This window comes from Nocardioides ginsengisoli, from assembly GCF_039537225.1.
Classification (GTDB): domain Bacteria; phylum Actinomycetota; class Actinomycetes; order Propionibacteriales; family Nocardioidaceae; genus Nocardioides; species Nocardioides ginsengisoli.
In genome coordinates, this window is the sequence record NZ_BAABAC010000043.1 from 50,078 (window position 1) to 95,094 (window position 45,017).

Here is a 45,017-nt window from a genome sequence, read left to right on the forward strand (position 1 = left end):
GCATTTTGCGGGCTGGTTTCTGCCGGGTCGGCGATGGTGGGTCAGGCCCTCGCACGCTCCCGGGTACGACGCGCCAGCTCTGCCAGCGCCGCCGGGAAGATCGACGCGGGCGGGGTGACCAGGCCGGCGCCGACCTGGCCGACGCCCGCGACCTTGCCGGCCATGCCGGTGTTGATCTGCGGCAGGATGCCGGTCCGGCACACGGACGTGACGTCGATGCCGGTGGCGGCGCCCGCGAAGTCGAGGACCGGGATCGGCCAGCGGTTGTTCTCGGTGATCGTGATCTCCCGCATCCGCCGGCTGGTGGCGAGGGCGTCCGGGACGGTGCCGCCGACGAAGCGGACGATCGCGGGGGCGGCGGCCATCGCGAAGCCGCCGATGCCGGCGGTCTCGGTGATGGCGGAGTCGCCGATGTCCGGGTTCGCGTCGTCGGGGCCGTAGTCGCCGAGGAACAGGCCGTCGGCGAGCTGGGCGGGGCCGGTGAACCACTGGTCACCGGTGCCGGAGACCTGGATGCCGAAGTCCGTGCCGTTGCGGGCCATCGCGACCACCATCGTCGAGCCCGGTACGTCGCGCGCGGCGTCGAGGGCCAGCTTGCAGGCGGGCATCGCGATGTTCAGGAAGAAGTGGTCGTTGCCGCCCATGAACGCGAACGCCTCGGCGATCTCGTCCGACGAGCGCGACGAGCGCACCAGCGCGGGCGCCAGGTCGCGCAGCATCATCAGGGTGCCGGCGCGGTTGCGGTTGTGGGCCTCGTCGCCCATCTGCAGCATCTGGCCCAGGATCGCGGTGGCGTCCATCGGCTCGGCGGCGGCGACCCCCTCGGCGAGCAGTGGGCCGAGGACGTCGCGCATCCAGCGCAGCCGCTCGAGCACCTCGGGCGAGTAGGCGCCGTACCGCAGCACCTTGCCGAGGCCCTCGTTGAGCGAGCAGTAGGTACGGCGACCGGTCGCCGGGTCCTCCAGGACGAACATCCACATGGACGGCGACACCACGCCCGCCATCGGGCCGACGGCGCTGCGGTGGTGGCAGGGCTCCAGCGAGACGTTCGCCCCCGACGCGAAGAGCGCCTCGGCGTCCTCGGGGTTCTCGACGAGATCCTCGAACGCGGCCGCGCCCATCAGCGCGCCGCGCAGCGGGCCCGAGGCGCGCGACCACTCGATCGGCGGGCCGGCGTGCAGGAACTGGCCCTGCTCCAGGCCGAGCAGCTCCGACGCCGGCGCGACGCCGACGACGAGCGCCTGGACGTCGAGCATCCGCGAGACCGCGAGCGCGTTGGCGTCGCGGCGCAGCGGGTCGGCGGCGACGGTGGCGAGGTCGTCGACAGTGCCGTCCATCGGGGGCTTCCAGTCGACGCGCTCGACCGGGACGGCCTGCGCCTCGACGGAGGCGGCGAACATGTCGGCGCCGACCGCAGCGACGGCGGCGGGGGACTGGCTGGGCAGGGACGTCGTGCTCATCGGGCGCCTCCGGTGGCGAGAGCAACCGCCCGGCGGGTGGCTGCGGCGTTGGACAGGTGGACCTCGGCGCCGGCGGCGGCCAGCGTCTCGGCCTGGCGGGCGAGGCCCTGCTGGTCGGACGTGGTGCCGACGCACGCGACGACCACGGGTACGGCGCGCCCCGCGCGCGCCGCGGCGATGGCGGGCGCGAGGTCGGCGGCCGGGTCGTCCTGCGCGCCGTGACCGAGGACGACGTCCATCAGGATCACCGCGGTCTCGGGGTCGGCGGCGACCTTGGTGAGGTGCTCGAGGCGCAGGGTCGGGTCGATCATCGGGTGCGCGCGGCCGCGGGTGAGGCCGTCGTCGCCGAAGTCGATCATCAGGTGACCGGGGCTGAGCAGCGAGCTGTCGAGCTCGAGCTCCGGCGAGAGCGGGATGTTGCTGCGGATGTCGCCGAGCTCGGCGGCCGCGAGCAGCATCGCCTCGTCGCACAGCGTGCCGCCGACGAAGAGCCCGCGCAGCGCGCTGCCGTCGACGCCGACCGCGGGGGTGCCCCACGTCGGCCACTCCGGTACCGCGACGCCGAGGTCGCCCAGCAGCGCCTCCACCTGGGTGGTGAGGTCCGGCTGGCCGGAGCCGAGCAGCGCGAAGCGCACCGGCGTGGACAGGTCGGCGGCGAACTTCTCGACCGCCGCGGCCACCTCGGGCGCCGGGGGCTTCGAGACGACGACGATGTGCTCGACCGAGGGGTCGGCGTCGAGGCGCTCCAGCGCGGTCGCCGTGGAGATGCCGCCGATCGCGGCGGACAGGTCGCGCCCGCCCACGCCGAGCGCGGCCGCCACGCCGACGCCGGCGGCGTCGAGCAGCGCGAGGATCTGCTGGCAGCCGGTGCCGGACGCTGCCACGATGCCGACCCGGCCCGGGGTGACGGTGTTGGCGAAGCCGAGGCCGACGCCGCCGACGACCGCGGTGCCGCAGTCGGGGCCCATCACGAGCAAGCCGCGGTCGCGGGCGATCCGCTTCATCGCGAGCTCCTGCTCGACCGGCACGTTGTCACTGAAGATCATCACGTCGGAGCCGGCGTCGAGGGCGTCCATCGCCTCGACCAGCGCCGACGCGCCCGGCACCGAGACCAGCGCCAGCCCGCCACCGGCGCGTCGCAGCGCGGACGCCGTGGTGCGCGGCGGCGCCACGACCTCGCCGCCCGAGGAGCCCTTCCGGGCCGCCGCCAGCGCGGCGTCGACGGCGGCGAGGGCCGCGGTCAGTGCGTCCTCGTCGTCGAGGCGGAGCGCGACCACCATGTCGTTGGGGGAGGCCGTGGGCAGGGTGAACCCCATGCCCTGCAGCACCTCCACGTTCAGCTCGGTCGCCATCGCCACCTGGGCGGCGGCGACGCCGGGCGTGGCCGCGACGTCGCGGCTCACCTGGAGCAGGGCGACGCTGTCGGCGTACGCGCCGGGACGGATCTCGACGTGCTCGACGGTCATCGAGGACTCCCTTCAAGGGGTTCGGAGTGGGACTGGAGGAGAGCGAGGGTGGCGCCGAGGAGCATCCCGGCGCCCGAGGTGTGGCCGACGGCCAGCAGGCCGGCCACCGCGTCCGCGTCGCCCGAGGCGACGGCGGTGCGGAACGGGGCGATCGCCTCGCCGTCCGCCGCGTGGAGCAGCAGCGTGGCGGAGAGGCTGGTCGTGCGGTGTAGGTGGGCGCGCACCGCGGCGGTGACGGGCGCGTGGTCGCGGCCGGTGGCGCGGGCGGTCACCAGCCAGCCCGCCAGGACGTCGTCGCCGACCGGGGTGAGGCCGTCGCCCCGCCCCACCAGCGCGGGTACGGCGTCGGGGTCGCCCGCCGCGAGCCGCTCCAGGGCGGACACCGGCAGCTGGTCGCGCGCGGGGGACAGGTCGGGGTCGAGTACCCGCAGCCGCTCGGTGGCGGCCGCGTCGAGGGCCGGGAGCGCGAAGCCGACGAGCCGGTCGACACCGACGCTCATCGCACCCACCGTGAGCATGCCGCCGGCCGCCGTGACGGGCGCGCCGACCGTGATCTCCGGGAGCGACGGCAGCGTGGTGGCGATGGCGCACGGCACGTGCACCGCGCCCCGGGCGAGGACCCCGACGACCCGTCCGCCGAGGTCGGCGTAGACCGCCTGGGCCCCGGCGTGGACGACCGTCCCCGAGGCCGCGGGGCCGTCGAGGAGGGTCCGGAGCGCGGTTCCGCCCGCTCCCGCGACGCGCCCGGAGGGCAGCGGGGAGGACGACGAGGGATCCGGCACTTGTGGGACGCTAACGGCTGAGTATCGTGCATCGAATGGTGAGCATTGCCAAGGTCGGGGCCGAAGTCGGGCAAGAGTTGATAGGAGCCGCGGGCGACCGCATGGCCCAACATGGCTTCATGGACGTCGAGGACCTGGCCGAGTCCCTGGCCCAGCGCGTGCTGGCGGGCGCCGACCTCGAGGACCTGGTCGCCACCATCGGCGAGGTGCTCGACGCGGAGGTCGCCGTCACCACCACCGACGGCCGCGAGCGCGCGGCCGACCTCGCGGAGGAGACCCGCGCCCGCCTCGCCGACGCCGACCTGACCGACGCCACCGGGCGCCTGCGCGTGGAGTGGCTGGGGGAGTGGTTCGGCCGCGAGAACCAGCCGGTGTCGGGCGCCCGCATCCACCGGGTCCCGCTCGCCACCCCGACCCAGGCGCTGGGCCACCTGATCGCCGTCGTCGAGCGCGAGCTCAACGAGCGCGAGCTGGTCGCCCTGCAGCGCGCCGCGACCGCGGTCTCCCTCTCGATCACCCGCGAGCAGGCCGTCTCGGCCGTCGAGAACAAGTACCGCGGCGACTTCCTGCGCGACGTCTTCCTGGGCCGCGCCGGCTCCGAGGCGTTCGTCCGCGAGCACGTCGCCGGCTTCGGCTGGGAGCTGGGTGGGCCGATGCTCGTCGTCGTCGCCCAGATCGACCCCGACCCCAGCGGCCAGCCCGCCGTCGAGGACCAGCGCCAGTGGCAGAGCCGCTTCGCCAACGCCTGGCGCCAGGTCGCCGGCGCCGTCGACAAGTCCATCCCGATCGCCGACTTCGGCTCCGAGGTGGTCGCCGTCCTGCCGGCCGACGAGACGGTGGTCCCCGCCCAGGACGAGCAGGTACGACGCCTGGTCACCGCCGTCGCGGGCGACAAGGGCGGCGGCCGCCGTCCCTTCTCGGTCGGCGTCGGCCGGGTCGCCTGCGGCGCCGCGGCGCTGCCCGAGAGCTACACGCAGGCCCGCCGCGCGCTCGACGTCGGCCGCCGCTTCCGGGGGCCGAGCACGACTACCTGGTTCGACGACCTCGGGCTGCACCGGCTGATCGCGATGGTGCCCGACACCGCCGAGCTGCGGGCGTTCGCCGACGACGTGCTCGGCGAGCTCGCCGAGCCCACCGAGGAGGCCGCGACCCTGCGCGAGACCCTCCAGGTGCTGCTCAACACCAACTTCAACGTGGCCGAGGCCGCGCGGACGCAGTTCTTCCACTACAACACCATGCGCTACCGGGTCGGGAAGCTCGAGCGGCTGCTCGGTCCGGTCGCGTCCGACCAGAACCTCCGGCTCGACGTCGCCGTCGCGCTCAAGGTGCTGGAGGTCGTCGGGCACGCCGGGACGACTCGCTGAGCAAATTCTCACAGCACTTCGGCGCGCCTTTGGCGAAACTGGCCAGTGAGGTGTGACCTGGGCCTCAATAGGTTGGTGCCTCTCGGGAGCCCTGATGCAGCCGAATGCGGCAGCCCGAACAAGGAGAGGGACAACACATGTCGATGTTCTCGTGGGAGCTGGTCAACCCGGCTCCCGGTCAGCCGGTAGGACCGCGCCAGCGCCTGCCATGGCTCCCGACGATCGGTCTCGGCGCACAGCACGTGGTCGCCATGTTCGGTGCGACCTTCGTGTTCCCGCTGGTCATGGGGCTCGACCCCAACCTGGCCATCATGTTCTCGGGCATCTGCACGATCGGGTTCCTGATCGCCTGCAGCAACCGCGTGCCCAGCTATCTCGGCACCAGCGCGTCCTTCGTCGCGGGTGTCGCGGCGATCCGGGCGCACCCCGGCGCCGACTCCTCCGACGTCACCGGCGCGATCCTGGTCGCGGGCCTGGTGCTCGCCGCGGTCGGCGTCCTGGTCCACTTCGCCGGCGCGGGCCTGATCCACAAGATCCTGCCGCCCGCCGTCACCGGCGCGGTCGTCATGCTGATCGGCTTCAACCTGGCTCCGGTCGTCGCGGGCATCTACTGGCCGCAGGACCAGTGGATCGCGCTGGCCACGGCGGCCTTCATGGTCTGCGCGTCGGTGCTGCTGCCCGGCTTCTGGTCGCGGATCGCGGTCTTCCTGGCCCTGATCTTCGGCTTCGTCCTGTCGGTCCTCGCCGACAAGATCTTCGGCCAGATCAACTCCGTGCTGCCCACCAGCGGCGGCAAGGCCATCGACCACGACCGCGTGTCGTGGGCCGGTGTGAAGGCCGCCGACTGGATCGGCTTCCCGAGCGGCAAGCTCGCCGACGGCGTCTCCGTCGTCCACGGCCCCAGCTTCTCGCTGACCTTCATCCTGCTCGTGCTGCCCGGCGTCATCGCCCTGATCGCCGAGAACACCGGCCACGTCAAGGCGGTCGCCGAGATGACCGGCGACAACCTCGACCCCTACATGGGCCGCGCCATCGCCGCCGACGGCACCGCGACCGCGTTCGCCAGCCTCTTCGGCGGCTCGCCGACCACGACGTACGCCGAGAACATCGGCGTCATGGGTGCCACCAAGGTCTACTCGACCGCGGCCTACTACGTCGCCGGCATCGTCGCGATCCTGCTGGGCCTGTGCCCGAAGTTCGGCGCGATCATCAACGCCACCCCGGGCGGCGTCCTCGGCGGCATCACCGTCGTCCTGTACGGCATGATCGGCCTCGTCGGCGCGAAGATCTGGGTCGAGAACAACGTCGACTTCGGCGACCCGGTCAACATGGTCGGCCTCGCCGCCGGCCTGATCGCCGGCATCGGTGGCGTCACGCTGAAGTTCTCCGACAGCTTCGAGCTCGGCGGCATCGCCCTCGGCACGATCCTCGTCATCGTGTTCTTCCACGCGGTCAACCGCCGGAAGGCCGAGCTCGGCGCGGGTGAGGTGACGAAGAGGCTGTGAAGCCCGCACCCTTCGACTACGTCCGGCCGGGGTCCCTGGAGGAAGCCCTCCAGGCCCTGGCCGGGCACCCCGAGGCCAAGGTCCTCGCCGGTGGTCAGAGCCTGGTCCCGCTGCTCTCGATGCGGCTGGCCGCCCCGGCGGTCCTGGTCGACATCAACGGCCTGCCCGACCTCGACCACGTCCGTGCCGACGCCGACGGCGTCCGGATCGGCGCCCTCGCCCGGCACGCGCAGGTCCTGCGCCACCCCGGCGTGGCGCAGGTCCAGCCGCTCGTCGCGCTGGCGCTGGCGAATGTCGCCCACGCGACGATCCGCAACCGCGGTACGACGGTCGGCTCGCTCGTCCACGCCGACGCCGCGGCCGAGATGCCGATGGTGCTCCGCCTGCTCGACGGCTCGGTCGACGTCGTCGGCCCCGAGGGCCGGCGCACCATCGCCGCCCCCGACCTGTACGTCGGCCCGCTCGAGTCGAGCCTCCACCACGACGAGATCGCGGTCGAGGCGCACTTCCCGGCGCTGGCCGCCCACACCGGCGTGGCCTTCGAGGAGATCGCCCGCCGCCACGGCGACTACGCCATGTGCGGCGTCGCAGCGGTCGTCACCGTCGACGGTGACCGGGTGGTCTCGGCCAAGGCCGGCTACCTCTCGGTCTCCGACATCCCCGCTGTGGTCGACCTGACCGACGCGCTCGACGGCAAGATCAGCGACGCGTCGCTGGCCCGCGCGGCCGACGCCGCGCTCGCCGTACTCGACCCGGAGACCGACATCCACGCCACGGCCGATTACCGCGCGCACCTCGCCCGGGTGCTCACTGCGCGGGTCGTCACCGCGGCCTACGACAACGCACGCGAGGAGAAGGCGTGAGCACCGAGCAGATCCACGAGATCCGGCTGAACGTCAACGGCGTCGACCACGAGGCGGCCGTGCCCGCCCGGCGGCTGCTGTCCGACGCGCTGCGCCACGACCTCGGACTGACCGGCACCCACGTCGGCTGCGAGCACGGCGTCTGCGGCGCGTGCACCGTCCTCGTCGACGGCCAGCCGACGCGCAGCTGCCTGATGTTCGCGGTCTCCGCGGTCGGCAGCGAGATCACCACCGTCGAAGGGCTGGCCCGGCCGGACGGCGAGCTCGGCCCGGTGCAGCAGGCGTTCCGCGAGTGCCACGGCCTGCAGTGCGGCTTCTGCACCCCGGGCTTCCTCACCACGATCACCGCCGGCATCGCCGAGAACCCCGATCCCACCGAGGAGGAGGCGCGCGACATGGTCGCCGGCAACCTGTGCCGCTGCACGGGCTACCAGAACATCGTCAAGGCCGTGTGCCGCGCCGCCGAGATCGCCCGCGAGGGCGGTGACGCCCTGTGACCACCAAGATGATGGGCGCCAAGGTCCAGCGGGTCGAGGACGACCGCCTGGTCCGGGGCGCCGGCCGCTACGTCGACGACGTCGCACCCGACGCGCTCCACACGGCCGTCCTGCGCAGCCCCCACGCCCACGCGCGGATCCTGTCGATCGACGTCGACGCCGTCCTCGACGTCGAGGGCGTGCACGCCGTGTGGACCTACGACGACCTCGAGGGCGCGATGGCCGAGCCGCTGCCGCTGCTCATCCCGCACCCCACGCTGACCCACGGCCGCACGCAGTACGCGCTGGCCAAGGACGAGGTCAACTACGTCGGCGAGGCGATCGCGCTCGTCGTCGCCGACGACCGCTACCTCGCCGAGGACGCCCTCGCGCAGATCGTCGTCGAGTACGAGCTGCTGCCCGCCGTCGTCGGCATCGAGGCCGCGCGCGCGGCCGAGCGCCTCGTGCACGACGACGTCCCCGGCAATGTCGCCGCGCGGATGGAGCAGTCCAACGGCGACGCCGCCGCGGCCATCGCGTCCGCCCCGCACCGCCTCGAGCTCGACCTCGAGATCGAGCGCAGCGCCTGCATGCCGATGGAGGGCCGCGGCACCGTCGCGCGCTGGGACCCCGACCAGAACCGGCTCCAGGTGTGGACCTCCACGCAGACCTCCACCGGCGTCCGCGCCGCCGTCGCGGCCAAGCTGGGCCTCGACCTCGGTCAGGTCGACGTCATCACGCCCGACGTGGGCGGCGGCTTCGGCGTCAAGATCGTGCACCCCTGGCCCGAGGAGCTCCTCGTGCCGCTCGCCGCGCAGAAGCTCGGCCGGGCCGTGAAGTTCACCGAGGACCGGCGCGAGCACTTCATCTCCTCCGCCCACGAGCGCGCCCAGCTGCACCACGTCGAGGTCGGCTTCGACGACGACGGGCGGGTGCTCGGGCTCGACGTACGCTTCTGGCACGACCACGGCGCCTACACGCCGTACGGGCTGATCGTCCCGATCATCACCTCGACGCAGCTGCTCGGCCCCTACAAGCCGGGTGCCTACCACGTGCAGTTCGACTCGCTCTACACGAACACCGTGATCGTGACGCCGTACCGCGGCGCCGGCCGGCCGCAGGGCTGCTTCGTGATGGAGCGGACCATGGACGCGATCGCGGCCGCGCTCGGCAAGGACCGGGCCGACGTCCGGGCGGTCAACTTCATCCAGCCCGACGAGTTCCCCTACGACCACGGCCTGATCTTCCAGGACGGTCGCGAGCTCACGTACGACTCCGGCGACTACCCGGCCATGCTCGAGAAGATCAAGGAGATGGTCGACTGGGACCACTTCGAGGACTTCCGCGCGGCCAAGGCCGCCGAGGGCAAGCGGGTCGGCCTCGGCCTCGCCTGCTACGTCGAGGGCACCGGCGTCGGCCCCTACGAGGGCGCGCACGTGCACATCGAGACCTCCGGCAAGGTCAAGGTCGCCACCGGCCTGACCTCGCAGGGACAGGGCCACCAGACCGCGTTCGCGCAGATCGTGGCCGACGAGCTCGGCGTGCGCTTCGAGGACGTCGAGATCACCACCGGCGACACCCGCCGGATGCCGTACGCCGTCGGCACCTTCGCCTCCCGCGCTGCCGTGATGAGCGGCTCCGCCATCCACCTCGCCGCCAAGCGCGCGAAGGAGAAGGCGCTGCGGATCGCGGCCGACGCGCTCGAGGCCGACGTCGACGACCTCGAGATCGTCGACGGCGTCGTCAGCGTCAAGGGCACCGACAGCTCGATCCCGCTCGGGACGGTCGCCGTCCTCTCCAACCCGCTGCGCTACGCCTTCGACGAGGCGTCCAAGGCCGCTACGCAGTTCAGCGTCGGCGACCCCGGCAAGCCGCCGGTCGCCGAGGACGACGAGCCGGGCCTCGAGGGCAAGGACTTCTACTCGCCGCCGCGCTCGACCTTCGCCTCCGGCATGCACGCCGTGATCGTCGAGACCGACGTCGAGACTGCCGAGATCCGGATCCTCAAGTACGCCGTCGTCCACGACTGCGGCCACCTGATCAACCCGATGATCGTCGAGGGGCAGATCCACGGCGGCGTCGCGCAGGGTGTCGGCGGCGCGCTCTACGAGCGGATGGCCTACGACGAGTCCGGCCAGCTGCTCAACGCGTCGTTCATGGACTTCCTGATGCCCTATGTCACCGAGGTCCCCGAGCACATCGACATCGACCACCTGGAGACCCCGTCTCCGCTCAACCCGCTCGGCATCAAGGGCGCGGGCGAGGCCGGCGTGATCCCCGGGTCCGCTGCCTTCGCCGCCGCCATCGAGGACGCCGAGCGGCTGCCCATCACCGCCATGCCGATCTCGCCGTCGCAGCTCTTCGCGCTGCGGCTGGCCCACCAGGAGTCGAAGTGAAGATCAACGGTCAGAACACCATCGCCGCGCCCGTCGACAAGGTCTGGGACGCGATCCTCGACCCGCGTGTGCTCGTCGCGACGATCCCGGGCTGCGAGAAGCTCGAGGCGACCGGTGACAACGCCTACGCGATGACGGTCAGCGCCGGCGTCGCGGCGATCCGCGGCACCTACAGCGGATCCTGCGTGCTCGAGGACCTCCGCAAGGGCGACGGCCTGACCATGAAGCTCAAGGGCGCCGGCGCGCCGGGCACCATCGACGCGACGGTGCTGGTGACCTTCGCCGACCAGGGCGGCCAGACGGTGCTGTCCTACGACGCCGACGCGGTCGTCGGCGGAATGATCGGCGGTGTCGGCCAGCGGATGCTGACCAGCGTCTCGCGCCGGATGGCAGCCGAGTTCTTCGGCAACGTCGAGAAGGTCCTCGCCAACGGCCTCCCGGCCGAGGCGGTCACCGCCGTCGAGCCGTCCGCCCCCGGCGAGGCCCCGGTCTACGCAGCCGCTCCCAAGGCGAGCGCGGTCCCCGCGGTCGGTGGCGAGTCGTTCCTCATGGGCGTCGCGGTCGGCGGCGGTCTCGTCCTCGCCGGCGTCATCGTGGGCGGGCTGCTGGGCCGTCGGCGATGACCGGGACGACGGGGGCGCTGTCGGTCGACTCGACCGCGCGCGAGCAGGCGGCCGCCGTACGGGGCAAGGAGATCTCGGCCCGCGAGCTCCTCGACCTGCACCTCGACCGGATCGCCGAGCGCAACCCCGAGCTCAACGCGATCGTCTCGCTCGACGAGGACCGCGCCCGCGCCGGCGCCGCTGCCGCCGACGAGGCGCTCGCCTCCGGGGCGGAGGTGGGGCCGCTGCACGGGCTCCCCTTCGCGTTCAAGGACACGCACGCGGTCGGCGGATGGCGCACGACGTACGGCTCGACGGTGATGGCCTCGAACGTGCCCGAGCGCGACGAGCTGATCGTCGAGCGGGTGCGCGCGGCCGGCGCCTTCACGATCGGCAAGACCAATGTGCCGGAGTTCGCGGCCGGGTCGCACACCTTCAACAAGGTCTTCGGCACCACCCTCAACCCGGTCGACCCGACCCGCTCCGCGGGCGGCTCGAGCGGGGGAGCGGCGTGCGCGCTGGCGGCCGGCATGGTCCCCCTCGCCGACGGCTCCGACATGGGCGGCTCGCTGCGCAACCCGGCGTCCTTCTGCGGCGTCGTGGGCATGCGGCCCAGCCTCGGTCGGGTGCCGGAGTGGCCGCTCTACAACCAGTGGGAGACGACGTCCGTCGGCGGCCCGATGGCCCGCAACGTCGGCGATCTGGCGCTCCTGCTCTCGGTCATGGCAGGCCCCGACCCGCGCGCGCCGCAGGCGCTGGGCGACCCGGGCGCCGTGTTCGCCGACCCGGCGCCGGCGTCGCTCGCCGGCCTGCGGGTGGCGCTGAGCGTCGACCTGGGCGGCGCGCTCGAGGTCGACCACGAGGTCGCCGCCGTCGTCGAGGACGCCGGCCGCGCGCTGGCCGCCGCGGGCGCCACCGTCTCCGGCGCGCATCCCGACCTCGGCCTCGCCGAGGACACCTTCCGGACGCTGCGCGCCTGGCACTTCCAGGCCAAGCTCGGCAAGCTGCTCGCCGCCCATCCCGACGAGTTCAAGCCGTCGCTCGCCGACAACATCCGGGCAGGGGAGTCGCTGACCGGCGCCGACGTGGCCCGGGCCTACACCCAGCGGACGGCGCTGTCGGAGACGATGCGCTCGTTCTTCGCGTCGTACGACGTGCTCGTGCTGCCGGTGTCGCAGGTGCCGCCGTTCCCGGCGACGCAGGAGTTCCCCACCGAGATCAACGGCAAGCCGATGGCGACGTACCTGGACTGGATGCGGTCGGCGTACTTCATCACCGTGACGGGATGCCCGGCGATCTCGGTGCCCTTCGGGTCGACTGCTGCGGGGCTGCCGGTGGGGGTGCAGCTGGTTGCTCGGCACGGGGCGGACCTTCAGCTGCTGCAGGTGGCGGCGGCGTTCGAGGCGCTGCGTTCCTGAGCTGGGTCTCGCGCGTGGCTGGTCTTCCGGGGCGGCCGTGCTGCTTCGCGGGTGGGTCGTGTGCCTGAGAACGCCTGTGGGCGGGTTCTGGGGCACACGACTCTGCTGTCGGTGGGCTGGTGTTGTGCGGGATCGGTGCGGCGGGGTTGGTCGGGCGGCCGCGCGGTAGCCGGCACTCGATGCGCTCGCGCCGTCGCTGACGCGGCCGCCCGCTGCGCTCGCCGTCGGGTCGGCTCCAGCAGTAACTCGGTGTTCGGTCGTCCACCACGGTGTGATGACCGGTAACGACCCCCTGGTGGATGCACGAACACCGAGCTACCTGCGCGGCAGCGCTCGCGCCGGCCGCGCCACCGGTGGCGCCCGCTCTGACGCGCGCCGCGGTCGGTCTCCCGCCGGCAGTAACTCGGTGTTCGGTCATCCACCACGGCGCTTCGTCGTCCACCACGGTGTTCGACGTCCACCACAGTGTTTCGTCATCTACCACGGTGTGATGACCGGTAACGACCCCCTGGTGGATGCATGGACACCGAGTTACATACCGGGCCCGCCGCGCGCTGGCGGGCGTCGGAGCGCCCGCCACGACCGCTCGGCAACATCTGCCGACGATCGCCCCACCCCTCGGCAGAAGATGCCGTCGTCTCCGGCGACGTGGGTCACTTGAATGAGACCCATGACAGCGAGGCGGATCAGAATCGGCATCGACACCGGAGGCACGTTCACCGACGTCGTGGCCTTCGACGAGGACAGCGGCGCGGTGGTCACCACCAAGACCCCGAGCACGCCGGCGAACCCGGCCGACGGGTTCCTGGCGGGCATCGACAAGGTGCTGGGGATCGCGGGGGCGGAGTTCGCCGACGTGGTCGCCGTCAGCCACGGGACGACGGTCGCGACCAACCAGCTCCTCGAGGGCAAGGTCGACGCGCTCGGCTTCATCACCACCGAGGGCTACGAGGCGATGCTCGAGATCGCCCGCCAGTCCGTGCCCGACGGCTACGGCAACTCGTACTTCTGGGTGAAGCCCGACCGCATCGTGCCTCGCGACCTGGTCAAGGGCGTCGGCGGCCGGCTCGACTTCACCGGTGCCGAGATCCGTCCCTTCGACGAGGACGGCGCCCGCGCGGTCGCGCGCTGGTTCAAGAACAAGGGCATCGACACGCTCGGCGTCTGCTTCCTGCACGCCTACGCCAACCCGGCGCACGAGGAGCGGATGCGCGAGATCCTCGCCGAGGAGCACCCGGACGCCGTCGTCTCGATCTCCAGCGAGGTGCTGCGCGAGTACCGCGAGTACGAGCGGTCGATGACCACGCTCGTCGATGCCGCCGTCAAGCCCAAGCTCTCCCGCTACGTCAACAACATCAAGGACCGCCTCGCCGAGCAGGCGGCAGCCGCCGAAGGGGTCGGGGGGTCCACGGGGGGCGGAGCCCCCCGTGCGGTAGAGGTGTTCGGGGGGTCCACGGGGGGCGGAGCCCCCCGTGCGGTTCCGTTCTACGTGATGAAGTCCAACGGCGGCGTCCTGTCGGCCGACGAGGTCGTGCACCAGCCGATCACGACGGTCCTGTCCGGCCCGGCGGCCGGCGCGCTCGGCGCCGCGCTGATCGCGAAGGTCGCGGGCTTCGACAAGGTCCTCACCTCCGACGGCGGTGGTACGTCGACCGACGTCTCCGTCGTCATCGACGGCGAGCCGACGCTGACCACCGAGGGCAGCGTGGGCGTCTACCCGTCCAAGATCCCGATGATCGACGTCGTCACCGTCGGCGCGGGCGGCGGCTCGATCGCGTGGCTCTCGCCCGAGGGCACGCTCAAGGTCGGCCCCCACTCGGCCGGCGCCGACCCGGGCCCGATCTGCTACCGCAAGGGCGGCTCCGAGGTCACGATCACCGACGCGCACGTCTTCCTCGGCCGGATCCCTCCCCACCTGCTCGGTGGCGAGATCCCGCTCGACGTCGACGCCGCGACGGCCGCGATCCAGCAGCTGGCCGGCAAGCTCGGCATCACCGCCGAAGCGTGCGCGACGGGCATCCTCGAGATCTCCGCGTGGAACCAGGCCAACGCACTGCGTCAGGTCACCGTCAAGCGCGGCCTCGACGTCCGTGACTTCACGCTGACCACCTTCGGCGGCTCCGGCTCGCTGCTGCTGTGCCGGCTCATGGACATCCTCGGCATCCCGACGGTCCTGGTCCCACCCAACCCCGGCAACGTCTCGGCGTTCGGCCTGCTCACCGTCGACGTCAAGAACGACTACGTGCAGACCCACGTGGCGCTGCAGGAGAACCTCGACGTCGCCGCGCTCCAGCACGAGTACGACGTCCTCACCGAGCGCGCCGCGACCGCCCTGGCCAAGGAGGGCTTCGCGCCCGCCGAGCACGTGTTCGTGCGCACCGCCGACGTCCGCTACTTCGGCCAGGCCTTCGAGGTCCGCGTCGGCGTCCCGGACGGGCCGATCACCGACGAGTCGCTCGCGACCGTCGCCGACCGGTTCCACGCCGAGCACCGTGTGCTCTACGGCTACGACTTCTCCGGCGACCCGACCCAGCAGGTCGAGGTCGTCAACCTCCGGGTGTCGGGCGTCGGCCCGATCAAGCGCCCCGAGATCCTGCGGGCCGACGACGCGAAGGCCGCGCCGCAGCCCACCGGCACCCGCTCGGTCTGCTTCGACGCCGACGCCGGGTACGTCGAGACGCCGGTCTTCTGGCGCACCGACCTGCCCGCCGGCCAGGTGCTCACCGGCCCGGTGATCATCGAGGAGTTCGGCTCGACCGTGCCGATCCACCCGGGCTTCACCGCTCGCATCGACGACTACGCGAACGTCATCGTGACGCGCTCGGAGGGAAACTGACATGTGCCTGAGCTGCCAGACCGCCGCGGTCCAGAACCCTGGAGCGCCCACCCCGCACGACACCGGGGACACCGGGGACACCGGTGACACCGGCTCGCGTCGCGCGCCCACCCAGTTCCCGTTCGGCACCCTGACCGGCGACGCCGGCCGCAGCGCCGACCCGGTCCTGGTCGAGATCGTCCAGGGCTCGCTCGCCGCCGTCGAGCACGAGGTCGAGACCGCGATCGCCCGCACGAGCCGCAGCCCGATGATCCGCGACGCGCACGACTTCCGCGCGGGCATCCACGACCGGCTGCTGCGCAAGCTCACCGGTCGCTCGTACTCCGCGCTCGTGCACCCGGTCGCCCGCGACTTCCCGATCGAGGAGATGAAGGAGGGCGACGTCTTCTTCCACAACGACGTCTACCTCTCCGAGGGTGGCATCGGCCATCTCCCCGACCTGTGCGTCACCGTCCCGGTCTTCGCCGGGCCGGAGGGGGAGCGCCGCGTCGTCGCCTTCATCCAGGCGTTCGGCCACCACGACGACATCGGTGGTGCGGTGCCCGGCTCGATGCCGTCGCACGCGACCAGCGTGTTCGAGGAGGGCCTCGCGGTTCCCCCGATCAAGCTGTGGGACGCCGGCGTCCCCAACCGCTCGGCGCTGACGATCATGACCCGCAACTCGCGGATGCCCGAGTCGCTCGCCGCCGACCTCGACGCCGAGTGCTCGGCCTGCCTGATGGGCGCGCGTCGCCTGGGCGAGCTGTTCGACCGCTACGGAATCGAGACCGTCGAGTCCTGCTTCGACGCGGTCATCGACCGCTCCACCCAGACCTACCGGCGCGAGATCCTCTCCAAGATCCCGGTCGGCACCTGGACCTGGGAGGACTACGCCGAGCACGACGGCGTCGACGACCCCAAGCTGCACACGCAGCGGATCACCCTCACCCGCACGGCCGCCGACGACCCCGAAGGCGAGCGCCTCGTCCTTGACTTCGCCGGCACCAGCCCGCAGGCCAAGGGCCCGATCAACCACTGCGGCGACTACTCCGACGGCGTCTTCCTCAAGAAGTGGCTGGCGCCGATCCTCCGCAACCTCGCCGACACCCCGGAGCGGATGGCCGAGCTCGACGTCAACGAGGGCGTCGTCCCGCTCATCGACATGCGCTTCCCGCCGCCGGGCACGCTGCTCACGCCGGTCTTCCCGGCGCCCACGAACGCCCGTACGTTCGTGATCCTGCGCCTGCTCGGCGTCCTGGCCGGCGTCATCGCGAAGGCCGTCGACGGCAAGATGCCCGCCGACCAGGAGACGATCCGCTACACCGGCGTCTACGGCGAGGACCTCGAGGGCCGCTCGTACCTGATGCGCGAGGTGCTCGGCGGCGGCTCCGGCGGCCGCTACTACGCCGACGGCGAGGACACCATCCACGTCGTCCCGGACTCGCGGAACCTCCCCACGGAGTTCACCGAGTCGCGCTTCCCGTTCGTGGTCGAGTCGCTCGGCCTGGCCAAGGACTCCGGCGGCGCCGGCAAGTTCCGCGGCGGCCTGGGCTACGAGAAGCACATCCGGATGCTCAAGGACGCCAACTTCATGTCCATCGCCGACCGCTCCATCCTCGCCTGCTGGGGCGTGAAGGGCGGCAAGGCGGGCAAGCCGTTCCAGGTCACCATCGACCCGGGCGGCCCCAACGAGCGAGAGGTCGACGCCCTCGCCGACGCCGAGCCCGTGCAGGCCGGAGAGACGATCCGGATCCGCACCACCGGCGGTGGCGGCTGGGGCAACCCGCTCGAGCGCGACCCGGCGCTCGTCGTCCGCGACGTCGTGTGGCGCAAGGTCTCTGCGGAGGCCGCGCTCGCCGACTACGGCGTGGTGCTCACCGGCTCGCTCGACGACGACAGCCTCGGACACGACGCCGCCGCCACCGAGGCCGAGCGGGCGACCCGCCCGGTCCCGGCCGAGGACGACGCCTTCTTCGACCGCGGCCCCGGCTACGGGGTCCTCGCCGGTGGCGCTGCCGCCGCCGCGGTGGACATCCGCTGAGGAGCGAGCTGTGAAGGTCGCGATCCTCGGGGGATCCGGCAAGACCGGCCGCGCCGTCGGTGCGGCTCTGGCCCAGGCGGGCGTGGCGACACGCCCCCTGGGCCGGGCCGCGTTCGACGACCTGCCGGCGGCGCTGGACGGCGCTGACGCCGTCCACGTCATCGCGCCGAACCTGCTCCCCGACGAGCCCGCCTACGTCGCCGACGCCCTCGCCGCCGCGGGGGAGGCCGGCGTGGGCCGGGTCGTCTACCACTCGGTGGCCTCGCCGTACGTCCCGGCGATGCCGCACCATCTCGGCAAGGCCGTCTCGGAGGACCTGGTCCGCCGCTCCGGCCTGGACTGGACGATCCTCCAGCCGTGCGCCTACGTGCAGAACCTGGTGCCGGCGCTGCGGGCGGCCGCGGACGCCTCCGGTGTGCTCGAGGTGCCCTATGCCGTCGACCGGCCGTTCGGGATGGTCGACCTGCTCGACGTCGCTGCGGCCACCGCCGCCGTGCTGACCACGCCGGGGCACGTGGGGGCGACGTACGAGCTCGGGGGACCGGCGCTCGTCACCGTCGCCGACATCGCCGCGGCGGCCGGACTCACCGCCCGCCGGGTCGAGGCGGAGGCCGACGTGCACCCCTGGCTGCGGGCGATGTTCGACTACTACGACGACCACGGTCTGCCGACCGGGGGCGTGCCCCTGGCGGCCCTGATCGGCCGCGCACCGGCAACGGTCGCCGACGTCCTGGCCCGCACATTCTCATAGGCTGACGACGGCTGGCAGGTGTTGCCAGGGTTCTGCTCCGGAGTTGGCTGAAACCGACGATGAACGGGGGTGATCCGGCTCACTAGGTTCGCTCTCATGAGAATCCTGTTGGCGCTCGGCGGCAACGCGATGACGTCCCCCGACGGCAAGGCCCGTCCGGAAGACCAGATCGCCGCCGCCACGCAGGCCATGGACGCGGTCGCGGACCTCGTCGCCGAGGGCGTCGAGGTCCTGATCACCCACGGCAACGGACCCCAGGTCGGCAACCTCCTGGTCAAGAACGAGCTCGCTGCCCACGTCGTCCCGCCGGTCCCGCTCGACTGGTGCGGCGCCCAGACCCAGGGCACCCTCGGCGACATCTTGATGAACGCCCTCGACGGCGCACTCGCCGCCCGTGGCATCGCCCGCCCGACGGCGGCGCTGGTGACCCGCACCCGCGTCGACGCCGACGACCCCGCGTTCGCCGCCCCCACCAAGCCGGTCGGCCGCTACCTGTCGGCCGACGAGGCGAAGAAGATGATCGACCACGGCGAGACCTGGGAGGACCGCGGCGAGCGCGGCTGGCGTCGTGTCGTCGCCTCCCCGGAGCCGCTCGAGGTCCTCGACGCCCCCGCGGCCGTCGCCCTCGTCGACGCCGGGTACGTCGTCATCGCCAACGGCGGCGGCGGCATCCCGACCGTACGGCGCGAGGACGGCACCCTCGCCGGCATCGAGGCCGTCATCGACAAGGACCTCGGCGCCGCCCTGCTCGCGCGCGCCGTCGAGGTCGACATGCTCGTGATCGCCACCGACGTGGCGCACGCCGTCCTCGGCTTCGGGACCCCCGACGCCCAGGACATCGGCGAGGTCACCCTGGACGAGATGCGCTCGTATGCGTCGGCCGGGCACTTCGCCGGAGGGTCGATGGGCCCGAAGGTCGACGCGATCTGCCGCTTCGTCGAGCAGTCCGGTCGCCTCGGTGTCATCACCGATCTCAGCAGCATCGTCGCTGCCGCCTCCGGCCGCGCCGGAACGATCGTCACTCCCAACCGAAAGGAAGCCTGACCATGCCCGCTGCCATCGAGGTACGCAAGGTTCCGATCCACTCCGTCGCGGACGCCTCCGAGCTGGCCAAGCTGATCGACGAGGGCGTCTTCAAGGCCGACCGCGTGATCGCGATCATCGGCAAGACCGAGGGGAACGGCGGCGTCAACGACTACACCCGGATCATCGCCGACCGCGCCTTCCGCGAGGTGCTGATCGACAAGGGCGCGCCCGTGGACCAGGTCAAGCAGGTCCCGATCGTGTGGTCCGGCGGCACCGACGGCGTGATCAGCCCCCACGCCACGATCTTCGCCACGGTCGACGTCGCCGAGGACGACCCGAGCCGCGACGAGCAGCGCCTCACCGTCGGCTTCGCGATGAGCGAGCCGATCCTGCCCGAGGAGATCGGCTACGTCGCGATGATCGAGAAGGTCGCCGCCGGTGTGAAGGTCGCCATGGAGCGCGCGGGCATCACCGACGTCGCCGACGTCCACTACGTGCAGACCAAGACCCCGCTGCTCACCATCCACACCATCCGCGACGCGCACAGCCGTGGCAAGAAGGTCTGGACCGAGCACACCCACGAGTCGATGGACCTCTCCAACGGCGTCACCGGCCTCGGCATCGCGGTCGCCCTCGGCGAGATCGAGATGCCCTCCGACGCCGACGTCATGAAGAACCGCGACCTGTTCTCGTCCGTCGCCTCCTGCTCCTCGGGCGTCGAGCTCGACCAGGCGCAGATCGTTGTCGTCGGCAACGCCACCGGCGTCGGCGGCCGCTACCGGATCGGCCACTCGGTCATGAAGGACGCGCTCGACCAGGACGGCATCTGGGAGGCCATCCGCTCCGCCGGACTCGACCTGCCCGAGCGCCCCCGCACCGCCGACCTCGACGGCCGTCTCGTCAACGTCTTCCTCAAGTGCGAGGCGTCGCAGGACGGCACCGTCCGCGGCCGTCGCAACGCGATGCTCGACGACTCCGACGTGCACTGGCACCGCCAGATCAAGTCGTGCGTCGGCGGCGTGACCGCCGCGGTCACCGGCGACCCGGCCGTGTTCGTGTCGGTGTCGGCCGCGCACCAGGGTCCGGAGGGTGGCGGCCCGGTCGCCGCCATCGTCGACCTGGGCTGACGCTCACCGCTCGTCGAAGGGGCCTGATCCTGCGGGATCGGGCCCCTTCGGCGTTCCCGGCAGGGCGGAGGCCTCCAGGGTCACGCGGTCCATCTCCTGGCCGCCGTCGCAGGTCAGCAGCGCCACGGTGACCACGTCGCCACGCTCGCCGACGACCTCCCAGTGGCCGCCCGACGCGATCCAGCGGTCGAGCGCGGCGCGAGCCTCAGACGACACCCGTGGCCGTCCAGGCGGTGCCGTGGATGGTGAACGGCCCGTCGCCGAGGTCGGCGTGCAGGACGCCGACGAGCCGCTCGCGTACGGCGTCGTCGAGGCCGGCGACATAGACGCCGACCGGGCCGACGCCGAGCGTGTAGGGCTCCCACCAGTCGTCGAAGCTGGCGAACGGGATGTGCACGGTCAGCTCGGTCTCGGTCACCTGGCGCAGGCCGGCGGACTCGAGCAGGTCGACGAGGTCGCCGGCGTTGGCGCCGACCAGGGAGCCCTCGCCGGACGCGGCGGCGTCGACGGCCGCGGCGGCGGTCCACACCGGCGAGAGCGGGCCGCGGCCACCCCCGTGGTCCCAGACGCAGGCGCTGACCCGGCCGCCGGGGCGGGTGACCCGGCGCATCTCGCGGATGCCGGCGAGGGGATCGCTCATGAAGTTCACGACCAGCTGGGAGAGCGCGGCGCCGAAGGCGGCGTCGGCGAAGGGGAGGGACTCCGCCGACCCCGCACGTACGTCGGCGCCCGGGTTGGCCGCCGCGGTCGCGGCCACGAACGTCTCGACCGGGTCGATCGCCGCGACGCGGGACGCGCCGCGTCGTCGTACCAGCTCGGAGGTGAGCATGCCGGGGCCGCAGCCGACGTCGACCACCGGCAGCGTCTCGTCGACGCCGGCCAGGCCGACATCGGCGAACAGCCGGGCGAGGGGGCCGGAGAAGGTCCCCATGAACCGGATGTAGGCGTCGGACGAGACCTCGAACATGGCCACGGCCCGATCATTCTCCGGTCGGGGAGGGCTGTCCATCCTCGCGCACGGTCACGCAGCACCGGACGGCGTCCGGCTCGAGGTGCGCGGTCAGGCCGGCGCAGCCGAGTCCGTCGGCGACGCCCTGCACGAAGGAGACGTTGAGGCCGCAGACGACGGCCGTGTGCTTCTGGGCGAGCGCGTCGAACGGGCAGTTGGCCAGGACGACGGTGCTTCCCTGGGTGCTTCCCTGGGTGCTTCCCTGGGTGCTCGCCTCGACGCTCGGCTCGTAGCCCTGGCTGGCCAGGACGGCGGCGAGCTCGGGCAGCCCGGCGCCGTCGGGGAGACCGCCCGCCTCGGCCGCGACGGAGCGGCCCTCGGCGGCGGCGCAGGAGGCGAGTGCCGTGTCGAGGTCGTCGCCCGCGCCGGCCCGGCCGACCGCGGCGGCGAGGATGTCGCCGACCAGGTCGTAGCGCCGCGGCGGGAGGGTCAGCGCGAACTCGCGCGCCGCGCGCCGGTAGAGCTTGCTGGGCCGCCCCGCGCCCGGCCCCGACCGGCCGCTGAGTCGGCGGAACTCCACCTCGAGCAGTCCCTCGGCGGCGAGCCGGTCGAGGTGGAAGCTCACCGTGTGCTTCGCGAGCCCGAGCGCGCTCGCCGCCTCGTCGCGGCCGACCGCGTCGGGCCGGCCCGCGACATAGGCGTAGAGCGCGCGGCGGGTGTCGTCGGCGAGTGCGCCGAGGGCGGTCGCGACGGCGACGGTGTCGGGGTCCACGAGGCGATTCTAAAACAGGATTCTCTTGACACAAGAGGCGGGAGAGATTCTAAATGGGAAGACGACACGTTTTAGAGAAAGGACCTGTCATGACCACCGACTCCCACCCCGTCGCACCGCCCGCCGCGCACTCGCTCGTCGGGGCGGACGGCGCCTTCCTGCTGCTCCGCTCCGTCTTCACCGTCGCCCCGATCGCGTTCGGCGTCGACAAGTTCGCCGAGATCCTCACCCACTGGGAGCGCTACCTCGCCCCCTGGATCAACGACCTCGTCCCCGGTGATGCCCACCAGGCGATGCTGGCCGTCGGCGTGATCGAGGTCGTCGCCGGCGTCGTGGTCGCCGTCGCCCCGCGGTACGGCGGGCCGCTCGTCGCCGTCTGGCTCGCCGGCATCATCGTCGACCTGGTCAGCACGGGGCGCTACTACGACATCGCGCTGCGCGACGCCGGCCTGCTCTCCGCCGCGCTCGCGCTGACCCTGCTCGCCTGGGGTCGTACGGCGGCCAGTGCCTCCAGCCGCGGGGCCAGGTAGGCGAGACCCGCGGCGACGACGAGCGCCAGACCCTGGGCGACCTGCTGCCAGAAGGTCGGCACGCCGACCAGGGTCAGGCCGTTCTGCAGGATGCCGAGGAAGGCCACGCCCAGCACCACGCCGAGCAGCGTGCCCGAGCCGCCGGCCAGCGAGACGCCGCCGACCAGCACCGCGGTGAGGACGGCGAGCTCGAAGCCGAGGCCCGCCGTACCGGACTGGACGGCGCCGAGCACCGACGCCTTGATCGCGCCGGCGAGCGCGGCCAGCGCGCCGGTCCCGAGGAAGAGCGCGAAGGGCACGGTCCGCACGCGCACGCCGGAGAGGTACGCCGCCTCGCGCGAGACGCCGATCGCGTAGATGTGCCGGCCCACGGGCGTCAGCGTCAGGATCGCGCCGGCGACCACGACGACGAGCAGCGCGATCGCCACCGGCGACGGCAGGCCCGCGATCTTCGCCCCGCCCAGCCAGGCGAAGCCGTCGCCGAAGCCGGTCAGGGGCAGCGGGGCGAGCTGCTGCGCGATGCCGCGCACCGCGGTCAGCGTGCCGAGCGTGACGATGAACGGCGACAGCCCGACCACGCAGCACAGGAAGCCGTTGATCGCGCCGACGGCCAGGCCGGCGAGCAGGGCGAGCACGACGCAGCTGAGCAGGCCGCCGCCGTGCGCGGAGGCGAACCAGCCGGCAGCCACGGCCCCCAGCGCGTACGTCGAGCCGACCGACAGGTCGAGGTAGCCGCTGATGACGAGCAGCGCCGCCGGGACCGCGACGATCGCCAGGGTGGCGCTGTCGGTGGCGATGCCGAGCAGGTTCTGGCTGCCGACGAAGCTGCCGGTCGCCAGCTCGAAGCCGATCGCCATCGCGATGATGACGGGGATCAGCGGATAGCGGGCGAGCTGGCGCAGGGATGCGGGTGCGCTCATGACAGGTACTCCTGGAGGTCGGACTCGGACTGGTGGACCGCGTGGAGGAGGGCGTCCTCGTCGAGGGCGTCGCCGGAGAGCTCCGCGACGAGGCGGCCCTCCTGCATGACCAGCGCCCGGTCGGCGAGGGCCACGATCTCCTCGGGGTCGGTGGAGGCGAAGAGCACGGCGGTACGACGCTCTGCGGCGATCGTGCGCACCACCCGGTAGATCTCGTGCCGGGCGCGGACGTCGACCCCCTGCGTCGGCTCGTCGAGCAGCAGCACCGTGGTCGGGAGGATCCCGTTGACCCAGCGGCCGAGCAGCAGCTTCTGCTGGTTGCCGCCGGAGAACGCCCGGGCCGGGGCGTCGGGCGTCGACGGGTGGACGGCGAGGCCGGCGGCCATCTTCTCGAACGCCGCCCGCTCGGCGCGGCGGCGGCGCAGCCCGAAGCGGGAGAGCGTGCCCTGGGCGGGCAGCAGCGCGTTGTCGAGCGCCGAGAGCGGCGCGAACAGTCCCTGGCGGGCACGGTCGCCCGGCACCAGCGCCAGCCCCGCGGCGAGCGCGGCGCGGGGGGAGGACCGGCCCACGGTGCGCCCGCCGACGGAGATGACGCCCTGGCGGGGACGACGCCCGAAGAGCATCTCCAGGGTCCGGGTGCGGCCGGAGCCGATCAGGCCGTAGAGGCCCACGATCTCGCCCGGCCGCACGGCGAGGTCGATCGGGCCGATGCCCGGGCCGGTCAGCCCGGACACCAACAGCTGCGGGGGATCCGCCTCGTGCACGGGCGCCCGCGGTGGCAGGTCGGTCGGCGGCTCCGCGATCGCCTCGATGATGTCGCGCCGGGTCTTGCCCAGCAGCGACGTCGAGACGTGGACGGCGCCGTCGCGCAGCACGGTCATCCGGTCGGCCAGTCGCTCCACCTCGCCGAGCAGGTGGGTGACGTAGCAGATCGCCAGTCCCTGCTCCTGCAGCGCGCGGACGGTCCGCTCCAGGGCGCCGATCTCGTGCGACGACAGCGCGGCCGTCGGCTCGTCGAGGATCAGCACGACCGGGTCGCGCGAGAGTGCCTTCGCGATCTCGACCAGCTGCTTCTGGCCCATCGGCAGGTCACCGACCCGGTCGTCGACCGTGCAGGTCGCGCCGAGCCGCTCGAGCAGCGTCGCCGCCGCCGCCCGCTGCGCCTTGCGGTCGACCACGCCCAGCCGGTGGTGCTCCTGCCCGAGGAAGACGTTGTCGACGACCGACAGCGACTCGACCAGGCTCAGGTGCTGGAAGATGATCGCGATGCCGGCGTCGATCGACTGCCGGGGGGAGAGGCCGTCGTACGTCCGGCCGGCGACCTCGATCGTGCCGCCGTCCGGCGTGAACGCCCCGCCCAGCGCCTTGATCAGCGTGGACTTACCCGCGCCGTTGTGGCCGAGCAGCGCGTGGACCTCGCCGGGCTCGATGGTCAGGTCCACGCCCCGCAGGGCGTGGACGCCGCCGAACGACTTCCGGAGGCCGGTGACCCGCAGCGTCATGGCGATCAGCCGTACTGGGAGATGATGTCGTCGAGCAGCGCGTCGCCCTGCTTGACCAGCGTGATCGGCACGTCGGTCGACGCCTCGGCGTCGCTCTTGCCGTCTGCCACCGCGAGCGGGACGTCGATCACCGCGTTGCCGATGTCGCGCAGCTGCAGCGCCGCCGACGCGCGATAGAAGGTGCCCTTCTTGATCAGCTGCAGCGAGCCGAGGTCGCCGTCCTGGCCGCCGACGTAGGTCTTGGCGTCGGTCTCGGAGCGACCGGCCTCGATGAGCGCCTTGTAGCCGCCGAAGGCCGCGCCGTCGGTGATGCCGAGGATGACGTTGACGTCGGGGTGCTTGGCGAGGATCGCCTTGGTCTTGCTGAGCGCGGTGTCGGGGTCGATCGCCTGCTCGCGGCCGACGACCTGCATGTCCGGCGCGGCCTTGGTGAAGGCGTCGATCATGCCGGCGGTGCGCTCGCGGCCGAGCTGGATGGTGTCGTCGACGAGGAAGGCGACCTTGCCCTTGCCGCCGAGCGTGGCCTTGGCCCAGGCGGCGGCGTCCTCGCCGAGCAGCCGGCCGCCCTTCTCGAAGGAGAAGGTGATCGATGCGCTCTGGTTCTTCAGGGTGCCGCCGTAGGTGACCCAGATGATGCCCGCCGACAGGGCCTTCGCGGCCTGCGTCTCGAGCGCCTCGAAGACCATCGGGAAGGAGACGATCGCCGGGACCTTCTTGGCGATCAGCGTGTCCAGGTTGGACGCCTGGGCGTCGGGCCGGCCGTTGTCGTTGGTCTGCTCCAGCGAGAGGCCCTTCTCCTTCGCCCGCGCCTGGGCGAACTTCGCGACGCCGGCATAGACGGGCAGGAAGGTGAACGGGTAGTCCCAGGCGACGGTGCGGACGTCCTTGCCGGACTTCGCGACCTTGTCCTTGGAGGCGGTGGTCGACGCCGGTGCGCTGCACGCCGCGGTGAGGACGGCGGCCCCGATGCCTCCGGTCCAGCCGAGGAAGGTACGACGGTTGAGCTGGTTCATGATGCTGCTCCGAATCCGGGGGGAGAGGTGGTCAGGCGCGGACGCCGGCGTGGATGTCGTCCAGGAACGGGACGACCTGGTCGATGACGGAGGTCTGGTGCGGCTGGAGCTCCAGGCCGGCCATCCCGCCGAAGATCGGCTCGTAGGGGTCGGTCAGCGGCTCGGTCACGCCGGCCAGCGCCTCGATCACGGCGAGGCCGCAGAACGGGACGTAGACCGGGTTGTAGCCGCCCTCGTGGCTCATCGCGAGCCGGCCGTCGCAGTGCGTGGCGGCGAGGTCGAGGAGGCGCTGGGTCAGGTCGCGGTAGGTGCTGCTGGTGAGCCCCTGGCGCGACAGCGGGTCGGCCGCGTTGGCGTCGAATCCGCTCGCGACCAGGATCAGGTCGGGGCGGAAGCGCTCGATCGCCGGGGCGACGACCCGGTCGAACGCGGAGAGGTAGCCGCCGCGCCCGGTGCCCGGCGGCAGCGGGACGTTGAGGGCGTAGCCGAAGCCGGCGCCCTCGCCGCGCTCGTCGACGAGCCCCGAGTCGGGCGGGAAGACCCGGTCCTGGTGCAGCGAGATGGTGAGGGTGTGGGGGTCGTTCCAGAACACCTTCTGGGTGCCGTTGCCGTGGTGGACGTCCCAGTCGAGGACGGCGATCCGCTCGACGCCGTGGGTGCGCCGCACGGCCTGCGCCGCGATGGCCAGGTTGGCGAACATGCAGAAGCCGCGGCCGAGGTCGGGCTCGGCGTGGTGGCCCGGCGGGCGGATCAGCGCGTAGGCGTTGTCGACCCGGCCTTCGACGACCGCGGTGGTGGCCTCGATCATGCCGCCGGCGGCGAGCCGGCCGATCTCGATGCCGCCCGGGCCGAACGGGCTGAGCCCGTCGCCGGAGTCACCGCCCTTGGGCTGGTCGCTGCCGGCCTGGATCCGGGCCAGGTGCTCCGGGGTGTGGACGGCGAGGATCTCCTCGTCGGTGGCCTTGCGCGGCTCCAGCCGGGTGAGCCGGTCGATCACGCCCGAGACCACGACCAGCTCGTGCATGCGCCGCTTGGTCTCGGCGTTCTCGAAGTGCTGGAACGGCTGGATGCCCATCCGGTGGTCGGCGGGGAAGAGCCCCGCGTTCGTTCCGGTGTCGTGCCAGCCGAAGAGCTCGTGGTACAGGTAGCCGGTCGCCATCGCGCCTCCCGCGGTACGGCGCCGGCGGTCCCGGCGCGGTCCCGCCATCGTGGTCGCGCGGTGTGACCTGGGTCATGGGCAGAAATGCCAATCTTCGGCCCCGAACGATCGGGTCGGCGCTGGTCTGGGTGGTGGTGGCCGCGCGTCGCCGCTCATCGGGGGATGGGTCTCACCCGGCATTTCCGTCCCGAATCGGCGGGATGTACGACCGAGATGCCGGGTGCGACGCGGAGGCGACCCCGCCAGCAGGGGCGCGTCCGGGTCAGGCGACGGGGCGGCGCAGCACCCGGGCCAGCGACCGCACCGACGACGGGTCGGCCGACGGCAGCAGCACGCCCGAGGCGGTCGCCTTGGCGGCGGCGCCGGCCCGCGAGGGGCTGTCGAGCCGGGTCAGGATCGCCTCGACATGGGCCGCGACGGTGCGCTGGCTGAGGCAGAGCTCGTCGGCGATCTCGCGGTTGCCGGCGCCGGTGGCGACGGCGGTGAGCACCTCGAGCTGGCGCAGCGTCAGCCCGAGTGTGGACGTCGCCGGGCGGGTCGCTACCGTGCACGGTTGGTGCTCGGTGGCCCGTCCGGACGGGCAGAGCACACGGACCTCGACCAGCCGGCCCTCCTGCTGGTGCAGGAAGTTCGCGAAGCGGGTGCCGGTGCCGAGGATGGAGCGGACGATGCCGCGCAGCTCGTCGTCGAGGGCGGCGTGCAGCGGCGCGCGCCCGACCACCGGGGTCGCCCGGCCGGCCGCGTCGAGGCGGACGGCGGCGTACTCGGCGGGCAGGGTCACGTCGGGCGTCGACCAGGTGGCCACCCGCGCCACCCGCGCGAAGGCGCGGCCGAGGGGCGGGAGCGCCGTACCGAGGTCGGGGGCGAAGTCGCTGGTGCGCCGGGCGGAGAGGTGCAGCAGGCCGGCGAGGTGATCGCCGGAGTCGCGCAGGGCGAGGGAGATCCCGTCGGCGTAGCCGGCCGGATGGAGGACGTCGCGATAGAGCTCGGTGCCGCGGAAGTCGTAGGGGTCGTCCTCGTCGATGCGCAGGCCGGTGCTCGCCTCGAGCACCCGCCGCCCGTGGGGCGAGGGCGCCAGCTCGGCACAGAGATGACCGGCGACGTCGGGGGAGTAGCCGACGCTCGCGACGGTCTGGAAGGACGGCGACGCCGGGTCGTCCGGGTGGGTGACGACGGTGTCGAGCTGGCAGGCGGCGGCGCCGAGGTCGTCGGCGAGCCGCTCCAGCAGCCGGGGCGCGTCACCGGTCGCCTCGTCGGGCGTGGCGACGGCGGCCACATCGCCCAAGAGGTCGATCAGGCGGGTCGCGTCCATGCTCCCCCCCAGCGGTACGGACGAACGTTTGGCTCCACACGGTAAGGACCCGAGCGGGCGCTGACAAGGTCTCAGCGGAAGGCGACGCCATCCGGACGGACTCTTGCGATGTCGCGCCGGTCACTCTACGTTCGGACCCAAACAAAACTCGTTCGGGTCAAAACGATCGAAACGGGTGGACCTGGGGAAGGCAGCATCCATGACCAATGTTTCCCGCCGCGCGGTCGTCGCCGGCGCCGCGGCAGCCGGCGTCGCCGTCGGTGCGATCAGCTCATCGGCAGCGGCCGCGCCCGACGTCGTCTGGCCGTCCGTGCAGCGCCCCGCCGACCTCCGTCGCATCGTGTGGTGGTCGGCCGCCGAGCTGGCGACGGCGATCCGGCAGCGCAAGGTCACCTGCGTCGAGGTGATGACGGCCTACCTCGACCACATCGCCGAGGTGAACCCCCGGGTCAACGCGATCGTCGCGATGCGCCCCCGCGCCGACCTGCTCGCCGAGGCCGCCGAGAAGGACCGGCTGCTCGCCGCCGGCACCTACCAGGGCTGGATGCACGGCTTCCCGCACGCGGTGAAGGACCAGTGGAACGTCAAGGGGATCCCGACGAGCGTCGGCTTCTTCGGCCAGCCCGGCGTCCCGGTCGGCCCGGCGGCGACCGATGCCCTCCTGGTCGAGCGGATCCGTGCGGCCGGCGCGATCTTCATCGGCAAGACCAACCTGCCCGAGCTCGGGCTCGGCTCGCACACCTACAACAAGGTCTACGGCACGACCTTCAACGCCTACGACCAGGCCAAGTCGGCCGGAGGCAGCAGCGGCGGCGCCGCGGTCGCCGTCGCGCTGCGGATGCTGCCGGTCGCCGACGGCAGCGACTTCTTCGGCTCGCTGCGCAACCCGCCGGGGTGGAACAACGTCCTCGGCCTGCGCCCGTCGCTCGGGCGCATCCCCGAGCTGGGCGGTGAGCAGTTCGTGCAGCAGGGCGGCGTCACCGGCCCGATCGCCCGCGACGCGCGCGACCTCTCGCTGCTGCTGGCGACGATGGCCGGCTACGACCCGCGCGTCCCGCTGACGCTGGACGACGACCCGAAGCAGTTCGCGACCGTACGGCGCACCTCGCTGCGCGGTGCCAAGGTCGCCTGGCTGGCCGACCTGGGCGGCTACCTCCCGACCGAGCGCGAGGTCCTCGACGTCACCGGCGCCGCCATCGACCGGATGCGCGCCCTCGGCGCGAAGGTCGACAAGATCGACCGGCTGGACCAGTTCGGCACCTTCGCCAACCAGGACCTGTGGCCGACCTGGCTGATCTTCCGGCACTGGCTCAGCGGCAACCTCAACTTCCCGCTCTACGACAACCCGGCACTCAAGCCCTACCTCAAGCTCGAGACGATCTACGAGGTCGAGGGCATGCTCAACGGCATCGACGGGCACGGGCCGATCACCGCGCAGCAGGCGTGGAACGGCTCGGTGAAGCGCACGGCGCTCTACCAGGGCTTCCGGGCGCTCTTCGAGAAGTACGACTACGTGCTCCTGCCGACCGCGCAGGTGATGCCGTTCGACTGCGTCGACGCCGCCGGCAACGAGGTGCACTGGCCCACGGAGATCAACGGCGTGCCGATGTCGTCCTACCATCGCTGGATGGAGGTCACCGCGATCGGCACCCTGCTCGGCGCACCCACCCTGGCCATGCCGGCCGGGTTCGGCTCGACGGGCCTGCCGATCGGGCTGCAGGTCATCGGCCGCAACCACGACGACGCCGGCGTCATCGAGTTCGCCGCGGCGTGGGAGCGGGAGACCCGGTTCGTCGAGAACCACCTCCCTCCGCTGGTGCGCCCATGAGCCGGCGTCCCCTCATCGCGGTCCCGGCGCGCTTCTCCGCCTCGGCCTCGGCGCTGCGCTTCGGCGCCGACGTCACCGCCCGCGCGCTCCTCGACGCGGTCTACGCCGCCGGGGGAGAGCCGCTCGTCGTCCACCCGGTCGCGCCGGGCGCGGCCGTCGACCCGGCCGAGATCGCCGAGCGCCTCTGGTACGCCGACGGCGTCCTGCTGCCCGGCGGTGGCGACCTGGCCGCCCACTGGTCGGGCCAGGAGCCGCATGCGACGCAGTACGACGTCGACGAGGAGCAGGACGCCTTCGACCTCGCCATCGCCCGGCACGCGCTCGGCGCCGGCCTGCCGCTGCTCGCGATCTGCCGAGGCAACCAGGTCGTCAACGTGGCGCTCGGGGGCGACCTGATCCAGGACCTCGGCGAGCGCACCCACCGGCACGTCGTCCACGAGATCGAGGTGCTGCCGGACGCCCGACTGGCCGAGCTGATCGGCGCCAGCCCGCGGATCTCCTGCTACCACCACCAGGGCATCGCGCGGACCGGCGAGGGCCTGCGGGCGGTCGCGCACTCGGCCGACGGCGTCATCGAGGCCGTGGAGCTCGAGGAGAGCCGCGGCTGGTACGTCGGCGTGCAGTGGCACCCCGAGGACACGGCGGCGTCGGACCCGGCGCAGGCGGCCGTGTTCGGCGCGCTGGTCGAAGCCGCCCGCGCGCACCGCGCGGGTCAGCTGGCGTCGTCGTCCTCGTCCTGAGCCTCGACGGCGTTGACGACGTCGCGCAGGGTCTTGGTGAACGTGCTGACCTTGCGCTCGGAGAGCTTGCCGATGATCTCGGACTCGACCGCGTTGAAGTCGGGGTAGAGCTTCTCCATCAGCGACACGCCCTCGGGGGTGAGCCGCAGGCGCACCAGGCGGCGGTCGTTGTCGTCGCCCTCGCGCGCGATCAGGCCGCGCGCCTCGAGCGTCTTGACGACCCCGGTCAGCGTCGCCTTGGAGATGTCGGCGGACTCGGCGACGTGGCGCGTCTCCATGCCGTCCCAGATCCAGACCACCCAGAGCACGACGAAGCCGGTCCAGGTCATGTCGTGCTGGCGCAGTACCCGGTTGGTCAGCTCGCTGCGCACCGCGTTGGCGGCACGGAACAGGTTGGAGAGCGCGTTCGCGGCGGCGAAGTCGAGGGGGAGTGCGCCCACGTGGTCCTTCATCGCGCGCTCGGTCTCCTCGAGCGTATGACGGTCCGGCATGCGGCCAGGGTAGCCATGCCGATCGCGCAGCGGCGGCAGGTGTCCGCCCTCGGCGGGGCGCGCCGCCGGATCGTTCGGAACCAAACATTTTCCGAAAACATCCTGTTTGGGGATGGTGCGGTGGGTCACATCCGATTATCGTACGGATCCGAACGACCTGGCGGAAGGGCGCCGGGCAACAGTGAAGGAGTCCCGATGTCGGACACCGTCAACACCACATTGCGCAAGAACGCGCTCGGCGTCGGCGCCATCGTCTTCCTGGTCCTGGCGGCGGTCGCGCCCCTGACCGGCATGGTGGTCGTCGCGTCCCTGGCGATCGCCCTCGGCAACGGCGGCGGCACGCCCTTCGCGTTCTTCGCGGTGGCGGTCGTCCTCCTGCTGTTCGCGATCGGCTACGGGAAGATGTCGAGCGAGCTGGTCAACGCGGGCGGCTTCTACGCCTTCGTGGTCAAGGGCCTCGGCCGGCCCGCCGGTCTCGCCGCCGGCTTCATCGCGATGCTCGGCTACAACTTCTTCGTGGTCGGCACGATCGGCACCAGCGGCTTCTTCATGAAGATCGTGATCGCCGACAAGACCGGGCTCGACATGCCCTGGCTGTTCTGGGGCCTGGCCTCGATCGCGGTCTGCTACCTGATGGCGCTCCGGGGCGTCGACTTCAGCTCCAAGATCCTGGGCGTCTCGCTGGTCCTGGAGACCTCGATCCTGATCATCTTCGACGTCGCCGTGCTCTTCAAGGACGGCTACTCCTTCTCGGCGTTCTCCTACCACTCGATCACGTCGGGCTCGCTGTCGATCGGCCTGCTGCTCGCCGCCACCGGCTTCCTCGGCTTCGAGGCCACCTCGCTGTTCAGCGAGGAGGCGAAGAACCCGCTCAAGACCGTGCCGCGGGCGACGTACGTCGCGATCACGCTGATCGGTGTCATCCTCGGCGTTACCACGTGGGCCGTCGTCAGCGCCACCGGCGTCGCGCAGGCCCAGGACACCGCCATCGCCCACGCGCCGACCGGCGACCTGGTCTTCAGCCTCGCCAGCACCTACATCGGCGGCTTCCTGACCGACGTCATGAACTGGCTGCTGCTGGTCAGCCTGTTCGCCGCGATGCTGGCCTTCCACAACTCGTCGAGCCGCTACCTCTTCTCGCTCGGCCGGGCGCGGATCCTCCCGCAGGTGCTGTCCAAGACCGGCCCGAGCGGCGCGCCGTACGTCGCCAGCACGGTCCAGGCCGCCTTCGCCGTCGCCGTCGCCGTCATCTTCGCGATCACCGGCGCCGACCCGATCCTCACCGTCGTCCCGAGCATGCTCGGCTTCGGCACCCTGGCGATCCTGGTCCTCCAGGCGCTGGCCGCGCTGTCGATCGTCGTCCACTTCCGGCGCAACGACGACCCGCGGATCTGGAGCACGCTGGTCGCCCCGGCACTCGGCTTCCTCGGTCTCTGCTTCGCCGTCGTGCTGGCCTTCAAGCACTTCGACATCGTCGCCGGGTCGGACTCGCAGGCCGTGAACTCGCTGCCCTACCTGCTCGTCGTCGCCCTCGTCGGGGGCATCGGCTACGCGCTCTACCTCCGCACCTCGCGGACGGCCGTCTACGACGCGCTGTCGAGCGATCTCGAGCGCTTCGACGACCACCTGCACAACGCCCCGGCCGTCGGCCGATGATGGATCACTGAGAGACAGAGGAGACTGACTGTGGAGCACATCGACGAGAACGCGCTGCGCGTGGCCACCGAGCAGTTCGGCGCGGACGGGATCGACGTCGTCCGGGTCGGCTACAGCGACCTGATGGGCACCGAGCGCGGCCGGGACGTCCTGGCCGATCGGTTCGACCGGACGGTCGGCGACGGCGTGGCCTTCTGCCGCTCGATCTACGCGACCTCGCCGATGGGGGACGTCATCGACATCGCCGGCGGCCTCTCGGCCGGCCTGCCCGACATCGTCGTCGTCCCCGACCTGAGCACCCTGCGGCCGGTGCCGTGGGAGCCGGGCGTCGCACACGTCATCGGCGACGTCTACAACCCCGACGGCTCGCCGTCCGAGGAGAGCCCGCGCCAGGTGCTGCGTCGGGTCATCGACCGCTTCGCCGAGCTCGGCATGCGGCCGATCGTCGGGCCCGAGCTGGAGTTCTACGTGCTCGAGCAGGACGACACCAAGCCCAACGGATGGGGGCCCTACGGCGCCGCCACGGGCAACGTCTACGTCGCGGGCCTCAAGGGCGACCCGGAGAACACCCTGCTCTCGTCGCTGCGCGACCTGGCGGCGTACGGCCTCGACGTGGTCGCCGCCAACCACGAGTTCGGCAGCGGCCAGTTCGAGATCAACCTGTGGCACTCGGAGGCGCTCGACGCCGCCGACCGGGCGTTCCGGTTCAAGAGCGCGCTCAAGGAGCTCTCGCGCCGCCGCGGCAAGATCGCGACCTTCATGGCCAAGCCGTTCAACGAGGAGGGCGGCTCCGGCTTCCACGTCCACTTCAGCACCGTCGACGCCGACGGCAAGCCGCTCTTCGACGACCCGAACGGCGCCGACGGCCTCTCCGACATCGCCCGCTCGGCGATCGCCGGTGTCCTCGCGCACGCCCCGGCCCTCGCCGCGATCAGCAACCCCACGATCAACTCCTACAAGCGGTTCGGGCCCGACACGCTCGCGCCGTGGCTGATCGACTGGGGCCTCGACAACCGCAGCGCGATGGTGCGGATCCCGCCCGAGCGCGGCCGCGCCTCGCGGATGGAGCTGCGCCTCGGCGACGCCTCCGCGAACCCGTACCTGGCGATCGCCGGCCTGCTCGGCGCGGCGTACCTCGGCATCCGCGACGGCCTCACCCCGCCGGACAAGCTGGAGGGCTACGGCTACGACCCGACCAAGGCCGACAAGCTGCCGTCCGACCTCGGCACCGCGATCAGCGCGCTCGAGGAGGACAAGGACCTCACCGACATCCTCGGCCCGTCGTTCGTGGAGGCCTTCGTGGCCTACAAGCGCAACGAGCTCGAGCGCTTCGGCCAGTTCGTGACCGACTGGGAGTTCCGGGAGTACGCCTACCACCTGTGAGGTGGTCGGCGAGAAGGGGAGAAGTCGTGACGACGCAACCGATCGTCCGTGAGTTCGAGGCGGACCTGACGGTCGTCTCCGCCGTCGAGGCGGCGGCCGACGTGGTGACGCTGACGCTGGCCGCCCAGGACGGCTCGGCGCTGCCGCCGTGGACGCCGGGCGCCCACATCGACCTGGTGCTGGGCGACGACCTGGTGCGCCAGTACTCGCTGTGCGGCAGCCCGGCCGACAGCGGCCAGTGGCGGATCGGCGTCCTGCGGGCGCCCGACAGCCGGGGCGGCTCCAAGGCCGTCCACGCCGAGCTGTCGGCCGGCGCGACGGTGAAGGTGCGCGGGCCGCGCAACCACTTCCCGATGGTCGCGTCGCCGCGCTACCTCTTCCTCGCCGGCGGCATCGGCATCACGCCGATGCTGCCGATGATCGCTGAGGCCGAGGCCTCCGGCGCCGACTGGCGGCTCGTCTACGGCGGCCGCTCGCGCTCGTCGATGGCGTTCCTCGACGAGCTGGCGGCGTACGGCGACCGGGTCACCCTGCTGCCGCAGGACGAGGCGGGCCTGCCCGACCTCGACGCCCTGCTCGGCGTGGCCGCCGAGGACACGCTCGTCTACACGTGCGGCCCGACCGGCCTGCTCGACGCGGTCGAGGAGCGCTGCGCCGCCGCCTGGCCGGCCGGCAGCCTCCACCTGGAGCGCTTCGCTGCCAAGGCGCCGGCCGACGCGGGTGACGACACGTCGTTCGAGCTGGTCCTCCAGCGCTCCGGCCTCACCCTCTCGGTGCCGGCCGACAAGTCCGTGTTCGAGGTCTGCCGGGAGGCCGGCGTGAGCGTCGTCGGGTCGTGCCTGGAGGGCGTGTGCGGGACGTGCGAGACCGAGGTCGTCGAGGGCGACGTCGACCACCGCGACTCGATCCTGAACGACGAGGAGAAGGAGTCGAACGAGTTCATGATGATCTGTGTGTCGCGCTGCCGCTCCGACCGCCTGACGCTCGACCTCTGACAGGAGCCCGGACATGAGAGACCGCAGCACCACCGGCTACCCGCGCAACGCCTGGTACGCGCTCGCCGCGTCGTCCGAGGTCGGCTCGTCGCCGTTCGGGACGCGGGCGCTCGACCGGCCCGTCGTCCTGTTCCGCGTGCGCGACGGCTCCGTCGTCGCGCTCGGCGACCGGGACGCCCACCGGCCGTTCCCGCTCAGCCTCGGCCATGTGGACGGCGACACCATCGTGTCCGGCTACTCCGGCTTCGCCTACGACCGCACCGGCACGTGCGTGCGAGTGCCGTCGCAGGCCCAGGTCCCCTACGGCGCCCGCGTGCCGTCGTACGCGGTGCGGGAGGAGGGGGGCCTGATCTGGGTCTGGCTCGGCGAGCCCTCGCTGGCCGCGCTGCGCCCGCCCGTCGAGACCCCGTGGCTCACCGACGGCTCCTGGGAGACGTTCGGCGGCCAGTGGGAGACCGCCGCCCACGTGCGGCTGCTGCACGACAACTTCGCCGACATCACCCACGTCGCCGTCGTCGACCCGGTCATCTCTCCGCCCGCCCTCACCGGCGTCGCGCCCGCGCTCGAGGTCGAGCTCACCGAGACGACCGTCCACTTCCACCGCGACTGGCCCGCCGCCCCGATGCCGGAGTGGCAGGCCAAGATCTCCGGGGCATCGACCACGGCGTCGTACCCGCAGCGGGAGGAGGGGGCCTTCCTCGCGCCCGGCCTCTGGGCCGACCGCTGGGTCGTGCTGCTGCCCGAGGCCGACGGCGGACCGCAGACCTTCCGGTTCACCCACGCGGTGACCCCGGTCGACGACCGCCGTACGCGCCACATCTGGCGGGTCAGCCGCAACTTCGCCTTCGGGGCTGAAGCCACCGACGTGCTGCGGCCCATCTTCGAGTCGTACTACCTCAAGGTCCGCGAGATCCTCGAGACCATGCAGGACGTCATCGACCGCGACGGCTACGGCGACGACGTCAACGTCGCCGCGGACCTGGCGGCGCTGCAGGTGCGGAAGATCCTGCGGCGGTTGGTGGCCGACGAGGGCTGAGCCGGGTGTGGGTCGTGTGCCTGAGAACGCCTGTGGGCGGGGTCTGGGGCACACGACTCTGCTCTTGCTGGGCTGGTGTTGTGCGGGGTCGGCGTCGCGGGGTTGGTCGGGCGGCCGCGCGGTAGCCGGTCGTCTCCCGCCGTCAAGGATCCTCGCTTCGCTCGGCCCGCTGCGCGGCGCCTTCGGCGTCCTTGACTGCGGGGCCCTGACGACCGGCCGGCGGCGCGACTGTCGGCACTCGCTGCGCTCGCGCCGCCGCTGACGCGGCCGCCCGGTTCTCAACCATCCACGGTTCGGCCGTTTTTGCGCCGGATCGGCCGGTTTTCACGCGAACCGTGGATGGTTCGTGACTCGGCCACGGTGACTGCCTCGCGGGGTTGGTGTCGGCGGGGCAGGTCGGGCCGGCCCGGCCACCCCCAGGGGGCAGCCGGGCCTCGTCGCGTCCGGTCGGACCAGGTCAGTCGGTCAGTCGGTCAGTCGGTCAGTCGTTGGTGGTCACCTTCACCGGCAGCGTCTTGATGCCGTTGACGAAGTTGCTGCGCACCCGCCGCACCTCGCCGTTCAGCTCGATCGTCTTCAGTCGCGGGATCAGCTCCTCGAACATCAGCCGGATCTCCATCCGCGCCAGGTTGTTGCCCATGCACAGGTGCGGGCTGCCCTTGCCGAACGTGACGTGGTCGATGTTGGTGCGGGTGACGTCGAAGTCGTAGGGGTTCTCGAAGACGTCCTCGTCGCGGTTGCCGGAGGCGAACCACATGACGACCTTGTCGCCCTCCTTGATGGCCTGGCCGCCGAGCTCGACGTCGCGGGTCGCGGTACGGCGGAAGTGGTAGACGGGGGAGGCCCAGCGCAGGAACTCCTCGACGGCGTCCGGGATCAGGTCCGGGTTGGCCTGGAGCTTGGCGAGCTGCTCGGGGTGCTCGAGGAGGGCGAGCATCGAGTGGGTGATGGTGTGGCGCGTGGTCTCGTTGCCGGCGACGACGAGGAGCAGGAAGTACGAGTCGTACTCCGACGCCGACATCGCCTGGCCGTCCTCGGGGATCTTGTTGACGAGCTGGCTCACCAGGTCGGTGCCGTCGCCGCCCTTGCGGCCCGCCGCGAGCTCGCGGCCGTAGTCGAAGACCTCCTGCGACACGGGGGAGCGGAAGGGCAGGTGCTTGTACTGCTCGCTCTCGGCGTCCGAGATGAGGATCTTGGCGTGCTCGGGGTCGGAGAATCCGATGATCTCGTTACCCCAGTCGATGAGCTGCCCCGTCTTCTCCTGAGGTACGTCGAGCAGCCGCGCGAGCACCTGGATCGGGAAGTCGGCGCTGACGTCGGCGACGAAGTCGAACTCGCCCTTCGCGAGCGCGGCGTCGACCGTGGTCCGGGTGATGTCGCGCAGCAGGGCCTCGTAGTTCCTCATCAGGTTGGGGCGGCTGAACTCGCGCGAGATCAGCTTGCGCAGCGCGCGGTGGCGCAGCCCGTCCATCTCGAGGATGGAGCGCCGGGCCTCCTGCAGCTCGGGCTCGACCTCCTCGAGGTTGACGAAGTTCGTCGACGTGTAGGTCTCGGGGTCCTTGTCGACCTCGCAGATGTCGGCGTGCTTGGTGACGGCCCAGAAGCCGCTGCCGCCGTCGGTCTCGCGCTGCCAGAAGATCGGCGCCTCCCGGCGGAGCGTGTCGAGCATGCCCCAGGCCTCGGGGCCGGCGAAGCGGTCGAGGTCGACGAGGTCGACCTCGTCCAGCGGGATGTACGGCGGCTTGTCCACGGCGTATCTCCGTCCAATGAAAGGGTGGTTCAAGGTAGATCGTTTGGATCCGAACAATATCCCTCGAGAACTTTGGCCGCAAGGGTGGTCTTTCGCTCCCCGGGTGGCTATCGTACGGATCCGAACGATCTTGATTTCGCCCGATCTGCTGACTGGAGCTGAGGCCCGATGAACGACATGGCTGGGTTCTTCTACCCCCGTACCGAGACCGGCCGGTCCTCCCTGATCCCGTCGCCTCCGTGGTACTACTCCGGCGACCTGCTCACCGTCGAGTACCGGACCGACCCGGCGCGCGTCCGCGAGCTGCTCCCCGAGCCGCTCGAGCTCGCCCCGGAGGACCCGGGCGCGGTCGCGCTGATCTGGGCCGACTGGCAGTCCTGCTCCGGGACCCGCGAGGAGCTGCTCGACCCGATCCGTTCGCAGTACAAGGAGGCGTTCGTCGTCGTCCGCTGCGCGTACGAGGGCGTCACCTACTCCCGCTGCGTCTACATCTGGGTCGACAAGGACTTCGCGATCGCCCGCGGCATGCACCAGGGCTACCCGAAGAAGCTCGGCTCGATGTGGCAGACCCGCCCCCATCCGTTCTCCCACGCGGCCCCGCAGGTCGCGCCCGGGGGAGTCTTCGGCGCCACGCTCGCCGCCGGCGACCGCCGCCTCGCCCAGGCCGTGCTGACCCTCACCGAGGAGTCGCCGACCAACGGCTTCGTCAACAGCCACCCGATGGCCCACCACCGCGTCTACCCGGGCATCGCCAAGAACAGCCCCGACGCGTACGTCGAGCTCATCGCCTCCGGCTCCAGCTCCTTCGAGGCCGGCCCCGCCTACACCGGCGACGTCGAGCTCGAGCTCTTCGAGTCCCCGACCGAGGAGCTCCACCGCCTGCCCGTCCAGGAGATCATCGGCGGCTACTACCGCCAGGTCGGCGTGGTCTGGGACGGCGGCACCTCGCTCGCCAACCTGACCCCGGCCGCCGCCGAGGAGGCTGTCCGATGACCGACGCCGCCGACAACAACATCGCCGATATCGCCGACATCGCCGACATCGCCGTCGTCGCCGGCGTCGAGGTCGACACCCGGCACTGGATCGGCGGGCGGCGGGTCGCCTCCGCGACCACGTTCACCGACTACTCGCCGATCGACGAGTCGCCGATCGCCGAGATCCACGCCGGTACGGCGACCGAGGTCGACGCCGCCGTCGCCGCCGCGCGCGCCGCCTTCCCCGCGTGGGCCGCGCTGTCGGTCAAGGAGCGCAGCGACATCCTGCGCGCCGTCGCCGACGGCATCGAGGCCCGCGTCGAGGAGCTCGCCCAGGTCGAGACGCTCGACAACGGCTCGCTGCTGCGCTCGCACCGCCGTGGCGTGATGCCGCGCGTGGCGATGAACTTCCGCGCGTTCGCCGACTACGCCGAGCACCAGCTCGGTCACCCCGACATGGAGGTGCCGGGCCGCGGCCACCGCCAGCGGATCACCTACGACCCCGCCGGCGTGGTCGCGATCATCACGCCCTGGAACGCCCCGCTGATGCTCGCCAGCTGGCGGATCGGCCCGGCGCTCGCCGCCGGCAACACCGTCGTCGTCAAGCCGCCGGAGTGGGCGCCGCTCACCGCGAGCCTGCTGGCCGACATCATGCACGAGGCCGGCGTCCCGGCCGGTGTGTTCAACGTCGTCCAGGGCACCGGCCTCGAGGCCGGCGCGCCGCTCACGGCGCACCCCGACATCAACCGGCTCGCGTTCACCGGCTCGGTCCCGACCGCGGGCGTCATCTCGAAGGCCGCGGCCGCCAATATCGTGCCGCTGTCCTACGAGCTCGGCGGCAAGTCGCCGCTCCTCGTCTTCGAGGACGCCGACCTCGACCTCGCCGTCGACCTCGCCGTCGAGCAGTTCGACAACGCCGGCCAGGTCTGCCTCAAGGCCGCCCGGATGATCGTGCACTCCTCGCTCGCCGACGAGTTCACCGAGCGGGTCGTCGCGAAGGCCAAGACCCTCGTCCAGGGCGACCCGCGCGACGAGGCCACCGACGTATCCGCGCTGGTCTCCCGGCGCCACTTTGAGCAGATCTCCGGCTTCGTCGAGCGGGCCCTCGCCGACGGCGCCCGCCCGCTCCTCGGCGGCGGCCCCAACACCGAGCTCGGCGGCCTGTACTTCAGCCCGACGATCCTCGTGGACGCCGACCCGACGGCCGAGATCATGACCGAGGAGGTCTTCGGCCCGGTCGTCACGATCGAGACCTTCGAGACCGAGGAGGAGGCCGTCGCCAAGGCGAACGACACCCGCTTCGGCCTGGCCGCGACCCTCGCCACGGGCAGCCCCGAGCGCGCCGAGCGGGTCTCGAAGCAGCTGCGCGCCGGCACGGTGTGGGTCAACTGCTTCTTCGTCCGCGACCTCAATGCCCCCTTCGGCGGCAGCGGCCGCTCCGGCATCGGCCGGGAGGGCGGCATCTGGTCGTTCGACTTCTACACCGACATCAAGAACAGCGTGTTCGCGCCCGACGGATGGGGCGACGAGGGAGGCGAGTCCGATGGGTGAGGTGGTCGGCGCGGGCCTGATCGCGCACGTCCCGACGATCGTGCTGCCGGAGGGCATCCGGCGCGAGCTCAACAACGGCCAGGACACCACGCTGGTCTCCGGGCTGCAGCAGCTGCGCCGCGAGGTCTTCGACGTCCTCGAATACGACACCGTCGTCGTCCTCGACTCCCACTGGGCCACCACCGTCGAGTGGGTCGTCACCGCGCACGACCGGCGCAGCGGGCTGTTCACGTCGGAGGAGCTGCCGCGCGGCATGTGCCGGCGTCACTACGACTTCCCCGGCGACCCCGAGCTGGCGCACCTGATCGCGAGCAAGGCGGCGGAGAACTCCACCTGGATCACCGCCATCGACGACCACAGCCTGCCGATCTTCTACGCGACGACCAACGTGTGGGAGTACCTCGGCCAGGGCCTGCCCGACAAGAAGTGGATCTCGATCGGCGTCTGCCAGACCGCCGACGGCGAGGACGCGCTGCGTCTCGGCCGTGCCCTGGGCGCCGCGATCGCCGAGTCCGACCGCAAGGTCCTGCTCATCGCGTCGGGCGCGATGTCCCACACCTTCTGGAGCCTGCGCCAGCTGCGCGACCACGAGGCCTCGGGCGTCGAGCACATCTTCACGCCGGAGGCCGCCGCCGCCGACGCGGAGCGCATCGACTGGTTCAAGCGCGGCGACCACGCCCGCGTCCTGGACACGATGGACGAGTTCTACCGCTACAAGCCGGAGGCCCGCTTCCAGCACTACCTGATGATGGCGGGCGCGATCGGCGAGGGCGACTGCACCGCCCCCGGCCGGCAGTACGGCGAGTACGAGAACTCCATCGGCACCGGCCAGGTGCATCTCTGGTTCGACCGCCCCGAGGATGGCTTCCCGGCCGCCCGCACCACCCCGACCGACCCCGACTACGTCCGCCAGACGGGCGGCCCCGGCGCCGACGTGCCGGCGGCCGGCTGACCGAGCCTGACCAGGCTGACCAAGGCTGAGAGGAAGCCATGACCACCGAGTACCGACGGATCCTGCTCGACGGCAACGCGGTCGACGTACGACGCGACGGCGAGACGCTGGTCGCCGGAGACGGCCGCACCGTGGCGATCGCCGACGCGACCCACCTGCCGCCGGTGTCGCCGAGCAAGATCGTCTGCGTCCACCTCAACTACTCCTCGCGCGTCGAGGAGATGATGACCAAGCTGCCGCCCGCGCCGACCTACTTCCACAAGCCGGTGTCCGCGCTCAACGCGCACGAGTCGGCCGTCGTCCGGCCGCAGGGCTGCAAGTGGCTCAACTACGAGGGCGAGATCGCCATCGTCATCGGCAAGACGGCCCGCAACATCTCGCCCGAGGAGGCCGGCGACTACATCCGCGGCTACTCCATCGGCAACGACTACGGCCTGCACGACTTCCGCGACACCGACTCCGGCTCGATGCTGCGCGTCAAGGGCGCCGACACGCTGTGCCCGATCGGCCCCGGCATCGTCGAGGGCTGGGACTTCCACGACAAGCGGATCCGCACGATCGTCAACGGTGAGGTGCGCCAGGACGGCAACACCAACGAGATGAAGTGGGACATGCACTACCTCGTCGCCGACATCGCGCGCACGATCACGCTGCAGCCCGGCGACATCCTGATGTCCGGCACCCCGGCCATCTCGCGCACCGTCTACCCCGGCGACGTCGTCGAGGTCGAGGTCGAGGGTCTCGGCACGCTGCGCAACCACATCGTCGAGGGCCCGACGCCGATCCGCAGCGACGTCGGCGCGCAGCCGACCGAGAGCGAGGAGGTCCTCTCGACCGCCAAGGGCGGCGACTGGGAGTTCCGCGGCATCCGCAAGCCCGACCTGTCCAACACCCACTGACGGAGAGCCGCCGTGCCCGCACCTCGCATGCTGATGATCCTCAGCGAGAACTGGACGATCACCGACGGTCGCAACCTCAACGACCTGGTCACCTGGTCGCGGATCGCCGAGGACACCGGCTTCGACTCGGTGATGATCTCCGAGCACGTCGTCCTCGGCCCGGACGCCAGCGACAAGGGCGTGATGGGCAACCCGCGCGACTACGCGATGCCCGGCAACCAGGACCCGATGATGCCCTGGCCAAACTCGCTGATGCTGTTCTCGGCGATCGCCAGCGTCACCGAGCGGATCCGCCTGGTCGGCGCCGCCGTCCTCGCGCCGCTGCGGCACCCGCTGATGCTGGCGCGCGAGCTCGGCACCCTCGACCTGATCTCCGAGGGCCGGCTCGTCGTCCAGCCCAATGTGAGCTGGAGCAAGGACGAGTACGCCGCGATGGGCGTGCCCTTCCGCGAGCGCGGCAAGATCCTCGACGAGCAGCTCGAGGTGATGGACCTGGTGTTCCGGCAGTCGCCGGCCACCCACCACGGCCACTACTTCGACTTCGAGGACATCTACCTCGAGCCGAAGGCGTTCCGCCCCGAGGGGCCGCGGATGTGGTTCGGCGGACAGAAGGCGCACGGCGCGGTCGTCGACCGCCTGGTCAGGTACGGCCACGGCTTCCACCCGCTCGGCCGCCCGACGGCCGAGGACCTGCAGGTGATCCGGGACGCGATGGCAGCCGCGGGCCGCGACATCGCCGAGCTGGAGATGGTCGGCGGGGTGCGCTACTCGTTCCCCGACGACCACTCGCTGGCCGACCTGGGGGAGTCGATGGACTCGATCCCCGAGCAGCTGGAGCAGGGCTTCACGACGATCTGCATCAAGCCGTCGATGTACATCGACGATGCTACGCAGATGGAGACCTTCTGCAAGGACGTCATGAAGCGCGCCGAGGCGATGGCCTGATGAGCGACCCGAAGAGGCTGCTCGTCATCGGCCACGACTATCTCGAGACCGCCGGCTCGATCGAGGGTCGCTTCGCCGAGCGCGGCTACGAGATCGACAGCGTGCGGGTGGTTCCGTCGGACCGCTTCGACGACCCGGGCGTCGACTTCGACTTCCCCGACCCCCGCGACTACGACGCCGTCCTGGTCCTCGGGGCGCGATGGAGCTCCTACAGCGACACCGTCGCGTCGTGGGTCAAGCCCGAGACCGAGCTGCTGCAGGCCGCCGACGAGGCCGAGATCCCGGTCTTCGGCATCTGCTTCGGCGGGCAGATGCTCGCTCAGGCGCACGGAGGTTCGGTCGCCCCGTCGCCCGTTCCCGAGGTCGGCCCGCACGTCGTCACCGGCGTCCCCGCGGTCGCGGGGATCTGGACGCAGTGGCACTCCGACCGCTTCGTGCCGCCGGCCGACGCGATCGTCATCGGGGCCAACGCCGCGGCGCCGCAGGCCTTCGTGCTCCGCCGCAACCTGGCCGTGCAGTTCCACCCCGAGATCGACGCAGACAGCCTCGAGGGCTGGATGCACGACGGCGGCGACCACGACGCCCGCGCCCGCGGACTCGACCCCGACGTGATGCTCGAGCACGTCCGCTCGCTCGACCCGGAGACCCGGGTGCGCGCGGCGGCCCTCGTCGACTACTTCCTCGACGAGGTGGCCGTACGTTGACGGCCAAGGTCGTCCTCGTCACCGGCGGCGGCACCGGCATCGGCGCCGCCGTCGCGCGCCAGCTCGCCGCTGCCGGTGACCGCGTCGTCATCTGCGGGCGTCGCGAGGCGCCGCTGCGCGCGGTCGCCGACGAGACCGGGGCGCACGTCGTCGTCGCCGACGTCAGTGAGCCGGACGGCGTCGAGCGCGTCGTCGCCGACACGATCGCCACGCTCGGGCGGCTCGACGGACTGGTGCTCAACCACGGCATCATCCACGTCGGCCGGGTCGACGAGGTCACCCCCGAGCAGTGGGACGAGACGCTGCGGGTCAACCTCACCTCCCCGTTCCTGCTGGTGAAGGCGGCGCTGCCGCACCTCCTCGCCGCGCGCGGCGCGGTGGTCGCGGTGTCGTCGGTGGCCGCGCTGCGCGCCGCCGACGGGATGGCCGCCTACTCCGCGAGCAAGGCCGGCCTGCTGCTGCTCACCCAGTCGCTCGCCGTCGACCACGGCCGCGACGGGCTGCGCGCCAACGCGATCTGCCCGGGCTGGACCGCCACCGAGATGGGCGACATGGAGATGGCCGAGCTCGGCGCCGAGCGGGGCATCTCGACCGACGACGCCTACCGCCTCGCCACCGCCGTCGTACCCCAGCGCCGCCCGGCGCAGCCCGACGAGATCGCCGCCACCGTGCTGTGGCTGCTGTCCGACGCCGCGTCGTACGTCAACGGCGTGGTGCTCCCCGTCGACGGCGGCTCGTGCGTCGTCGACCCGGGCACCCTCGCGCTCGACCCGCGCGTGACCGTCGACCTCACCCAGGAGACCCGATGAGTTGCCCTGTGTCAACCTCCGCTGTTTCAGGCGGCGTTGAGCGAGTCCTCGTTGA

General features: G+C 71.9%; 39 protein-coding genes. 26 read left to right on the forward strand and 13 right to left on the reverse strand.

Translation table 11 applies throughout. The annotated features are described in order from the left end of the window. Positions 1-41: 41 nt before the first annotated feature. Genes AB4880_RS22775 through AB4880_RS22785 form a run of 3 tightly spaced genes read right to left on the reverse strand, consistent with a single transcriptional unit; the run spans position 42 to position 3,708 of the window. A complete protein-coding gene (locus AB4880_RS22775) occupies positions 42-1,460 on the reverse strand; it encodes a YlbE family protein (RefSeq protein ID WP_367921514.1) in 1,419 nt (472 codons plus the stop codon). Further along, positions 1,457-2,926 carry an AllF/FdrA family protein gene (locus AB4880_RS22780; protein ID WP_367921515.1) on the reverse strand — a complete coding sequence of 490 codons (1,470 nt, stop codon included), beginning with the start codon at positions 2,924-2,926 and terminating at the stop codon, positions 1,457-1,459. Before AB4880_RS22780 ends, AB4880_RS22775 begins: the two co-directional genes overlap by 4 nt. After that, complete coding sequence (locus tag AB4880_RS22785) at positions 2,923-3,708, reverse strand: oxamate carbamoyltransferase subunit AllH family protein (RefSeq protein ID WP_367921516.1); 786 nt, start codon at positions 3,706-3,708, stop codon at positions 2,923-2,925. Before AB4880_RS22785 ends, AB4880_RS22780 begins: the two co-directional genes overlap by 4 nt. 119 nt (positions 3,709-3,827) lie before the next feature. Here AB4880_RS22785 and AB4880_RS22790 point away from each other — a divergent pair, with 119 nt between their 5' ends. The 12 genes from AB4880_RS22790 to bar all read left to right on the forward strand — a co-directional run bounded on the left by AB4880_RS22790 (position 3,828) and on the right by bar (position 20,092). Then, a complete protein-coding gene (locus AB4880_RS22790) occupies positions 3,828-5,072 on the forward strand; it encodes a PucR family transcriptional regulator (RefSeq protein WP_367921517.1) in 1,245 nt (414 codons plus the stop codon). 143 nt (positions 5,073-5,215) lie between these two features. Further along, positions 5,216-6,577: a uracil-xanthine permease family protein gene (locus AB4880_RS22795; RefSeq protein WP_379229278.1), complete on the forward strand. Its 1,362-nt coding sequence runs from the start codon at positions 5,216-5,218 to the stop codon at positions 6,575-6,577. Next, the gene (locus AB4880_RS22800) at positions 6,574-7,440 is read left to right on the forward strand and encodes an FAD binding domain-containing protein (protein WP_367921519.1); all 867 of its coding nucleotides are present in this window, start codon (positions 6,574-6,576) and stop codon (positions 7,438-7,440) included. Before AB4880_RS22795 ends, AB4880_RS22800 begins: the two co-directional genes overlap by 4 nt. After that, a complete protein-coding gene (locus tag AB4880_RS22805; RefSeq protein WP_367921520.1) occupies positions 7,437-7,937 on the forward strand; it encodes a (2Fe-2S)-binding protein in 501 nt (166 codons plus the stop codon). Before AB4880_RS22800 ends, AB4880_RS22805 begins: the two co-directional genes overlap by 4 nt. Next, positions 7,934-10,312, forward strand: a complete 2,379-nt coding sequence (cutA, locus tag AB4880_RS22810) for an aerobic carbon-monoxide dehydrogenase large subunit (RefSeq protein WP_367921521.1) — start codon at positions 7,934-7,936, stop codon at positions 10,310-10,312. The genes AB4880_RS22805 and cutA overlap by 4 nt, the downstream gene beginning before the upstream one ends. Beyond that, positions 10,309-10,935, forward strand: coding sequence for an SRPBCC family protein (locus AB4880_RS22815; RefSeq protein WP_367921522.1), 627 nt, complete (start codon positions 10,309-10,311; stop codon positions 10,933-10,935). The genes cutA and AB4880_RS22815 overlap by 4 nt, the downstream gene beginning before the upstream one ends. Further along, positions 10,932-12,332, forward strand: a complete 1,401-nt coding sequence (locus tag AB4880_RS22820) for an amidase (RefSeq protein ID WP_367921523.1) — start codon at positions 10,932-10,934, stop codon at positions 12,330-12,332. The genes AB4880_RS22815 and AB4880_RS22820 overlap by 4 nt, the downstream gene beginning before the upstream one ends. Positions 12,333-13,002: 670 nt before the next feature. Beyond that, positions 13,003-15,168: a hydantoinase/oxoprolinase family protein gene (locus AB4880_RS22825; RefSeq protein WP_367921524.1), complete on the forward strand. Its 2,166-nt coding sequence runs from the start codon at positions 13,003-13,005 to the stop codon at positions 15,166-15,168. 1 nt (position 15,169) lies between these two features. Next, a complete protein-coding gene (locus tag AB4880_RS22830; protein WP_367921525.1) occupies positions 15,170-17,188 on the forward strand; it encodes a hydantoinase B/oxoprolinase family protein in 2,019 nt (672 codons plus the stop codon). A gap of 10 nt (positions 17,189-17,198) precedes the next feature. Continuing rightward, a complete protein-coding gene (locus tag AB4880_RS22835; protein WP_367921526.1) occupies positions 17,199-17,939 on the forward strand; it encodes an SDR family oxidoreductase in 741 nt (246 codons plus the stop codon). A gap of 96 nt (positions 17,940-18,035) precedes the next feature. Continuing rightward, a complete protein-coding gene (locus tag AB4880_RS22840) occupies positions 18,036-18,983 on the forward strand; it encodes a carbamate kinase (protein WP_367921527.1) in 948 nt (315 codons plus the stop codon). A 2-nt stretch (positions 18,984-18,985) separates the two neighbouring features. Further along, positions 18,986-20,092 carry a barbiturase gene (gene bar, locus AB4880_RS22845; RefSeq protein WP_367921528.1) on the forward strand — a complete coding sequence of 369 codons (1,107 nt, stop codon included), beginning with the start codon at positions 18,986-18,988 and terminating at the stop codon, positions 20,090-20,092. 3 nt (positions 20,093-20,095) lie between these two features. On the opposite strand, the gene AB4880_RS22850 is transcribed toward bar, so the two are convergent. The 3 genes from AB4880_RS22850 to AB4880_RS22860 are packed head-to-tail and all read right to left on the reverse strand — an operon-like array spanning position 20,096 to position 21,813. Beyond that, entirely contained in the window at positions 20,096-20,308 is a 213-nt protein-coding gene (locus AB4880_RS22850; protein ID WP_367921529.1) for a hypothetical protein, read from the reverse strand. Beyond that, the gene (locus AB4880_RS22855) at positions 20,298-21,059 is read right to left on the reverse strand and encodes a class I SAM-dependent methyltransferase (protein ID WP_367921552.1); all 762 of its coding nucleotides are present in this window, start codon (positions 21,057-21,059) and stop codon (positions 20,298-20,300) included. The genes AB4880_RS22850 and AB4880_RS22855 overlap by 11 nt, the downstream gene beginning before the upstream one ends. A gap of 13 nt (positions 21,060-21,072) precedes the next feature. Next, the gene (locus tag AB4880_RS22860; RefSeq protein WP_367921530.1) at positions 21,073-21,813 is read right to left on the reverse strand and encodes a helix-turn-helix transcriptional regulator; all 741 of its coding nucleotides are present in this window, start codon (positions 21,811-21,813) and stop codon (positions 21,073-21,075) included. Between the two features lie 89 nt (positions 21,814-21,902). Between AB4880_RS22860 and AB4880_RS22865 the strand changes: the two genes are divergently transcribed. Beyond that, complete coding sequence (locus tag AB4880_RS22865; protein ID WP_367921531.1) at positions 21,903-22,343, forward strand: hypothetical protein; 441 nt, start codon at positions 21,903-21,905, stop codon at positions 22,341-22,343. Here the strand turns inward: AB4880_RS22865 and AB4880_RS22870 are convergent. The 5 genes from AB4880_RS22870 to AB4880_RS22890 all read right to left on the reverse strand — a co-directional run bounded on the left by AB4880_RS22870 (position 22,235) and on the right by AB4880_RS22890 (position 28,249). Continuing rightward, a complete protein-coding gene (locus AB4880_RS22870) occupies positions 22,235-23,263 on the reverse strand; it encodes an ABC transporter permease (protein WP_367921532.1) in 1,029 nt (342 codons plus the stop codon). The genes AB4880_RS22865 and AB4880_RS22870 overlap by 109 nt on opposite strands. Further along, positions 23,260-24,765, reverse strand: coding sequence for a sugar ABC transporter ATP-binding protein (locus AB4880_RS22875; RefSeq protein WP_367921533.1), 1,506 nt, complete (start codon positions 24,763-24,765; stop codon positions 23,260-23,262). The genes AB4880_RS22870 and AB4880_RS22875 overlap by 4 nt, the downstream gene beginning before the upstream one ends. Positions 24,766-24,770: 5 nt before the next feature. Beyond that, positions 24,771-25,778: a sugar ABC transporter substrate-binding protein gene (locus tag AB4880_RS22880; protein WP_367921534.1), complete on the reverse strand. Its 1,008-nt coding sequence runs from the start codon at positions 25,776-25,778 to the stop codon at positions 24,771-24,773. A gap of 31 nt (positions 25,779-25,809) precedes the next feature. Continuing rightward, entirely contained in the window at positions 25,810-26,937 is a 1,128-nt protein-coding gene (locus tag AB4880_RS22885) for a class II histone deacetylase (protein ID WP_367921535.1), read from the reverse strand. A gap of 262 nt (positions 26,938-27,199) precedes the next feature. Next, complete coding sequence (locus AB4880_RS22890) at positions 27,200-28,249, reverse strand: helix-turn-helix transcriptional regulator (protein ID WP_367921536.1); 1,050 nt, start codon at positions 28,247-28,249, stop codon at positions 27,200-27,202. Positions 28,250-28,448: 199 nt separating this feature from the next. Here AB4880_RS22890 and AB4880_RS22895 point away from each other — a divergent pair, with 199 nt between their 5' ends. Beyond that, on the forward strand, positions 28,449-30,077 hold the full coding sequence (locus AB4880_RS22895; RefSeq protein WP_367921537.1) for an amidase: 1,629 nt from the start codon (positions 28,449-28,451) through the stop codon (positions 30,075-30,077). Continuing rightward, positions 30,074-30,817, forward strand: a complete 744-nt coding sequence (locus AB4880_RS22900) for a gamma-glutamyl-gamma-aminobutyrate hydrolase family protein (RefSeq protein WP_367921538.1) — start codon at positions 30,074-30,076, stop codon at positions 30,815-30,817. Before AB4880_RS22895 ends, AB4880_RS22900 begins: the two co-directional genes overlap by 4 nt. Here AB4880_RS22900 and AB4880_RS22905 read toward each other — a convergent pair. Continuing rightward, entirely contained in the window at positions 30,790-31,308 is a 519-nt protein-coding gene (locus AB4880_RS22905) for a MarR family winged helix-turn-helix transcriptional regulator (RefSeq protein ID WP_367921539.1), read from the reverse strand. The genes AB4880_RS22900 and AB4880_RS22905 overlap by 28 nt on opposite strands. 195 nt (positions 31,309-31,503) lie before the next feature. On the opposite strand from AB4880_RS22905, the gene AB4880_RS22910 reads away from it, so the two are divergent. The 4 genes from AB4880_RS22910 to AB4880_RS22925 are packed head-to-tail and all read left to right on the forward strand — an operon-like array spanning position 31,504 to position 36,378. After that, the gene (locus AB4880_RS22910) at positions 31,504-32,964 is read left to right on the forward strand and encodes an APC family permease (RefSeq protein WP_367921540.1); all 1,461 of its coding nucleotides are present in this window, start codon (positions 31,504-31,506) and stop codon (positions 32,962-32,964) included. Between the two features lie 30 nt (positions 32,965-32,994). After that, positions 32,995-34,347, forward strand: a complete 1,353-nt coding sequence (locus AB4880_RS22915; RefSeq protein ID WP_367921541.1) for a glutamine synthetase family protein — start codon at positions 32,995-32,997, stop codon at positions 34,345-34,347. Positions 34,348-34,373: 26 nt separating this feature from the next. Next, positions 34,374-35,342, forward strand: a complete 969-nt coding sequence (locus AB4880_RS22920) for a PDR/VanB family oxidoreductase (RefSeq protein WP_367921542.1) — start codon at positions 34,374-34,376, stop codon at positions 35,340-35,342. Positions 35,343-35,355: 13 nt separating this feature from the next. Further along, the gene (locus tag AB4880_RS22925) at positions 35,356-36,378 is read left to right on the forward strand and encodes an aromatic ring-hydroxylating dioxygenase subunit alpha (protein WP_367921543.1); all 1,023 of its coding nucleotides are present in this window, start codon (positions 35,356-35,358) and stop codon (positions 36,376-36,378) included. Positions 36,379-36,859: 481 nt separating this feature from the next. Here AB4880_RS22925 and AB4880_RS22930 read toward each other — a convergent pair whose 3' ends face one another. Then, the gene (locus tag AB4880_RS22930; RefSeq protein WP_367921544.1) at positions 36,860-38,128 is read right to left on the reverse strand and encodes a cytochrome P450; all 1,269 of its coding nucleotides are present in this window, start codon (positions 38,126-38,128) and stop codon (positions 36,860-36,862) included. Positions 38,129-38,296: 168 nt separating this feature from the next. Here AB4880_RS22930 and AB4880_RS22935 point away from each other — a divergent pair, with 168 nt between their 5' ends. From AB4880_RS22935 to AB4880_RS22965, 7 genes are read left to right on the forward strand one after another with little or no spacing between them, the layout of a single operon-like run. Beyond that, positions 38,297-39,121, forward strand: a complete 825-nt coding sequence (locus tag AB4880_RS22935) for an acetoacetate decarboxylase family protein (protein ID WP_367921545.1) — start codon at positions 38,297-38,299, stop codon at positions 39,119-39,121. After that, positions 39,118-40,653, forward strand: coding sequence for an aldehyde dehydrogenase family protein (locus AB4880_RS22940; RefSeq protein WP_367921546.1), 1,536 nt, complete (start codon positions 39,118-39,120; stop codon positions 40,651-40,653). Before AB4880_RS22935 ends, AB4880_RS22940 begins: the two co-directional genes overlap by 4 nt. Then, entirely contained in the window at positions 40,646-41,605 is a 960-nt protein-coding gene (locus AB4880_RS22945; RefSeq protein ID WP_367921547.1) for a DODA-type extradiol aromatic ring-opening family dioxygenase, read from the forward strand. Before AB4880_RS22940 ends, AB4880_RS22945 begins: the two co-directional genes overlap by 8 nt. A 38-nt stretch (positions 41,606-41,643) precedes the next feature. Continuing rightward, complete coding sequence (locus AB4880_RS22950) at positions 41,644-42,504, forward strand: fumarylacetoacetate hydrolase family protein (RefSeq protein ID WP_367921548.1); 861 nt, start codon at positions 41,644-41,646, stop codon at positions 42,502-42,504. 12 nt (positions 42,505-42,516) lie between these two features. Beyond that, positions 42,517-43,449 (forward strand): TIGR03619 family F420-dependent LLM class oxidoreductase, encoded by a 933-nt coding sequence (locus AB4880_RS22955; RefSeq protein ID WP_367921549.1) that lies wholly within the window; start codon positions 42,517-42,519, stop codon positions 43,447-43,449. After that, positions 43,449-44,153 (forward strand): type 1 glutamine amidotransferase, encoded by a 705-nt coding sequence (locus AB4880_RS22960; RefSeq protein ID WP_367921550.1) that lies wholly within the window; start codon positions 43,449-43,451, stop codon positions 44,151-44,153. Before AB4880_RS22955 ends, AB4880_RS22960 begins: the two co-directional genes overlap by 1 nt. Continuing rightward, complete coding sequence (locus AB4880_RS22965) at positions 44,150-44,962, forward strand: SDR family NAD(P)-dependent oxidoreductase (protein WP_367921551.1); 813 nt, start codon at positions 44,150-44,152, stop codon at positions 44,960-44,962. Before AB4880_RS22960 ends, AB4880_RS22965 begins: the two co-directional genes overlap by 4 nt. Positions 44,963-45,017 lie beyond the last annotated feature (55 nt).

What these genes read in the sequence shown, in the direction of transcription:
- AB4880_RS22775 (WP_367921514.1), bottom strand. Translation starts at nt 1,460, where the DNA reads ATGAGCACGACGTCCCTGCCCAGCCAGTCCCCCGCCGCCGTCGCTGCG.
- AB4880_RS22780 (WP_367921515.1), bottom strand. Translation starts at nt 2,926, where the DNA reads ATGACCGTCGAGCACGTCGAGATCCGTCCCGGCGCGTACGCCGACAGC.
- AB4880_RS22790 (WP_367921517.1), top strand. Translation starts at nt 3,828, where the DNA reads ATGGACGTCGAGGACCTGGCCGAGTCCCTGGCCCAGCGCGTGCTGGCG.
- AB4880_RS22795 (WP_379229278.1), top strand. Translation starts at nt 5,216, where the DNA reads ATGTTCTCGTGGGAGCTGGTCAACCCGGCTCCCGGTCAGCCGGTAGGA.
- AB4880_RS22820 (WP_367921523.1), top strand. Translation starts at nt 10,932, where the DNA reads ATGACCGGGACGACGGGGGCGCTGTCGGTCGACTCGACCGCGCGCGAG.
- AB4880_RS22825 (WP_367921524.1), top strand. Translation starts at nt 13,003, where the DNA reads ATGACAGCGAGGCGGATCAGAATCGGCATCGACACCGGAGGCACGTTC.
- AB4880_RS22830 (WP_367921525.1), top strand. Translation starts at nt 15,170, where the DNA reads ATGTGCCTGAGCTGCCAGACCGCCGCGGTCCAGAACCCTGGAGCGCCC.
- AB4880_RS22840 (WP_367921527.1), top strand. Translation starts at nt 18,036, where the DNA reads ATGAGAATCCTGTTGGCGCTCGGCGGCAACGCGATGACGTCCCCCGAC.
- bar (WP_367921528.1), top strand. Translation starts at nt 18,986, where the DNA reads ATGCCCGCTGCCATCGAGGTACGCAAGGTTCCGATCCACTCCGTCGCG.
- AB4880_RS22855 (WP_367921552.1), bottom strand. Translation starts at nt 21,059, where the DNA reads ATGTTCGAGGTCTCGTCCGACGCCTACATCCGGTTCATGGGGACCTTC.
- AB4880_RS22865 (WP_367921531.1), top strand. Translation starts at nt 21,903, where the DNA reads ATGACCACCGACTCCCACCCCGTCGCACCGCCCGCCGCGCACTCGCTC.
- AB4880_RS22870 (WP_367921532.1), bottom strand. Translation starts at nt 23,263, where the DNA reads ATGAGCGCACCCGCATCCCTGCGCCAGCTCGCCCGCTATCCGCTGATC.
- AB4880_RS22875 (WP_367921533.1), bottom strand. Translation starts at nt 24,765, where the DNA reads ATGACGCTGCGGGTCACCGGCCTCCGGAAGTCGTTCGGCGGCGTCCAC.
- AB4880_RS22880 (WP_367921534.1), bottom strand. Translation starts at nt 25,778, where the DNA reads ATGAACCAGCTCAACCGTCGTACCTTCCTCGGCTGGACCGGAGGCATC.
- AB4880_RS22885 (WP_367921535.1), bottom strand. Translation starts at nt 26,937, where the DNA reads ATGGCGACCGGCTACCTGTACCACGAGCTCTTCGGCTGGCACGACACC.
- AB4880_RS22890 (WP_367921536.1), bottom strand. Translation starts at nt 28,249, where the DNA reads ATGGACGCGACCCGCCTGATCGACCTCTTGGGCGATGTGGCCGCCGTC.
- AB4880_RS22895 (WP_367921537.1), top strand. Translation starts at nt 28,449, where the DNA reads ATGACCAATGTTTCCCGCCGCGCGGTCGTCGCCGGCGCCGCGGCAGCC.
- AB4880_RS22900 (WP_367921538.1), top strand. Translation starts at nt 30,074, where the DNA reads ATGAGCCGGCGTCCCCTCATCGCGGTCCCGGCGCGCTTCTCCGCCTCG.
- AB4880_RS22905 (WP_367921539.1), bottom strand. Translation starts at nt 31,308, where the DNA reads ATGCCGGACCGTCATACGCTCGAGGAGACCGAGCGCGCGATGAAGGAC.
- AB4880_RS22910 (WP_367921540.1), top strand. Translation starts at nt 31,504, where the DNA reads ATGTCGGACACCGTCAACACCACATTGCGCAAGAACGCGCTCGGCGTC.
- AB4880_RS22925 (WP_367921543.1), top strand. Translation starts at nt 35,356, where the DNA reads ATGAGAGACCGCAGCACCACCGGCTACCCGCGCAACGCCTGGTACGCG.
- AB4880_RS22935 (WP_367921545.1), top strand. Translation starts at nt 38,297, where the DNA reads ATGAACGACATGGCTGGGTTCTTCTACCCCCGTACCGAGACCGGCCGG.
- AB4880_RS22940 (WP_367921546.1), top strand. Translation starts at nt 39,118, where the DNA reads ATGACCGACGCCGCCGACAACAACATCGCCGATATCGCCGACATCGCC.
- AB4880_RS22945 (WP_367921547.1), top strand. Translation starts at nt 40,646, where the DNA reads ATGGGTGAGGTGGTCGGCGCGGGCCTGATCGCGCACGTCCCGACGATC.
- AB4880_RS22950 (WP_367921548.1), top strand. Translation starts at nt 41,644, where the DNA reads ATGACCACCGAGTACCGACGGATCCTGCTCGACGGCAACGCGGTCGAC.
- AB4880_RS22960 (WP_367921550.1), top strand. Translation starts at nt 43,449, where the DNA reads ATGAGCGACCCGAAGAGGCTGCTCGTCATCGGCCACGACTATCTCGAG.